31 protein-coding genes and 1 pseudogene are annotated in these 44771 nt (G+C 38.0%); 28 read left to right on the forward strand and 4 right to left on the reverse strand.

What is annotated here, in order from left to right:
* Nucleotides 1-339: 339 nt before the first annotated feature.
* The 7 genes from EKM78_RS06150 (at nucleotide 340) to pglX (EKM78_RS06180) (ending at nucleotide 11721) form a co-directional block, all read left to right on the forward strand.
* Nucleotides 340-1158 carry a MerR family transcriptional regulator gene (locus EKM78_RS06150; RefSeq protein WP_125770434.1) on the forward strand — a complete coding sequence of 273 codons (819 nt, stop codon included), beginning with the start codon at nucleotides 340-342 and terminating at the stop codon, nucleotides 1156-1158.
* Nucleotides 1159-1214: 56 nt separating this feature from the next.
* Nucleotides 1215-1895: a DUF554 domain-containing protein gene (locus tag EKM78_RS06155; protein ID WP_125770436.1), complete on the forward strand. Its 681-nt coding sequence runs from the start codon at nucleotides 1215-1217 to the stop codon at nucleotides 1893-1895.
* 277 nt (nucleotides 1896-2172) lie between these two features.
* Nucleotides 2173-3147 (forward strand): ketopantoate reductase family protein, encoded by a 975-nt coding sequence (locus EKM78_RS06160; RefSeq protein ID WP_125770438.1) that lies wholly within the window; start codon nucleotides 2173-2175, stop codon nucleotides 3145-3147.
* A 145-nt stretch (nucleotides 3148-3292) separates the two neighbouring features.
* Nucleotides 3293-3886, forward strand: a complete 594-nt coding sequence (locus EKM78_RS06165) for a DUF1819 family protein (protein WP_164507220.1) — start codon at nucleotides 3293-3295, stop codon at nucleotides 3884-3886.
* Between the two features lie 4 nt (nucleotides 3887-3890).
* On the forward strand, nucleotides 3891-4463 hold the full coding sequence (locus EKM78_RS06170) for a DUF1788 domain-containing protein (RefSeq protein WP_125770442.1): 573 nt from the start codon (nucleotides 3891-3893) through the stop codon (nucleotides 4461-4463).
* Nucleotides 4464-4476: 13 nt separating this feature from the next.
* Nucleotides 4477-8154, forward strand: a complete 3678-nt coding sequence (brxC, locus tag EKM78_RS06175; RefSeq protein ID WP_125770444.1) for a BREX system P-loop protein BrxC — start codon at nucleotides 4477-4479, stop codon at nucleotides 8152-8154.
* 18 nt (nucleotides 8155-8172) lie between these two features.
* Nucleotides 8173-11721: a BREX-1 system adenine-specific DNA-methyltransferase PglX gene (gene pglX / locus EKM78_RS06180; protein WP_125770446.1), complete on the forward strand. Its 3549-nt coding sequence runs from the start codon at nucleotides 8173-8175 to the stop codon at nucleotides 11719-11721.
* A 55-nt stretch (nucleotides 11722-11776) separates the two neighbouring features.
* On the opposite strand, the gene EKM78_RS06185 is transcribed toward pglX (EKM78_RS06180), so the two are convergent.
* From EKM78_RS06185 to EKM78_RS06195, 4 genes and pseudogenes are all read right to left on the reverse strand, one after another.
* A complete protein-coding gene (locus EKM78_RS06185) occupies nucleotides 11777-12865 on the reverse strand; it encodes a site-specific integrase (RefSeq protein ID WP_125770447.1) in 1089 nt (362 codons plus the stop codon).
* Nucleotides 12865-15012 (reverse strand): annotated as a pseudogene (gene pglX / locus EKM78_RS06190) (BREX-1 system adenine-specific DNA-methyltransferase PglX); the annotation flags it as partial. The pseudogene pglX (EKM78_RS06190) and the gene EKM78_RS06185, both read right to left, overlap by 1 nt.
* Before the next feature lie 60 nt (nucleotides 15013-15072).
* Nucleotides 15073-15570, reverse strand: a complete 498-nt coding sequence (locus EKM78_RS12960) for an HNH endonuclease family protein (RefSeq protein WP_211334340.1) — start codon at nucleotides 15568-15570, stop codon at nucleotides 15073-15075.
* Between the two features lie 19 nt (nucleotides 15571-15589).
* Nucleotides 15590-16894 (reverse strand): DUF262 domain-containing protein, encoded by a 1305-nt coding sequence (locus tag EKM78_RS06195; protein WP_211334341.1) that lies wholly within the window; start codon nucleotides 16892-16894, stop codon nucleotides 15590-15592.
* A gap of 125 nt (nucleotides 16895-17019) precedes the next feature.
* Between EKM78_RS06195 and pglZ the strand changes: the two genes are divergently transcribed.
* The 21 genes from pglZ to EKM78_RS06300 all read left to right on the forward strand — a co-directional run bounded on the left by pglZ (nucleotide 17020) and on the right by EKM78_RS06300 (nucleotide 44467).
* Entirely contained in the window at nucleotides 17020-19536 is a 2517-nt protein-coding gene (gene pglZ / locus EKM78_RS06200) for a BREX-1 system phosphatase PglZ type A (RefSeq protein WP_125770451.1), read from the forward strand.
* 650 nt (nucleotides 19537-20186) lie between these two features.
* Nucleotides 20187-20990 (forward strand): TIGR00282 family metallophosphoesterase, encoded by an 804-nt coding sequence (locus EKM78_RS06205; RefSeq protein WP_125770453.1) that lies wholly within the window; start codon nucleotides 20187-20189, stop codon nucleotides 20988-20990.
* Nucleotides 20991-21002: 12 nt separating this feature from the next.
* Nucleotides 21003-23630, forward strand: a complete 2628-nt coding sequence (gene mutS / locus EKM78_RS06210) for a DNA mismatch repair protein MutS (protein ID WP_125770455.1) — start codon at nucleotides 21003-21005, stop codon at nucleotides 23628-23630.
* Between the two features lie 14 nt (nucleotides 23631-23644).
* Entirely contained in the window at nucleotides 23645-25567 is a 1923-nt protein-coding gene (gene mutL, locus EKM78_RS06215) for a DNA mismatch repair endonuclease MutL (RefSeq protein ID WP_125770457.1), read from the forward strand.
* Nucleotides 25568-25569: 2 nt separating this feature from the next.
* On the forward strand, nucleotides 25570-26166 hold the full coding sequence (gene ruvA, locus EKM78_RS06220) for a Holliday junction branch migration protein RuvA (protein ID WP_125770459.1): 597 nt from the start codon (nucleotides 25570-25572) through the stop codon (nucleotides 26164-26166).
* Between the two features lie 12 nt (nucleotides 26167-26178).
* Entirely contained in the window at nucleotides 26179-27198 is a 1020-nt protein-coding gene (gene ruvB / locus EKM78_RS06225) for a Holliday junction branch migration DNA helicase RuvB (RefSeq protein ID WP_125770461.1), read from the forward strand.
* On the forward strand, nucleotides 27195-28229 hold the full coding sequence (gene queA, locus EKM78_RS06230; protein ID WP_125770463.1) for a tRNA preQ1(34) S-adenosylmethionine ribosyltransferase-isomerase QueA: 1035 nt from the start codon (nucleotides 27195-27197) through the stop codon (nucleotides 28227-28229). The genes ruvB and queA overlap by 4 nt, the downstream gene beginning before the upstream one ends.
* Nucleotides 28230-28887: 658 nt before the next feature.
* A complete protein-coding gene (gene tgt, locus EKM78_RS06235) occupies nucleotides 28888-30033 on the forward strand; it encodes a tRNA guanosine(34) transglycosylase Tgt (RefSeq protein WP_125770465.1) in 1146 nt (381 codons plus the stop codon).
* Between the two features lie 82 nt (nucleotides 30034-30115).
* The gene (gene yajC / locus EKM78_RS06240) at nucleotides 30116-30610 is read left to right on the forward strand and encodes a preprotein translocase subunit YajC (protein WP_245994798.1); all 495 of its coding nucleotides are present in this window, start codon (nucleotides 30116-30118) and stop codon (nucleotides 30608-30610) included.
* A gap of 450 nt (nucleotides 30611-31060) precedes the next feature.
* Complete coding sequence (gene zwf / locus EKM78_RS06245) at nucleotides 31061-32500, forward strand: glucose-6-phosphate dehydrogenase (RefSeq protein WP_125770467.1); 1440 nt, start codon at nucleotides 31061-31063, stop codon at nucleotides 32498-32500.
* Nucleotides 32501-32539: 39 nt separating this feature from the next.
* Nucleotides 32540-33649 (forward strand): DNA polymerase IV, encoded by a 1110-nt coding sequence (gene dinB, locus EKM78_RS06250; protein ID WP_342768440.1) that lies wholly within the window; start codon nucleotides 32540-32542, stop codon nucleotides 33647-33649.
* Nucleotides 33642-34598 (forward strand): DHH family phosphoesterase, encoded by a 957-nt coding sequence (locus EKM78_RS06255; protein WP_125770471.1) that lies wholly within the window; start codon nucleotides 33642-33644, stop codon nucleotides 34596-34598. The genes dinB and EKM78_RS06255 overlap by 8 nt, the downstream gene beginning before the upstream one ends.
* Nucleotides 34599-35945, forward strand: coding sequence for a DEAD/DEAH box helicase (locus tag EKM78_RS06260; protein WP_125770473.1), 1347 nt, complete (start codon nucleotides 34599-34601; stop codon nucleotides 35943-35945).
* A gap of 249 nt (nucleotides 35946-36194) precedes the next feature.
* On the forward strand, nucleotides 36195-38843 hold the full coding sequence (gene alaS, locus EKM78_RS06265; protein ID WP_125770475.1) for an alanine--tRNA ligase: 2649 nt from the start codon (nucleotides 36195-36197) through the stop codon (nucleotides 38841-38843).
* 63 nt (nucleotides 38844-38906) lie between these two features.
* A complete protein-coding gene (locus tag EKM78_RS06270; protein WP_048703872.1) occupies nucleotides 38907-39164 on the forward strand; it encodes an IreB family regulatory phosphoprotein in 258 nt (85 codons plus the stop codon).
* Nucleotides 39164-39598 (forward strand): Holliday junction resolvase RuvX, encoded by a 435-nt coding sequence (ruvX, locus tag EKM78_RS06275; protein ID WP_125770477.1) that lies wholly within the window; start codon nucleotides 39164-39166, stop codon nucleotides 39596-39598. Before EKM78_RS06270 ends, ruvX begins: the two co-directional genes overlap by 1 nt.
* 9 nt (nucleotides 39599-39607) lie before the next feature.
* Nucleotides 39608-39907, forward strand: coding sequence for a DUF1292 domain-containing protein (locus EKM78_RS06280; RefSeq protein ID WP_125770479.1), 300 nt, complete (start codon nucleotides 39608-39610; stop codon nucleotides 39905-39907).
* 141 nt (nucleotides 39908-40048) lie between these two features.
* Nucleotides 40049-40582 (forward strand): CvpA family protein, encoded by a 534-nt coding sequence (locus EKM78_RS06285; protein WP_125770481.1) that lies wholly within the window; start codon nucleotides 40049-40051, stop codon nucleotides 40580-40582.
* 111 nt (nucleotides 40583-40693) lie between these two features.
* Nucleotides 40694-43048, forward strand: coding sequence for an endonuclease MutS2 (locus tag EKM78_RS06290; RefSeq protein WP_125770483.1), 2355 nt, complete (start codon nucleotides 40694-40696; stop codon nucleotides 43046-43048).
* A 74-nt stretch (nucleotides 43049-43122) separates the two neighbouring features.
* On the forward strand, nucleotides 43123-43434 hold the full coding sequence (trxA, locus tag EKM78_RS06295) for a thioredoxin (protein ID WP_125770484.1): 312 nt from the start codon (nucleotides 43123-43125) through the stop codon (nucleotides 43432-43434).
* A 205-nt stretch (nucleotides 43435-43639) separates the two neighbouring features.
* Nucleotides 43640-44467: a Cof-type HAD-IIB family hydrolase gene (locus EKM78_RS06300; protein ID WP_125770486.1), complete on the forward strand. Its 828-nt coding sequence runs from the start codon at nucleotides 43640-43642 to the stop codon at nucleotides 44465-44467.
* The last annotated feature ends 304 nt before the right edge of the window (nucleotides 44468-44771 follow it).

Consider the following 44771-nt stretch of genomic DNA (forward strand, 5'->3'; position numbering starts at 1 on the left):
CTCGTGATTCCGACTACTACGGCTCACAGTGAACTTTCATCACCTAGCTAACGCCCATGCCGAGCGCACCCAAATTCTTGTTGGCGATTTTATCGCCTACAAGAAGACTCGTATTTGAGATCGTCGAAGTGGTCTTCTTCGAGGAGCTCAAATCGAGTCGGCAGCGTTCCAGTCCCATATAGCGCCCCGACCCGGAACCGGCATTGAACGTACAACCAAACTACTACCTCAATCCCAGCAACAAAACAACAAAGCTCCACAATCAAATCTCAGCACATCTCAATACTAGCCAAACAATCCCCCACAACACTGGTATCATAAATCTAAGAAGGTGAGATAATGCAAAAACTTTTTTCAATCGGCCAACTAGCAAAAATTTTCAACATCACAATCCCAACATTAAGATATTACGATGAAGTAGGTCTATTGACCCCCGCCAAAGTAGACCCCAACACCAACTACCGCTATTATTTGACCGAACAGTTCGAACGTCTAAACGTCATAACTTATTTAAGAGCTCTGGATCTGTCGGTAGAGTCTATCAAACAATTCTTCCAGGCGCGAGATACGACAAAATTGGAAGACATGTTAATCGAACAAAAAGAGCGAATCAATCAGCAGATCAATGCCCTCAAACAAATCGACCAAAGGATCGATGCCAGATTGAATCAAGTTCATGATGCCGCCAATTCCGTCTTAGAAAAAATCGAATTGGTCGACTTACCAAAAATTCCGATTATCTCCTTAAATGAAGACTATCGTCCTAGTGAAGATATTGAGTTTCCTATTTCTACCTTACGTCGAAAGTATGGCTTGGATAAAAATATTTTTTTAGGAAAAATTGCTTTGACCTTGAGTCGAAAACAATTGCTAGCTAACGAGTTTGATGAGTACAGCAGTTTATTATTGATCTTAGAACCGGGGGATCGTGGAGATGCCACCGGTTATTTGCCAGCTGGAAAATACTTGCGGATGAGATTTCATGGCACCCATCAAACTGCCGGGGAATGTTATCAAAAGCTATTGAAATATTGTCGAGAACATCAATTCGAAATCATTGACGATGCCATCGAAACAGCATTGATCGACTACGGAATTACTGACGATTTTGCTAAATACGTTACTGAAATCAAACTGCCAGTTGAAAAAATCGATTGACCCTCAAGTGACTTGAGAGTTTAATATAAGCAATATCAATACAAAAGGGGAGCATCATGATAGGAACAATTTACAACGTCTGCATGATTTTAGTTGGAAGTGTCATCGGACGTTTCCTGCATAAAGGATTAAAGCCACAATATCAGACAATATTGACTCAAGCCTTAGGACTCGTCGCCATGGTAGTGGGTATCAATGCTGTCGTTGAAAATATGCCCAAAAGTCACTATCCGATCATGTTCATATTAAGTCTAGCGATCGGCGGGGTGATCGGACAGTGGCTTAATATCCAGAAGCACTTCGATCATTTAGTGGGGCGATTTTCCAGTGGGGGCAATTTAGCCGAAGGACTAGCAACTGCTATCTTGCTTTATTGCATCGGTTCGTTATCGATTTTAGGGACGATCCAAGCAGCTTTGAATAAGGATTACACGTTCCTATTCACTAATGGAACACTCGATGGAATAACATCGATCGTCCTGGCATCGACCTTTGGCTTTGGTATTGCCTTGGCAGCCGGAGCTGTCTTAGTCTGGCAAGGAGGTATCTACTTGATCGCGATGATGTTACAAAGCTCTATCAATACAACGATGGTAACCGAGTTAACCATCGTCGGTGGGGTATTGATCTTAGCCTCAGGGTTAGGCCTGCTAGAGATTAAAAAAATCAGTGTTCTGAACTTATTGCCAGCATTGATCGTACCGATAATCGGCGTGATGCTTATCCAAGCATTTTAAGTTCATTGTGTATACAAAACATAAGTTTAATACGATAAAATGTTAATGCATAGACGATATTAATCGACTATGCGTTTTTAATTTGGTTACGGTATACTGTATACAATTGCATCGAAATAGACCTCAGTAAATTCAAATCAACTGTCTTTCAGATAATATCTAATCTTTGTGATCAGATTTTTAGCGAATTACAACTGTTTTATTTAAATGATGTTGACATTTATTAGAAAAAAGCTAATACTCTTTAATAATTAAATAAATTTAGGGAGGCTTTTTTATGAAATATGCAGTTTTAGGCGCAGGTGCCATGGGTTTGAGGTATGGACTCTTGTTGCAGGAAGCAGGCTTCCCTGTTGATTTTGTTGAGATCTGGGATAAATCAGTCGACACTATTAAAGAACAAGGCGGAGTTTACCAGTCCCGTGATCGTCAAAACAAGCATTTAGTACCAGTAAATATTTTTTCACCAGAGGATTATCAAGGTGATCCAGATGTTTGGATCGTCTTTGTTAAACAGATGCAACTGGCAGACGCTTTGAAGCGATGCAAGCATTTATTCAACGACAAGCAATACGTCGTCGCACCGATGAATGGGATCGGTCATGTGGAAAAACTTAACCAGTACTTTGATGCTGACAAAGTCATCAGTGGAACAGCCATGATTGCTACAGTCTTGAACGGACCTGGCGACGTCGATTTTATGGGTGCAGCCGGAGCTGGTTCGATGAAAATCGTTAACCAAAATGAGCAACCTGACGAAATGACCCACAAGATCGTCGACAAATTCACCAAGGCAAATCTTAATCCACAATTAACTACCAACTTCATGGGAACCTTGATGTCAAAGGTTATATTGAACTCAGTATTGAATACACTATGCACAATGTTTGAAATCAGAATGGGCGAATTCATCCAAGCACCAACCGCCGAAAAATTATCTCGCCAGTTGATCAACGAAGCGTTCGACGTCTGTGAACGCGCCGGGATCCAACTACTAAACACGCGAGAAGAAGAGTGGCAAGCAATCAAAACAGCCAGTGAGACCGGCATGCCATTACACTATCCATCAATGTATCAAGATCTCCACAAAAATCGTCCAACCGAAGTCGACTACATCAACGGCTTCATCTACGATTTAGGATTAAAATATCACTACGAAGCATCAACGCACGACTACTTGAGAAATCTAGTTCACTTAGCTGAATTTACCAAGAATTTTGATCCTGATTCATTGTTGACCAAAGAAGAATAACAAAAACCATCCGAAAGGATGGTTTTTTTATTTTGAATTGAAACATATCAATTAGATATCAATTTTCTCAGGGTGTCGCATCTTAACTTGCCGTAATTTATAATAGAATACAACTGAAGATTTTGTTTTGGAAAGTGGTATGAGGATGAATAAATATAGTGCTAGTATGGTTTCACATGCTTTTTGGATGGATGAATTTTCTGAATACATTGATCTGGTAAATGAAGGTATGTCAGAGGAAGAAATTAGAAGTAAAAGCATCGATGACAACTATTTTAAACAGAGTAGTAAATCCAGAGCTCGTGATATGTTCAACGTACTCAGTAAGCGAGTTAATAGTCTGGATAAGGATTTGATAACTTTGTTCCCATCACTGGATATCCAAAATCAACGATTGGTAAATCTGATTTCGATTATGAATATTAATACACTTTTTAAAGAATTCATGTATGAGACATATCGAGATGAATTAATCGTTGGTGATGAAAAATTAAATGATTATGAGGTTGAGGGCTTCTTTAATCAAAAAATGCAGGAAAGTGATCAGGTTGCTCAGTGGACTGAAAAAACCATTGGACGTTTACGTAGTGTGTTTAAGACATTTGTTCGTGAAGCTGGGTTGATGAAGGATCACGGGGACTACGACGATGTTATTAGACCATTGATTGATTTTCGACTTGAAGATTCGTTGAGAACTAACCAAAACAATGAAGCACTAGCAATATTTTTAGGGAGATAATTTAATGAGCACAAAAATCAAATTGGATCATTTGAAAGAGAAGTTGCAAAATAGTGACTTTCAAAATAATCAAGGTTTATCAAATGAAGTCTCTTATTATATTCTCGCCTATGATCCTCAAGACTATCCAATTGTGAGAAAAGAACTAGATGGTATAGAACGTGATTATAACAAAGAAACAATTGGATATGAGGTTAAGGAATTTAACGTCTATCAAATTATGTGGGAAATTTTAGAAAAAAAAGGCATTAAAGATGCAGCAATTGAAATGGAAAAGAAAGACGGCATCGAATATTTGTCAGAACAATTAAATAATGTATTAAGGATGACAAACTCAGATAATGAATTAGTCCAGTATATTGAACAACGAATTGATAGCAGTACAATCATTTTCCTAACTGGTATTGGACAAATTTATCCATTAATACGAGCACATAAAATATTAAATACAATGCACCAGATTATTTCAGATACTCCTGTGGTACTATTTTATCCAGGAAAATATGATAGCTTAAGTCTCAGTATGTTCGGAGAACTTAAAGAAGACAATTATTATCGTGCATTTCAAATAAATTAGGGGAAATTTTAAAATGAAAATTCAAGATATATTTGCCAAGCCAATCGACCGTAATATCAAAGGGGTTATTACGATTGGTGATGACCGAGATGACAACATTAAACAAGAATTAGAAGAATACGTTGTAACTCGTGAGCTGAAAAATCATTTCAATGATTTTTTCCAAGCTTATGTTGAGAGCATCAACAACAATACTACGAATATGGGAGTATGGATATCTGGATTCTTTGGTTCAGGTAAATCTCACTTTCTTAAAATTCTTTCGTACTTGCTAGAAAACCGCGAGGTAAAGGGTAAGCCGGCAATTGATTATTTCTTGGATGACAGTAAAATTGTCGATCCAATTACTATTGATAATATGAAAAAATCCACTGCTATCAATAATGAAGTAATGCTTTTCAACATTGATTCCAAAGCAAGAAGTGGAAACAAGACCCAAAAAGATGCAATTTTAAATGTTTTTTTACAAGTATTCAATGAGCAGCTGGGGTTATCAGGCGAAAGTTTTTGGTTGGCAGATTTAGAGCGCCAGTTAATTAAAGACAATCGCTATGAAGATTTTAAGGATGAATTTACCAAGGTAGATTCTCAGTCAAGAGATTGGGTAGGACACCGAAACGAATATGCTTTTATGACAGGTACAATCAAAGAAACATTGGTTAATATCGGCTTTATGACTGAAGCGGATGCTCAAGGATTCGTCGATAGTTTGTCTTCAGATTATGCAATTAATGTTGAAGACTTTGCCAAGATGGTAAATGAATACATCAAGAAACAATCTGACGATTATCACATGGTATTTTTAATTGATGAAATTGGTCAGTACATTGGTGATTCACAACAAAGAATGCTCAATTTACAAAGTATCGTCGAAGACCTGGGAACATATACACAAGGTAAGGCGTGGGTAATCGTTACAAGTCAGCAAGCAATTGATCAAGTTACTGATAACATCAATGGACAAGATTTTTCGAAGATTCAGGGTCGTTTCCATACAAGAATTTCTATGTCTTCTGCAAACGTTGACGAAGTTATCAAGAAACGTTTATTAACAAAAACTTCAGAGAGTCAATCAGCTCTCGAAAATACATACAATGATGAACAACATTCTATTAATAATTTGATTGATTTTGACGGAGATGTTGAAAGAAAGAAATATGATAATGCATCAGCCTACTCAGAAGTTTATCCATTTGTTCCTTATCAATTTGTGCTTTTACAAGAAACCTTAACTGCTATCCGTGAAAATGGTTCTGATGGAAAACATTTAGCTGAAGGGGAACGTTCGATGTTGGCTGTTTTCCAAGAGTCAGCCCAATACTTTGAAAACAGAGATATTAGATCACTGATTCCATTTAGTGTTTTCTTCAGAGGCTTGGAACAATTTTTGGATCACACCCATGCCATCGTTATTCAACACGCCATTGATAACGAAAAAATTAATCCAAACAAAGAAGTTAAACCATTCGCAGTAGAAGTTTTAGAGACTTTGTTCATGGTCAAATACGTGAAGAACTTTGATGCAACACTTAATAACGTTACGACTTTAATGATTGACTCAATTGATACTGATCGTATTGAATTGGAAAATAAGGTTAAAAAGGCTTTAGCTGTGCTCATTAATCAAGAGCTAGTTGAAAAGACAGTTCATGGCTATGAATTCTTGACCGATGCTGAGCAAGACATCAGTAAGCAAATTAACAAACAAAATGTTGATGCTGCAGAAATCTCAAGAAGCATTGGTGATCAATTATTTGCTGGGAGTAATATTTCTAGGAAGTTTGTTTATCCTAAATTAAATAATCAATATACATTCTCATTTAATCCATACGTTGACGACTATCCTGTTGCCTCAACTATTAATGAGATGAGCATTAGAATATTTACATCTGAAAGTGATTATCATAGGGATGAATCAAGTCTAACGAGAATTTCTGCTGATCCATCGCAATTATCTGTAGTAGTCGATATGCCTGAAGATGATTCATATATCGAAGACATGCGTCAAGCGATTAAGATCAGAAAATTCGCTCTTGAAATCAATAATAATTTAAGTGACTCTCGCTCACAAAAGATTTTTGAAATGAAGAAAACTGAGCGAGGAACTCTAAATGCCAAAGCTTCAAGTGAATTATTGACGTCACTTCAAAACGCTGATATTTATGTAAATGGTAAAAAGATGACGAATAATGGTAAAGATTTTTATAAGCGATTGGCTGATGCTGAAGAGGCTTTAATCGATGATGTTTACCGGAGTTTTAGTTATATTGAAGTAACAAAAAATGAAAAAGATATTATCAATCTATTTAAGAATGATGAATTGAAAGTCAAAACGACAGAAAATGAACAAGCAAAACAAGCTATTCTAGATCATATTACACGTTCATTTGACGGTCGGAGCAAACTCTCTTATAAATCCATTTTGGATAAATTTAGTCATATTCCATATGGATATATCGATGTTGATATCAAATGGCTAGTTGCTTCACTTTATGTAAATTCAAAGATTAAGCTTTATGTCAACAATGCTCCAGTTAGTTTGAACTTTACTTCAGACGATGTCGAAATTGCGAAATACTTTACGAAAAAGACTTACGTGGATAAGGTTCAATTTGAACCTCGCCGGGAGATTTCAGCAACGAAGAAAAAGGACCTTGAAGAAATAGCTGATGAAGTTTTCAATAAGAGAACTTTTTCAAATGATGAAGACGACACCGTAATGAATGAACTCAAATCTAAAGTAAAAAAGGATTTGAAAAATCTTGAGTTGTATCAAGTAAAGCCAAATTACTACCCTGGTAAGAATTTTATCGAAACTGGGATTAGTATGTTGCGTAAACTAAATGACACTCCAGACACAGATAATTTTTATGATTATGCCAGCAAAATAAAGGATGATCTTTTAGATTGGCATGATGACATGGATGAATTTGGTATTTATGAGTTTTACCAAAGTGAAACACAACAAGAAATTTGGGAAGTAGCTCATCGAAAACTAGATATTTATAATAATTCCAAGGACTTTATTACAGGTGTAGAATTACCTGATATTGTTGAAGATATTGAACAGATTGTTAATTCAAACAAGCCGCAAGATAAGATTCATCAATTGAAAGATTTAAGTACTCAGTTTGATAATCAATATAACTTGGAATTTGATAGGAAGCTTGATTCTATTAAGGGTGACATTGAGATCGAACGTCAAAATGTTTTAGATTACGCCGAAAAGAATGAAACTATTGATCAACTCAAAGCTAAAATCAATCAAAGATTCGACAGTTTTATCAAAGAAGCCGAAGATTCAATTAACTTGGATAAGTTAGTGGTTGTTAAAGACAAAGTACTCCCAGTTGGATCGCGTTTTAGAGAAGACACAGATCGTGTTGTTGCAAAACGCATGGAAGCTGAGCGTGCTGAGAAACTAGCTAAAATCGAGGCAGAACGTCGCAAAAATAATGAGAATCAATCTGATACAACTGGTGATACAAGCCTGCCTGAAGAAGAAACACGAACGGTATCTCCAGAGAGTAAGACGAAGCCGGCTAGACACATTAGCATTAGATCTTTGCAAATACCAAAGAATTGGCCACTTAAGAATGAAGACGACGTTGATGAACAGTTATCATTGTTGAAAAAAGTATTGATGAAGGAATTAAAAGACAATAATGACAATATTAATTTGAGTCTTTAATATTAGAAGGAAGTTTAAATGGATAAAAATGCAATTAAGAGATTTGCCATAAACGCTCGTACAGAATTATTAAAATCCGTCAAAGGACAAGCCAGCCTAATTGGTATTATTGAAAAGGGTATTGAAGAAAAATTACCAACTTCAACTAGTGAAATTGAATATTATGTAGATGATTCCTATCCACTAATTGGAAAAGATATTCAAAAAAGAAAGAAATTAGTTAATGAACTAAATTCTCGTGCCAAAAAGAATGATTATCAGGCTGCTTTCAGGGATGTTGTGGAAGAAGTTGCTTACACTTGGTTTAACAGAATAGTTGCCATCAGATTCATGGAAGTAAATGATTATTTACCTAGTAGAACTAGAGTATTATCAAGTACTCAAAACCGTAATGAGCCAGATATTATGTTTGATCCATTATCACTAGAAGGTGATTTAGGTGTGTTTTCTGATGAAGATCGTCAACTAGTGAATGAAGCTTGGGATTCTGAAGATCCAATCAAGATGGATGCATTGTATAAGATGTTATTTATCAAGCAAGCAAACGCTCTGAACAAGAATCTACCTTATTTGTTCGAAAAAACTAATGATTATGCAGAATTATTGTTCACTCCAAGCTATAATCATGGCGTTGTCAAAGACATCGTTACTGATATTTCTGAGAGTGATTTTGATGTTTCTCAGGGTGGTCAGGTTGAGATTATTGGTTGGATTTATCAGTATTACAATACGGAACTCCATGATGAAGTCGTAAATATTAGTGGAGGATCAGTCAAGAAAAGTGATATACCCGCTGCGACTCAGCTATTTACAACAGATTGGGTTGTTCGGTACATGGTCGACAATTCATTAGGCAAATACTGGTTAGAACGCCATCCAGAGAGTAAATTAAAAAATAGTTTGGCGTTCCTTCTACCAGAAAACATCAAGCCGATTTCTGATCCAATGCAAGTTCAAGACATCAAGTTTGTTGATAATGCCATGGGCTCAGGACACGTTTTGATTTATGCATTTGATGTGTTGATGCAGATTTATTTAGAAGAAGGTTACTCTGAAAGAGAAGCCGCTAAACAGATTATTACGAAGAATTTGTATGGTCTTGAAATTGATAACAGAGCATATCAATTAGCAGCATTTTCTGTAATGATGAAGGCAAGACAGTATAACCGCCGAATTTTAAAAAATGGAGATATTGAGCCAAATCTTCATGTATATATCGATACAAATGATGTTTCACCAGAATTATTGGATTTAATTCCGGAGCAATTTAGAACAGAGCTAAGCGAATTAGTCGGTTTATTTGATAATGCAAAAGAACTTGGCTCAATTATTCAAATAGACAAAACATACGATTACGAGCAACTAGAATCTGTCGTAAATGACGTTGATGAGTCAGGGATTGATTTATATCGGATTCAGTATTCAAAACACGTACTTTTGCAAATGCTAGAACTAGCTGAAGTGATTAGCAGAAAATATGACGTCGTAGTCACTAATCCACCGTATTTGAATAAAATGGACAAAAAACTAAAGAAGTATGTCAAGAATCGTTATGCTGACTATTCTGGAGATTTATTTTCCGTTTTTATTTACAACAACATCACATGGTTGAAACCAAACGGATATGCAGGATTTATGACACCATTTGTATGGATGTTCATTAAAACTTACGAAAAACTCAGAACATATATAGTACAAAACAAAGAGATATCCAGTCTAATTCAGATGGAATATTCAGCATTTGAAGAGGCAACTGTGCCCATTAACACTTTCGTAATTAAAAATTCACAGCCTGAAAATAATCTAGGAGTTTATATTAAGCTATCTGATTTTAAGGGTGGTATGGATGTACAAAAAGAAAAAGTACTGGAAGCTATATCCGATGACAGTTGCAAATATCTTTATCGAACTAATCAAGCGAACTTTTCAAAAATTCCTGGTAGTCCGATTGCTTATTGGGCAAATAAGAATATCATTAAAATTTTCTCTCATTCAAAAAAATTAATTGATATTAGTCCTGCTCTTCGTGGTTTAACTACAGGAAATAATTTAAAATTTATCAGAAATTGGTGGGAGGTTTCATTCAGTGATATTGATTTCGGACAAAAAAGAATAACGAATAATTTACAAAAACGTTGGTATCCATATAACAAAGGTGGCAAAAGCAGATTTTGGTATGGTAATAATGAATTAATTGTTGATTTTCAGAATATGGGAGAAACTATTAAAACATATGGTGAATTACACAATAATGCATACGGATTTCAGGGAAAAGGACATTATTTTCAAGAAGGCATCACATGGACTGCATTAACAAGTTCTAGGAATTCATTTCGCTATAGTCCATCCGGAAGAATATTCGATTCAAACAAGGGACCAATGATTTTTCCAAAAGATACACGTGATATTTTATCTTTGCTGAGCTTATTCAATTCAAAAGTTATGGATTATTTGACAAGTATAATAAATCCAACAATCTCATTACAAAATGGAGATATGAATAATATTCCTATAGTTATTAATTCCAATTTGAGCATTAATCAAATAAGTAAAAATAGCATTCATCTTTCTAAAAAAGATTATGATGATTTTGAACTATCCAGTGATTTTAACAAACATCCAATGATTCCTGCCATCGATGATGATAAACGATCAGAGATTAATGGTAGTCTAAAAAATGCTTTCAATATTTGGAAAAAAGAAGCTCAAGATAGATTTGACCAACTAAAATCAAATGAAGAGGAATTGAACAAAATTTTTATAGATCTATATGGTCTACAAGATGAGTTAACACCAGAGGTTGAAGATACAGATGTGTCAGTTCGTCTTGCAGACGAAGTTAGAGACATTAAGTCATTCTTGTCATATTTTGTTGGTGTTGTATTTGGAAGATATTCCCTGGATACCGAAGGGTTAGCATTTGCTGGTGGAAATTGGGATACGTCTAAATACAAGACTTTTGTGCCAAATGACGATAATATTTTGTTGCTGAATGATTATAAGTATTTTGATGATGAACGTGATATCATCAACCGCCTAAAAGAATTCTTGTCAGTAACATTTGGCGCAAATAATGTTGACGAGAATATTTCCTATATTGCCTCTGTTGTTGGTAAAAAAGCCAATGATGACGAGTCAGCAATTAGAAAATATTTTGTGGATGATTTCTTCAAGGATCATAAGAAGGTTTACCAGAAACGTCCAATTTATTGGGAATTCTCAAGTGGACGTGAGGATGGATTTAAAGCATTGATGTACCTGCATCGATATGACGAAGATGAGCTGGCAATGATCAGAACCAACTACCTACATCCATTGCAAGGTAGATATGAATCATATTTGAATCAATTACATCAGCTACTCGAATCCGAAACGGTAACTAAAGAGAAGAAGCGTTTAGAAAAACAAATCAATCACGTAACAAAACAACTTGCAGAAATTAAGAAATATGATCCGTTGATTCAACATTTAGCTAATGAAAAGATTTCATTAAATTTGGATGATGGAGTGGTTGTAAATTACGACAAGCTTCAAAATGGAGAACATATTCTAACTAAGTACAACTAAAAAAGCTTTTCCGAGAAATCGGAAAAGCTTTTTTATGTTCCAACAAATGTGCCAATTATTTTGTAGCCATATTTAAGATAGAAACTATCTTATTTTGATCCTGAGATTGTAGTTCTCGAATGATATGTAAGTAGGTTGATTGCGTTGTCGTAATGTTACTATGTCCCAATCTGCGAGACACAGAAAGGATACTAACCCCTTTATAAAGCAAGATTGAGGCATGCGTATGTCGTAGACCATGAAAAGTAATCCTTGGAATATTGAGGTCATCAAGCTTGTATGTTAAGGCTTTGTTAATTTCAGCACTTACCATAACATGCTGTCTTTTATACATAAAAATAGGCATGTGCTGTTTAGGTGAATTTGACTGTATAAATGTATTGAGATATGTAACTGTATTCCGATCAATCGCGATTTTTCTTATGGATGATTTAGTTTTAGTTCTCATAAAACCTGTCTTATATTTGTAGTCCCATGTTTTAGTGACATTGATATAACGATTGTTAAAATCAATATCATCAGTGGTTAACCCAACAATCTCTCCGTATCTCATTCCCGTAACTGCAGCAACGTAAATGATCGTATCATCGATTCTTCTGGGGTTGAGATTGCTAATTAGTTTTGACCAATTCTCGTAACTGAGCACTTTGTTGGTTTTTGGACGTTCGACCCCGGTGATAACTGCCTTTCTCGTTGGATCAGAAAGGATGATTCGTTCATCTAAAGCTTCTAGCAAGCAAGCACGTACTTGTTTATGAAAACAAGATACGGTCCTTTTAGCGTGATTTCTCGCAAAGTAGTTTAGTCCTTCCTGATAGCGTAATTTAGTAATTTCTTTTAATTTTAAATTGCCAAAAATTTCATAAATGTGTTTGCCTGTATTTTCGTACTTGTTGAATGTAATTGGTGTTACATTATTTTTCTTGAAAACGTTGATCCAACGATGATAATAATTGACAAGTGACTCCTCATTTGATTTTGCACTGGAAAGATTGGGGTATTCTAATTGCATCTGACTGGCAGCTAATACGGCATCTGATTTGTGTTCAAAACCAGATTTGCGAAGTTTCTTATATTTTCCGAATTGATCCTTATAGGAGATTTCGTACTGCCAAACTTTACCACGTTTACGATAACTGACCATTATTTTTCACCTCCTACAGGAACAATTGTCACAAATTTGGCACATAGACAATTGTAGCGTATGGGAAATATATTAAATAATTGTTTATCATCAGCGATGTTATTCAACAAAGGATGTCTTGCAAATCTCCAAGATATTTCAAATTTATTCCAATCATTCTTAGATAGCTGGATATTCTCCATTGAAACCTTTTCAATTTTTTGATTTGTACATTGTTTGTTAGGCAGAATTTTAAAATAACCGGTGGAGAGACTAATTGTTGGATTTATCATTTTAATCAAATATTCACCTACAGGCGAATTCATATACGCCAGAATATAAAGTAAATTTGAATCATTTGAATATGCACTTTGACCCTTTGCATTTTGAATACATCCTTTAGGCCTGAATCGTAAACTGAACTTTGAGCTGTTTACATCTGACCAAGTAATTGCTTGATCAAAATAATGGGACTTACCATCATGGCGAAATCCTTTTTTTGTATGCATTAATTTAATAGAGTTAGAATCATACCAAATAACATATTGGATGTTCCCATACCATTTCCTATACTTTCCACCCTTATCCAGTGGATACCACTTGTATTCAGAAGTTATATTTGAACAATTAAAGCCAATGGACCAATATTTTATTTCAAACCAACGCTTAAGAAAAAGATCATTATCACCAGTAGTAATTCCCTGAGCTGTTTCAACGTAGTCACCAATCTTCTTCTCATTCAAAAAATCATCTATTACACTGGGTGAGGCCCAATAAGCAATCGGACTACCAGGAATTTTTGAAAAGTTCGCTTGATTAGTTCGATAAAGATATTTTACCTGTGGATTTCCCACCGCCTCTAAATATGCCGTTTCCTTTTTATCCTGCGAATTATAATCTACTAGTCTTTCGTAAGTACCGATGTATTCAGGTAATTGTTTATTTTGAAATACAAAGGCTGTGGATTGAACTACTTCTCCACCGATATCTTCAAACGCTCGTGTACCTAAATGTGCCATGTTTATTAAGGTATCATTTGTTAACTCGTTCCGGAGCTTCTCAAAACTAGAAAGAAACATCCAAGAATGCATTGTTATCAACGCATAATATCCATTTTGTTTTGTCAGTTCTTTTGTCCGTTCCATAAATGTAGCAAATAAATCAGACTTACCATTTGGATAATTCTTACCAACATATTTTGAAAGGTTTGAATTCATTTTTCCAGACCCCATGTATGGTGGATTAGTAACGTTTATTGTGTATTTAGAACTTAGTATTCGTGCAACATTTAGAATTTCAATTAATTCTTTTGAGCGTTGTTCTGTTTCAATCGCATTGAATGATAATTGGCCAATTTTGTCGTCTTGACAGACTTTTTTTAGTTTCTCCCAATCAACGTTCCCCGCAAAGTGAATCAATGACCCGTAATTGTTACCATTCTTAAACGTCTCGATTACATTCTTTAACAGATTTAGGGTATCTTGATCAACAAAGTCAGAAAATACTTTGTAATCCAAGTCGTCATATTCTGGAATATCAAAAACTTTAGGTTTGATATCTGATGATAATATCCGTCGATTATACTTTCTTGCCTGCATCATTATTGAAAAATACGAGAGTTGAAATGCCCTTGTATCGATGTCTAAACCGAATATATTGTTCTCTAAAATAGAAATTGTTGCTTCTCTTTTAGAATATCCTTCACTAATATAAATTTGCATAAACACTTCGAAGGCATACACCAAAATATGGCCTGATCCCATGGACACATCAATCAGAGACACATCTGAAATTTTGGTATCTGTTAGATTTTCACTGTCATTATTTAACTTAACTTGTACAGCACTAGACTGCTCTGCTGATGGCATAAAATACTTCCATCCGAATTGAGTAGCAAGATCTATTGGAGAATTTTCACTTCCTTTTGCTCTCAAGACATTTATCCAATATCTTCCTAAAGAATTTTCAACGAGATACTTTACAATCCAATCTGGTGTAAATAATTGAGTGACAGCTGGAATGTCAGATTCGTTGTATTTTTTCTTCTTTAAAACTTGTTCCTTGAGATCAGTATTGTAATACTGATAAATCCAACCAATGATCTCAACCTGACCACCTTGAGAAACATCAAAATCACTCTCAGAAATATCCGTAACGATATCTTTAACAACCCCATGATTATAGCTTGGAGTGAACGATAATAAAAAAACAGAATAAGGATTTTATCCTTACTCTGCATCGTGTTTACTGTAATTTAAAAATGTGTTTTGCAATTCCTTACTGTCTTCTTTGCCTATTGAAGCTAAAAATTGTTGGTAATCTTTTAGACGGTTTTGAGGAATAGACGTGTGTGTGGTCTCATTATCGTTATATTGATTCAATCCCCAATCAATAAAGAGGGAAGTCAATTCGTCAGAAATTCTGATGTCGCGTTCATGTATCTCTTCTAATTTCCATTGATCAGTTGTTGTACTCAAATTCTTTACCACTTGAATATCAGACTCGGAATAGATTTCCTTTTTCTTCAAGAAATAATCGTTGCTTGCGACGATATTAAGTTTTTTCTCGAATGGGATTTTATTTCCGATGTGTTCTACTAATTCTTTAACTTCTTTGTCGGATACTTCTGGAAAATAGGTTGATTGCCATTTTTGTGGCAATATGTGTTCAATTTGCCAGTTGATAGGTAAAAGGATATCTTGTTTTTGATATGCAATGATTTTCAAAATCATGCGCACAGTATTTCTATGTGCATTTTTTAATGTGGAATTTCAAGTTCTCTTCATCAATCATCGCAAATTCAAATTTTGGTTGTGGTGATTTTACTATTTCTGCATTTAAGTTCAATATACTGGCTTTCACAGCATTAACGGTGGGTGTGACAATATATCTTGCTGCCAAGACTGCGAGAAGCTTTCTTAGAAATTTCAAAAAGTTTTCTTCAAAGTTATCATCATTATGGTATTCGAAATAATAAATAATAACGGGATATTTCCAATATTCATTTGGATATGATTTAAGTGAATCTAGAGTTTTTCGAATGTTTTTGTTTTTTGACCATGATTCGTTATCCAATTGTATCCTGTTGTTTACAACTATCCATAAATTAAGAATAACTCTTAAATTATCCATGATATTTCTATCGTAAAGTTTTGCAAAATCGTTTTTTGAATAATACTTCCTAATACCAGGGGTTGTTGATTTGCGGTCATTTTCCAAAGCACGTAGGTAAAACATGTAATAGTAAAATAGCTTTTGGATGCTCTCGCTGCATTCGATTGCTTCATCGTTCAATTTTTGCCAATTCTCGATGAAATTTACTTTTTGATCATCAGTTAAATGATTATAAATTTTTGCTTTGAATATATCTGCGTCAGATAATGCAAGTCCACGGTCATTTAATGTTGAAAAAATTGTTAAAGCTGTATCTTGTGAATCAGCAGTAATTGGTAATAATATCGCTTTATTTAAAGTGTTTCGGATAAGCCAGAAGAATGCTTCTGGTTCTTTACTTGCGTAGTCTTCAACGAGCTTAACCATTTGAAGATAGTTTTTAGAATAATTATCTTTGGCATTTTCGTCCGCTTTACCATCAACTAAAATATCATTGAAAGTCTTATTTCCATCGTCACCCATTACTTTAGAAACAATCAGAGTTTTTTCAAAATTTGCTTCAGCAGTTAATTCATCTTGTTCCCATAATGAAGATTCTATTTGAGCTTTAAAATTAGCTGTTTTATTACTTTGTTGCATACTACTCAATTTGTTGTACATGGCACGAAGCAACAAGAATAAGGTAGTTATTCTTTGTTGGCCGTCGATTATTTCTTGCTGATTATTATCATTTTCGTATGAAACCACAGTTCCTAAGAAATAGTCACTGTCGAGCTTTGATTTGGTGTATTCTACTAAATCATCAAACAGTGTTTGAATTTGTTCGTCAGACCAAGCATATGGGCGTTGGTATTCTGGAATAACAAATAATTTGTCCTTTCCAGTTTCTAAAAGTTGTTTAACGCTTTGTTTATTTACTTCGATTGTTGTTGTCATTGATTTCTCCAATTTCTTACCTAACTAATATATTCTAATATTTACTTTAACAACACAAGGCAATTCAATAATTTAATGCGATGTTGTATCATTAGAGAGATAGAAAATTAAAGTGAGGCACTAGCATGGCTGATGTCAAGAATGAAAAGATAATAGACAATTTAACAAGAAAATTTAAAAGGGGAAGTCGTTTCGTCTTTTGGTATGACGATCATGGTGAATTTTTAGATGAGATACCTGATATTTCAAAGGGACTTGCTGGAGTAGCAGATGTTGAAATTCTTCGAGTAGGGGAACAATTGAAAATGAAGAGTAAGTTGTTGTCAGCCCCAGCTGATGAAAAATTTCTAATATACTCTCCAGAAAAGCAACCGTATCTTGAAGAAAATCATCTTCGAGATATTTTTCTTTACTCAGATAGTTTTACTGCAGATGCACAAGAAATAATTCGTCGTGATCTTAATTTGCCTGAGAAGTTACGTTCTTTTGTGAAGGTACATGCCAAATTTTTCGGCAGCAAGGAACGACGTAATAAGTTTTCTAAGTATGAACTATCTAGTTTTGAAAAAACTCCTGAGATGGCAATTTTAGCCAGTCTGGTGAATTCTAAGCGGATAGTGGTTAGTTACTTTGATATTTTACGTATAGTTTTATGTGACGATATTGAAGATAATCCCTTTTTAGAGGAATTCGCAAAGTATGATGTTTTAGATTCTTTTTGGGATTACGCTAGAAAGATTTTTGGATACAATGAGGAAAATCCAACATTGTTAAGACTAGCAGCATCATTATTTCTAACTGAGACTTATCATCAGATGGGAATGGAAATGCCAGAAAAGACTTCATCGTACAATTTAATGACTAAGTATCCAAATGTAAGTACCTTTATTAATCAATTTAGTAATTTTAATTTTATGGATGAAGATAAGTTTGAGAAAGTTGCTCAGCAGGTTTGGAATTTAGTTGATGGGGAATCCTTATTCTTGGATGTCGATAGGGATGATATTGTTAAGTCATCAGTCTTTCCAATCTTTGATCGAATGATTCTCATTTGGGAACAGGATAGGTTGCTACAACATGATTTTGAAACACGGCTGAATGAGGAAAGCTTCCCAGAAGTTGTGAAAAATCGATTAGAAATGCATTTTGGTTATAAGTACAAAGATTATTATTTGATGATGGAAAGTGCTTGGAATCTACTTTCAACGATTAGATCTCACCCAGCAAATACCACTCAAGATATGATTGATGAGTATGTTAAAGATGGATATTTGGTTGATATGTATTATCGTCAGTTCATCCTGAATTACCAAAAATCTGGGATGAAGGAAAATTTCATCAAAACTAAGATGCTAGTTGAACGTGAATACTCTGATGGATACTTGAACAATTACATTTCTTCTTGGACAGAAAAACTAAATTATCGTAATTTGTCCAGTCGCCATTTACAACGTAACTTCTACGAGAATTATGTTAAGCCTGAGACTAATAGAATCGTAGTAATCATTTCTGATGCCTTTAGATTTGAAGCTGCAAAGGAATTGCAGGATGACTTATCTATGGACGATCAAATAACAGGTCAGGAAATGGATTATATGATTACAGGGCTTCCTTCAGTAACCTATATGGGGATGCCAGCATTACTACCTAACAAGCGTCTAGAATTGACGAATAAGAAATTATTAGTTGATGGTGTAGAAGCAACTAATCGTGAAAAACGGGAAAAAATACTAGTAGCTGCTAACTCTAATAGCGCGGCATATGCGCTGGATGATTTAAAGGGTGCATCATCTAGAGAAATCAAACAATTGTTTGTTAATAAGCAAGTTGTATACATCTACCATAATCAGATCGATGCTATTGCTGACAATAAAAAAACTGAAGACGATGTTTTCAAAGCCACATCTGAAGCTATTCAAGAAATAAAAGGTTTGATTTCAAGATTAAGAACTAATGGAGTTAGTCAATTTTTTGTAACTTCAGATCACGGTTATATATATCGAGATGAAACGTTAACAGATGCAGACAAAATAGCTGAGGAAGTTTATCATGACGATTGGAAATCACAACGATATATTGTTTCTGATAGTAAGATCAACGAACCTGGAATTGGAGAGCAGAAGTTGTCAGACATCTTAAATAATGATGACAAGCGCTTTGTTTATTATCCAGAAACGGCAAACGTTTTTAAATCGGCAGGGTCATTTAATTATGTCCATGGTGGGGCATCATTGCAGGAAATGATTGTGCCGTTGCTTAAAATCAAAGCAACTTCAAGTAAATCTCAAGCCCAGGACGTTGATTTGAGATTATTAAGTAGCAATCGAAATATTACTTCACTTGAAGTTAAAGTTCGATTATTACAGGAAGCTCCAATCGATTCAATGTATAGAGCAACGGTATATAATGTTTATTTTGTTGATGAGGAAAATGAGCCAATTTCTGCTAAACAAACGATCAATGCAAATTCCACTGAGACTGGGGTGGAAGCTAGAATGAATGATATTACCATCAATTTAATCGATCAACAATATGATAAGAGTAAGCATTATTATCTGGTAATAGAAAATACAAATACTGGAGAGGGCCTTACAACTGAGTATCAAATGGATATAGCCGGTCTTTCACCTTTTGATTTTTAACACAAAATTCGTTGTGCTTTTCATGACAACATAATTCATTTTTAAAGCAATATTTCGTATTCGCCAGTTAAAATCGAAATGTTGCTTTTTTTCTGCACCATGACCAAATCAAAAATACAAGAAGGTAGTGTAAGACAATCAATGGAGTAATAATGAATTGATTTCTTGTACTATGTTTTGATTCCTAAAAATAACCTTGAGATAGACAAGTAAAAAATAGGACGCACAAAAAGTGCCATTTTGATCAAAAAGCATTGGTAAAACTCAAACAAAAAAAGATATTTTATTTCCTCTATCTAGGTGGAGGGGCGGGGCGCTATATGGGCTCAGCCGCGAAATTTCACTTAGGTTTACCGCTTAGTGAAAGACCCAGCTTTGAAACAAGCGAGCGGGGTGTGCTCGATTGATTCAAAGTGGGTCCGCAGCGTTCCAGTCCCATATAGCGCCCCGCCCCGGAACCGGCATTGAACGTACACCCAAACAACCACCACCACCCCAACAACAAAACAAAATATCCATGACAATAAATTTTTGCTATAATTAAAATCCGTAATTTAACAACATATATATAGGAAATTTAACCCATACAAATATCCGAACAGGTGTTTCTTTGGTACAATGGTTTAAGTATAGATAGGGGACAAAAATATATGAAAATTCTTTTCGTTGGGGACGTTGTAGGCAACATCGGTATCAAAACACTCGAGACCTATTTGCCAAAGATCAAACAAGTCGTCAAACCACAGTTGACCATCGTCAATGGTGAAAACGCCGTGAACGGCAAAGGCATCAATGCGGCAGCTTACCAAAAGATCCAAGTAGCCGGGGCTGATATTGTTTCCGGTGGCAATCACAGCTGGGATCGCATGGAAGTAACTGACTTGTATAACGACCCTAAGAAAAAGGTTTTGCGCCCATACAATTTTCCTGGCGATAATATCCCGGGAACTGGCATCATCAAGACTAAGGTCAATCAAAAGACGGTCTACGTGATCAACATGCAAGGAACAGCTTTGATGCAACCTTTGGACAATCCTTTTCGGGCATTTGACCAGTTGCTGCCAACACTAGATGATGATGCTATTAAGTTCGTCGACTTCCATGCGGAAACGACTAGTGAAAAGATCGCTGCCGGGATGTATTTGACTGGTAAAGTCGCCGCGGTAGTGGGAACTCATACTCACGTCCCAACTAATGACGCTCGTGTTTTTGAAAAGCAGACGGCATATTTAACTGATGTCGGAATGACAGGATCATACGACGGGATCCTTGGGATAACTCGTGGTCCTGTGATCACTCGCTTTTTGACCCAGCGACCAACGAAACATGAAGTAGATGAAGACGGGCGGATGCAGATCGGCTTTTGCGTGGTCGACGTGAACGATCAAACTAATTACGCTCGCAGTATTAAGAATTATGTAATCAATCCTGACAATAAAAAATTTTTACAATAGTGGAGGAAATTCATGCCACAGAAAACTAAAGAGACCCCAATGATGGAACAATATCTGGAATATAAGAAACAATTTCCAGATGCTTTTTTGTTTTATCGGGTCGGTGATTTTTATGAAATGTTTTACGACGATGCAGTCAAAGCTTCACAGATCTTGGAATTGACATTGACATCTCGTAATAAAAAAGCCGACGACAGTATTCCGATGTGTGGCGTTCCTCACAAAGCTGTGGAAAGCTACATCGATACTTTAGTCGACAAAGGCTACAAGGTAGCAGTCTGCGATCAACTGGAAAATCCTGCTGATGCTCAAGGCAAGATGGTCAAACGTGGTATCACGCGCGTTGTAACGCCTGGTACGATCATGGATGCTAACAATCAAGCAACTGAAAATAATTACATCACGGCGATCACCTACAACAAAGGTGAGTTCGGTTTAGCTTATGCTGATTTAACCACGGGTGAAGTCAAAGTGACGACAGTTGATAACCAACTCGATTTGATCAACGAATTGCAGAACTTGAATACTAAAGAAGCAGTCGTTTTTGACACTTTTGCCAAGAAATATCTCGATCCTTTACACAAGTTAGGTATTTTGATCTCCAAGATCACTGATTTAGAAGATAACTACAGTTTTGATTTTTCACAAGTAACTGATGACAAGCAAGTTACCACGCTCAAGCTTTTGATCAGCTATTTGATCAAGACGCAAATGCGTTCGCTCGATCATTTAAAAGCTGCGCAAACTTATGAGATCTCAGCTTATTTGTCAATGGATCACAGTGCCCAAAGTAATCTAGAATTATTTAAAAATATCCGGACTGATAAGAAGTCGGGTACTTTGCTGTGGCTCTTAGACGAAACTAAGACGGCAATGGGTGGACGTCTGTTGAAGCAGTGGTTAGCTCGTCCTTTGATCAAATCAAAGCCATTAAAGGCACGTCAACATTTAGTTCAAGTCTTTTTGGATAATTATTTTCAACGTTCATCCTTTCAAGACTATTTAACAAAGGTTTACGATCTAGAGCGGTTAGCCGGAAGAGTTGCCTACGGGACCGTCAATGGTCGTGATCTGATCCAATTGAAGACATCTTTGCAACAAGTTCCTCAGATCAAGTCGATCCTCTTAGATATTGGGGATGACCAATTGACTACGTTTGTGGAAAAAATCGACGAAGTCGCTGACGTTCGTGACTTGATCGAAGAAGCTATCGTTGAAGAACCACCGATTTCAGTCACTGGTGGAGGCGTCATTAAAGAAGGTTACAATGACCAACTAGATCAATATCTCGACGCTTCAAAAAACGGTAAGCGCTGGATGGCGGAATTAAAAGTCAAAGAACAAGAAGCCACCGGTATCAGCAATTTGAAGATCGGCTATAACAAAGTCTTCGGCTACTATATTGAAGTTAGTCGAGGAAATGTCGATAAAGTCCCTGAAGGCAGATATCAAAGAAAACAAACTTTGACCAATGCCGAAAGATATATCACGCCAGAACTGAAAGAAAAAGAAAGCTTGATCTTAGAAGCCGAGGATAAATCGCAGTCGTTGGAGTATCATCTTTTTGATGAAATCAGAGCTAAGGTCAAGGCTCAGATCAGACGTTTGCAGGAACTAGCTTCGATCCTTTCGGAACTAGATGTCTTACAAAGTTTTGCAGTTGTTTCGGAAACTTACCATTATGTGGCACCGGATTTTGTTGAAGGACATCAATTAAAAATCGTTAACGGTCGTCATCCAGTGGTGGAAAAGGTGCTCGGTAATAATAGTTACATCCCTAATGATGTGACATTTGATTCTGACACCGATGTTTTACTGATCACAGGGCCAAACATGTCAGGTAAGAGTACGTATATGAGGCAACTAGCTTTGACGGTCATCATGGCACAAGTAGGTTGTTTTGTACCGGCTGAAGCAGCGACCTTGCCAATTTTTGACCATATTTTCACCCGGATCGGAGCCGCCGACGACTTGATCTCAGGCGACAGTACTTTCATGGTCGAAATGCGTGAAGCTAACGACGCATTGAAAAATGCAACTAAGAATTCTTTGATCATTTTTGATGAATTAGGACGGGGAACGGCAACTTATGATGGTATGGCGCTAGCTCAAGCTATCATTGAATATTTGGATAAAAATGTTCACGCCATGACGATGTTTTCGACTCACTATCATGAATTGACTGTGTTAGAAAGTCAGCTTACAGGTGTCAAAAACGTTCACGTTGATGCTTCGGAAGAAGACGGGAATCTCGTCTTTTTGCATAAGGTCTTACCAGGTCCAGCTGATAAATCTTACGGTATTCACGTTGCAAAACTTGCGGGATTACCAGACGATGTTTTAGTTCGGGCTGACAGTATTTTATCTAACTTAGAGTCCAACAACGCTGCTGAGATAAAAGTCTCAGACGATGTGGTTGCTGAACCTAAGGCAGAAGTTGCTGACAAGCCTAAGCAGGTTAAGGAAAAATCACCCAAGAAAAAAGTCGATGACGGACAATTGTCATTGTTCCCTGAAGATGACCCTGAAATGTTGAAAGCTAAAGACGTCGCCGAAGAATTATCGAAGCAAGATCTGATGAACGTTACGCCGATCGAAGCTATCAACTTGCTCTACAAGTGGCAACAAAAACTTAAGTAAGGAAGGTGGAATGTGTGGGTAAAATTCATGAATTACCAGTTGAATTAAGTAACCAGATAGCAGCTGGGGAAGTGATCGAACGACCTGCTTCAGTAATTAAAGAATTAGTGGAAAACTCGATCGATGCCCACGCCACCCAGATTTTGATCCGGGTGCAACAGTCGGGATTGAAGTCGATTGAAGTAAATGATAACGGTGATGGGATCGACCCTGATGAGGTGGAGATCGCCTTTCAACCACACTCAACGAGTAAGATCAGCAATGACCGTGACCTATTCGCTATCAAAACCCTGGGTTTTCGTGGTGAAGCTTTAGCCAGTATCGCTTCTGTTTCAAAATTGACGATCCTAACGAGTACCGATGGCAAATCCGCAGTTAAAGCTGATTTTGCCGGCAACACTTTATTGCACAAAGAAACGCACGCACGGTCAAAGGGAACCACGATCACCGTGGAAGATATCTTTTTCAACACGCCTGCTCGGCTCAAATACATCAAGTCGCTGCATACTGAGTTGAACCGGATCGTTGATATCGTCGACCGTTTAGCCATGGGACATCCGGACATTTCCTTTCGATTAGTTCATGAAAAAAAGGATCTCGTCTGGACTTCCGGAAATGGCAACTTGCAACAAACTATCGCCGGTATTTATGGCCGGACGATTGCCAGTCACATGTTGAGCTTTGAAAACTCTGATCCTGATTATCAGATCAAAGGTTATTTTTCAAAACCCGATACGACTAGATCCAATCGTTCTTACATGTCGATGATCTTAAATGGTCGCTACATTAAAAACTATCAGCTGTCCAATGCCGTCATTCGTGGTTACGGCTCAAAACTGATGATCGGACGTTTTCCAGTGGCCGTGATCGACATCAAGCTCGATCCTAACTTAGTCGATATCAACGTTCACCCAACTAAACAAGAAGTACGTTTAGCTAACGAAAGTAGGATAGCTGATCTGATCAGTGCCGGCATCAAAGAACGCTTGACCGATCAAAACTTGATCCCCGATGCTGTCAAAAATCTTGGTCGCAAAACATCACCAACACCACCGATCGAAAAACCTGAACAGATCACTTTTGATACTTTGCCAACGATCGACAAGATCGAGCAGACGATCAAAGAACCAAAGCAACCCGCTGTTCCTGATGACGGCCAACCTGATCCCTTATTAGTCGGCACACCGATTTTTAAAGATCAGGACCATTTGGCATCCTGGGATGCTCGGTTAAAAAACGAAGCAGCTCAAACAGTTGATGTTGATGAATCAGACGATGATCAAGTTCAAGACATCAAGCCATTAGTCGAAGAGACTCATCAGCACAATGAGTTTCCTGATTTGCGTTATATCGGTCAGATCCACGGGACTTATTTAGTCGCCGAAAGTAAGGACGGCTTTTATTTGATCGATCAACACGCTGCTCAAGAGCGGGTCAACTATGAGTATTACCGTGAAGAGATCGGCAAAGTTTCCCCTGATCAACAGCGTTTGCTCGTGCCGATCGTCTTGGATTATTCCAACACGGAAGCTATTATGATCAAGGATAAAAAAGATATCTTGGAAGACATCGGACTTCACGTGGAAGACTTTGGGCAAAATAGTTTTGTCATCAATACGCATCCAACGTGGTTCGTCCCGGGACAAGAAGAATCGACGATCCGTGAAATGATCGACTACGTTTTAAATGACTCCAAGATCAGCGTGGCCGCCTTTCGGGAGAAAAATGCCATCATGATGAGTTGTAAAAGGGCAATCAAAGCGAACCACCATTTGGACGATCAAGAAGCCATGCACTTGATGCACAACTTGACCAAATGTGAGAATCCATACAACTGTCCTCACGGACGTCCAGTTTTAGTGCAATTTAGTAACAAAGATTTAGAAAAAATGTTCAAGCGGATCCAAGATTCGCATGACACTAGAGAAAGTGAATAAATATGTTTGAATACTTAAACGGTACTATTACTTACATCGACCCAGCTTACATTGTTTGTGATGTTGATGGCGTGGGCTACAAAGTCCAAGTTGCCAATCCTTATCGCTATGAAGAGAATCAACCAGCAAAAGTCTTTGTGGAACAGATCGTGCGCGATAACGAGCAATCACTATACGGTTTCTACGATCTCAATGAAAAAAAGATTTTTCTCAATTTGATCAGCGTATCAGGGATCGGACCTAAGAGTGCTTTAGCTATTTTAGCTGGTCAAGATCATTCTGGTTTGATCAACGCTATTGAAAATAATGACGTTAAATTTTTAACTAAATTTCCTAAGATTGGTAAAAAGACCGCTCAACAAATCATCTTGGATCTTAATGGTAAATTTACTGCTGAAGGTCAGATGACATTGGGGCAAGCACCGATCCCACTAACTAACGGAACGGACTCACCAGAGTTACTCGATGGACTTGCAGCTTTACAATCATTGGGCTATTCTGCTAGAGAAATCGCTAAGATCAAAGATAAGCTTAAAGAACAACAATTAGACTCAGCTGATGCATACTTGCGTGCTGGGTTACAATTATTAACGAAATAGGGGAGGTAGCAAATGGATAACAATGACAGACTAACTGATGATGACGCATTGGATGAAAAAGAAAATCAGTCTGAAAAGACTCTCCGTCCGCAAACTTTTGACGACTATTTAGGTCAAGAGAAAGCCAAGCATGAATTAGACGTCTACATCCGTGCGGCCAAACAAAGAAAACAAACACTAGACCATGTTTTACTATATGGACCTCCAGGGTTAGGTAAAACAACTTTAGCCATGATCATCGCTAATGAGATGGGGGTTAACATTCATACGACAACTGGCCCTTCGATCGAAAAGTCAGGGGACTTAGTGGCTGTTTTAGATGAATTGTCGCCAGGGGATGTTTTATTCATCGATGAGATCCACCGGATGCCTAAAGCGGTTGAAGAAGTGCTTTATTCGGCGATGGAAGATTTTTACATTGATATCATTGTTGGCCAAGGTGCCGAATCTAGATCACTGCACCATCAATTAGTACCCTACACACTGATCGGGGCTACGACGACATCAGGACGGCTTTCAGCACCATTGAGAGATCGCTTTGGGATCGTTGAACATATGGAATACTATAGTGAACAAGAGTTAGCTAAGATCGTGTTTCGTTCAGCTGGTGTGTTGAACATTGCGATCGATGAAGATGGCGCTCACGAACTCGCCCGCAGATCTCGGGGCACGCCAAGAATCGCCAACCGTTTATTGAAACGAGTACGTGACTTTGCACAAGTAGAAAATAAAGCTAAAATTGATTACGACATCGCCAAATCTGAGTTGAATCAATTGCAAGTTGACGATCAAGGACTGGATTCGCTGGATCGCAAGATATTGAAGATGATGATCGAACTATACAATGGTGGGCCATTAGGTATCAAAGTTATCGCCGCAAATATTGGCGAAGACCAAGAAACTATCGAATCAGTCTATGAACCATATTTAATGCAGATGGGCTTTTTAAAGCGGACCGCTAGAGGCCGCATTGTAACAAGAAAGGGATATGAGCACTTAGGTTATCCATATCCTGAGGAGGACAAGAAATGACATTAACCACAGAAGATTTTGACTACGATTTACCAGAAGAATTGATCGCCCAAACGCCGATCAAAGATCGTGACCATTCACGACTACTAGTTTTGGATCACGAAACTGGTGCTTACGAAGATAAGCATTTTTACGATATCTTGGATTACTTGAATCCAGGGGACGCTTTAGTTATGAACAACTCACGAGTTTTGCCAGCTCGCCTATATGGAACAAAAGAAGACACTGACGGACACGAAGAAGTCTTACTTTTGAACAATACCGAAGGCGACAAGTGGGAAGTATTAATGAAACCAGCTCGCCGTGCACATCCAGGAACAGTCATCACCTTTGGCGATGGCCAACTAAAAGCAACCGTCGAAGAAGATTTGGAACACGGCGGCAAGATCATCGAGTTCCACTACGACGGCATTTTCTTGGAGATCTTGGAAAAATTAGGTGAAATGCCATTGCCTCCTTACATCAAGGAAAAACTGGACGACCCTGATCGTTATCAAACAGTCTACGCCAAAGAAAATGGTTCAGCCGCCGCACCAACAGCCGGTCTGCACTGGACCAAAGACTTACTAGAAAAAGTCCAAGAAAAAGGCGTCAAACTAGTTTATCTAACACTGCACGTAGGACTGGGAACTTTTAGACCAGTTACAGAATCAGACATCAGCAAACACGTCATGCACTCAGAATTCTACCGTTTAGATGAAGACTCAGCTAAAACATTGAACGAAGTGAGAAAAAACGGTGGCAAGATCGTAGCAACCGGAACAACTTCGATCAGAACCCTAGAAACAATCGGAACAAAATTCAACGGAGAGATCAAAGCCGACAGTGGCTGGACAGACATCTTCATCAAACCAGGCTACGAGTGGAAAGTAGTCGACGAATTCATCACCAACTTCCACCTACCAAAATCAACACTAGTAATGTTAGTAGCAGCATTCACCGGACGTGAAAACATCTTAAATGCTTATAAGCATGCTATCGATGAAAAGTATCGGTTCTTCAGCTTTGGGGACGCCATGTTTATAAAGTAGAGAGCGGAAGGCGACGGGTAGCTGCTGAGGATTAACGCGGGTGGTCGAACAAGGTGCGACGAAGTCGTGCCTCGACCACCCGCGTTAACCGGAGGCTGCTGTCGCCTGGAGCTCGTTTTCTGCAATCAGAACCAGAAAAGCAAAACAGCACCAATCCCTGCAGCATTCAAAATAGGAAAAACAAAACGGCCTCTATCCTAACCATGACTGATACTTTTGCTATCAAAGATATTGTAGAAATCCATAGTAGGTGGCGAAGTCGTGCCTCGACCACCTGTACTAACCGGAGGCCGCTGTCGCCTGGAGCTCGTTTTCTGCAATCAGAACCAGAAAAGCAAAACAGCACCAATCCCTGCAGCAGTCAGAACCAGAAAAAACACATCAGCTTCCATCCCAACTATGCCTGATCCTTTTACGACAAAGGTTGCTGTCTGAAATACTTTTGACTAGCAGTAAATGGAAAAGTCTCCCAGTCAGGCAAGGCCTCTCTAACCATACTTTTCCTAAGCAACAAATCCCCACCAGATCAAGAAAATCAATATTATTATATTTCCACTTTGACCACAACCAACAAAACCTGTTTAATATAACTGAAAAGAAAAACACAAAAATGGAGAAGAACAGCGGTTTTTCTCCATTTTTTTAGGAAGGTAAATATATGTCAGAACCGGCAGTAAAATACACATTACTCAAAAAAGAAAAGCACACCGGCGCACGTTTAGGACTGTTAGAAACTCCCCACGGAACTTTCGAAACACCTATTTTTATGCCCGTAGGAACTGAAGCTACGGTTAAAAACATGGCTCCAGAAGATCTCGAGAAGATCGGTGCTACCATTATTCTTTCGAATACTTATCATCTTTGGCTTCGTCCTGGAGAGGATATCGTTAAAGAAGCAGGTGGCTTGCACAAATTTATGAATTGGAACAAAGGTATCTTAACTGATTCCGGTGGTTTCCAAGTTTTCTCTTTGGCAAAGACTCGTGATATCACCGAAGCCGGGGTTCACTTCCGTAACCATTTAAATGGTCGTCGTGAATTCCTCTCACCTGAAAAAGCTATCCAGATCGAAAATGATCTGGGACCAGATATTATGATGAGTTTGGACGAATGCCCACCATTCTTCGAAAGCTACGATTACATCAAGGACTCTGTTGAAAGAACAAGTCGTTGGGCTGAACGAGGATTGCAGGCACATCGTAATCCAGACTGGCAAGCTCTGTTTGGTATCGTTCAAGGTGCAGGCTTTGAAGATCTGCGAAAGCAAAGCGCTAAAGATTTGGTCAGCATGGACTTTCCAGGATACTCGATCGGTGGATTGTCAGTGGGTGAGTCTAAGCAAGAAATGAATCATGTCTTAGATTTCACAGCACCATTATTACCTGAAAACAAGCCCCGTTACTTGATGGGAGTAGGTTCAGCTGATGCTTTGATCGACGGAGTTATTCGTGGTATCGATATGTTTGACTGCGTCTTACCAACAAGAATCGCTCGAAATGGTACTTGTATGACGACTCATGGTCGTTTGGTCGTTAAAAACGGTAAGTATGCTCGTGACTTCCGACCATTGGATGAGGATTGCGATTGTTACGTATGCCGTAATTATACGAGAGCTTACATTCGTCACTTGATCAATGCGAACGAATTGTTTGGAACACATTTAACTAGTTATCACAACTTGTACTTCTTATTGAAGTTAATGGCAGACGTCAGACAAGCCATCAAAGACGATAATTTGCTCGAATTTAGAGAACATGTCTTTGAACAATACGGTTTCAATAAGAAAAATGCGAAAAACTTCTAATATTATTGAATAAATGTTTTCGTTTTCTGGATACCACATGTAATATTTGGTATCCTATATTTATATGGAATAAATTAACGAGGTGGAAAATTTGGATATATTAACTCTAGGAGCCGCAGCAGCCGGTGGAGTTGGACAATATGGAATGTTAATTTTCATCATTATCTTATTTGTAGGTATGTACTTCATTTCAATTCGTCCACAAAGAAAACAACAACAAAAGCGTCAAGAAATGCTTAAACAAATGTCAAAAGGCGACAAAGTCATGACACTTGGTGGAATCAAAGGAACTGTAGAATCGATCGATCGTGACAGCAAAGAAGTTGTCGTTGATTGCGATGGTATTTACTTAACATTTGATTTGAACTTTATCAGAAAAGCAACACCTGCTGACAATGTTAAAGACAGTACTAATAAGAACGCTACTAAAGCAACCGAAGAAAAGCCTGCTGAAGCAAAAGAAACATCTGAAAAAGCTGAAAGCACAGAACCTGCTAAGGAAGATGCACCAGCTGACAAAGATTCAACAGAGGATGCTCCAAAAGAAGAAGCAAAATCAGAAGATAACGATAAATAATTTATTACAAAATAAGTCAAAATACTCAAGGGTAATATCTTGAATAGATTTGGCTTATTTTTTTTATTTTTTTCTATAAAAAATACGTTAGAATTATTTTATGTGATATTCTATTTATAGATAAAAAATCCAAGTAATGATGAATACAACTATGATGCATGAAAGTTTTTGAAATATGACATCATAATTGGTTTTTTCAAGAAAGCATGAGGAAGAGCAGAAAATGGATCGATGATGATGAATATTGGCCAGTTGATAATATTTGATATTAGTAAATAAGTTTGCAAAAATAATAACATCTTACAGAAAATACTTGCCTTAGAGCATACTCGAAGGTTTAAGATGTTTCTAAATTACAAATAAACTAGTTAAAGAGCATCATCAAGGCGATTTATATCGCAATGTTGTAGAATTGATCTGCATGATGCTTCAATAAAAGGAGACAGACGTATGGCAAATGAAAAAAGAGCGGTGTTTATCATTTTTGGAGGTTCTGGAGACCTCGCCCACAGAAAACTTTATCCAGCTTTGTACAACTTGTACAAAACAGGTGATTTGAAAGAACATTTTGCAGTTATTGGTACAGCCAGACGACCATGGAGTGACGATTACTATCGTTCAACTGTGGTTGAATCGCTGAAAGATATCGATGACGATGAGAAAATGATGGAAGAATTCGCAAAGCATTTCTTCTATCAATCACATGACGTTACTGACTCAGACCACTACATCGCTTTGAAACAACTCGCTGCCAAACTAGATGACCAGTTCGACACTGGAAGTAACCGGGTTTATTACATGGCCATTGCTCCAAGATTTTTCGGCACAGTTGCCGAACACATTAACTCAGAAGGTTTGAAAACAAATGGTTTCAACCGACTCGTGATCGAGAAGCCTTTCGGTCGTTCATTTGATAGTGCTTGCGAATTGAACAGTTCGTTGACCAAGACTTTCTCCGAAGAAGAGATTTATCGTATGGACCACTATTTAGGTAAGTTCATGGTCCAACAATTTACTAATATCAGACTAAATAATCCTCAGCTTGAAAAAGCCTTGAACAATCAGTATGTCTCAAATGTTCAAGTGACACTTTCAGAATCATTGGGTGTTGAAGACCGTGGCGGTTATTATGAAACAGCTGGTGTCCTCCGTGATATGATCCAAAACCATATTATGCAGATCATTGGTGCTGTTGCTATGGATAAGCCAGCAAAGCTCGATTCAGACTCGATCCACGAAGTTAAACGTGATGTTTTTGATAGCTTGAAAGTTCTACAACCGGATGAAGTTGACCGTGATTTTGTTCGGGGACAATACGATGAAGATGCTACTGGCAAATTGAAGGCTTATCGTGATGAAGATAATGTTGATCCTAAGTCAAATATCGAGACCTTCGCGGCTGGCAAGATCATGTTAGAAAACTCACGCTGGGACAATGTTCCATTCTACGTCCGTTCAGGTAAGAGAATGCCAGTCAAATCTTCACGGATCGATATCGTTTTTAATGATAAGATCAAAGAACTAGGTTTGAATCCTAATACAACGGTGATATTTTTGATCGAGCCGGAAAATGGCAGTTCGATCCTAGTTAATGGTATCGATTATAAGGAAGCTAACCAAGACTTCATTAGTTTCCCTGAAGATCCGCACTTCTTTGATAATGAACGTGAGGCTTATGAAAATCTCATGATCGATATTTTAGATGGCAATAAGATCCACTTTACTCTTTGGAATGAATTGCAAAACGCTTGGAAATATGTTGATGTAATTAGAAATCAATGGGATAATGAAACTCCTGATTTTCCAAATTATATGAGTAAGACTATGGGTCCCGATGCTGCAGCTGAGTTGCTTGAACGCGACGGAAATTCTTGGGTCTGGGACGACTAATTGGTGGTGTAAATCATCGGATTTTTAAAGATTCCAATTATAGTTGAAGAAAACCGAAAGATCATCCATGTTGACATGGATGCTTTTTTTGCGTCTTGCGAAGAACGAGAGCATCCAGAATATAAGAAGAAGTGTTTGATCGTGGCACCTGATCCACGGAAGAATAATCATCACGGGGTCGTGACGACAGCGAATTACAATGCCCGAAAATACGGAGCGCATTCGGCCATGCCGGCTCAGCAAGCGATCGAGTTGATCCCCAAGGAGAAACTAGTTATCGCTCCACCAAATTTCGAACTTTACCGCAAGACTTCGGAGTACATTCATAATATTTTTGCGGAAGTAACGGATACTTATCAATCAGTGGCTTTGGATGAAGCGTATTTGGATGTTACGAAGAATAATTTAGATGAACCTAATGTGATGAAGGTGGCTAATTATATTCAACAACGGATCGTTAAAGAGACTAAGTTAACTTGTTCAGTAGGGATGTCATACAATAAATTTTTAGCCAAGATGGCTTCTGATTACCGCAAACCATTTGGTCGGACGATCATTCTAGGTGCATACGCCGAAGATTTCTTGAAGCCGATCCTGATCGAGAAATTTAATGGTATCGGAAAAACGACGCAAAAACGTCTGCATGAGATGAATATTTTTACAGGTGAGGATCTGCAAAACTTAGATCAGGATACTTTTATCGATACGTTTGGTAAAATGGGGTATGTAATGTTTCGTCGAGTGCACGGGATCGATGACTCTCCAGTAGAAAGTCAAAGGACTCGTAAGTCGATCGGACGTGAACGGACTTATATCCACAATATTGTATACAGTGCAGATGTGTTGCAAGAATTGCGGAAATTAGCCAAAATGGTCAGCACTGATTTGAAGAAGAAACGCCAGCACGGTAAGACAGTAGTGTTGAAATTACGCGATTCAGATTTTGAAACGGTTACTAAGCGGATGACTTTTCAAGATTACGTTCAAGGTGAAGATGAGATTTATCAAGTAGCCACAGAGATTTATAATAAGTTGAACGTGACCGATAAGAAGATCAGATTACTCGGGATCACGGTCACTAATCTCGATCCACTTTCTTATGAAGAAGTGCGACTAAATTTGTTTTCAAGCGAGGATAATAATGAATAGTTTTTCAGAAATTGCACAATCGATCAAAGAGTACGACAAGATCATCATTTTGCGCCACACGAATCCTGATCCCGATGCTTTAGGATCACAACGAGGTTTAGCTAATGCTATCAAAGAAGCTTATCCTGAAAAGTCGGTCTTATTAGGTGGCAATAATGTCGAAGGTCTGAAGTGGCTCTCAACGATGGATGAAGTTAGTGATGACAACTTTAAAGATGCTTTAGTGATCGTAACCGATACTGCTAATACGGAACGGATCGATGATGACCGTTATAATAATGGTAAGTTTTTGATCAAGATCGATCATCATCCTAATGACGATCAATATGGCGATCAGTTGTTCGTGAATACTGATGCTAGTTCTTCATCTGAGATCATTGCTGATTTGATTGCTGAAGTCAGTGATCTGAAATTAACGAAAAATGTTGCTTATTATTTATATGCTGGTATAGTTGGTGACACTGGTCGCTTCCTTTACCCAGCAACGACTCAACATACGATGAACGTTGCTGGTGAATTTTTAGCCCTCGGGATCGATGCTAAAGATATCAATATCAAAATGAATGAGATCACGTTGGCTCAAGCTAAATTACAAGGCGAGTTATTCAATCGCTTGAAGATCGATGAATCAGGCGCAGCTGTGGCTGTCATTGATCAAGCTTTGATCGATAAGTTAAATATCACTCGTGAACAAGCTAATTCAGTCGTTTCTACGCCAGGACGTTTACACGAAGTTCACGCTTGGTTAGAAGCTGTTGAAAAAGACGATGGTACCTTTAGAATGCATTTACGTTCTCAAGGACCGATCATCAATGAATTAGCAAAAGAGCACAATGGCGGTGGCCATCCCTTAGCTAGTGGTGCTGATGCTAAAGATTTAGCTGAAGTCGAAGAAATGTTTCAAGAACTGATCCAAATAGTAAATGACTACTATAAGAAAGGTGAATAGATGACAAAATTTTCACAATACAATTTTAAAGATGCAATCAATGCATCACTGAAAGATATCAACTTTGATGAACCTACGGAGGTCCAAGAAGCTGTTATCCCATTGGTAAATAAGAAGAAGGACGTAATCGTCCAATCAATGACTGGTTCAGGGAAGACGCATGCTTTCCTATTGCCGATCCTCAATTCGATCACCAAAGAACCTACAGTCCAAGCTTTGATCGCCACGCCGAGTCGTGAATTGGCTTATCAAATTTACGAAGATACTCAGGCGATCTTGAAGAATTTTGGCGAAGACTACAATGCTTTTATCTTTGTCGGTGGAACTGACAAACAACGTCAGCAAAGAAAACTTGCTGCTCATCAGCCACAGATCGCCATCGGGACTCCTGGACGCCTGTGGGATTTGATCAAGGAAAATGACTTACATGTCGAAAATGTTGAGCGCTTTATCGTCGATGAAGCCGATATGACATTGGATATGGGCTTTTTAGATGACGTTATTAATATTGCTGCGAAGATGCCAGAACACCATGAGACAGCCGTCTTCTCAGCAACTATTCCTCAAAAGCTAGAACCATTTTTGCAAAAGTATTTAACAGGTCCAAAGAAGATCGAGATCAAGAATTCGCACGTTATCTCTAAGAATGTTGATAACTGGTTAATGTTTACTCACGGACGCGATAAAAAAGCGATGATCTACAAATTAATGACTATCGGTGAACCATACATGGTCTTAGTCTTTGCTAATACTAAAAAGACCGTAGATAGTATTTATGAATACTTGAAACAACAAGGACTTAAAGTGGCTCGACTTCACGGTGGATTGACGCCTCGTGAAAGAAAACGGGTCATGAAGCAGATCGAGAATTTAGAATTTCAATTTGTCGTAGCCACGGATCTGGCTGCTCGTGGTATTGATATCAATGGTGTATCTCATGTGATCAACGCTGAGATTCCTGATGACCTTGAATTCTTTATCCATCGTGTTGGTCGGACTGGCCGTAATGGGATGTCAGGAATTGCTATTACTTTGTATGATCCCGGTGAGGAAAATAAAGTCGCTGAGATCGAGCATATGGGCATCAAGTTCCAACCTAAGGAAATCAAGAACGGTGAGATCGTAGATGGTTACGACCGTGACCGTCGTGTTCAGCGTAAGGCTACGACTGAAAAACTTGATACTAAGCTAGTTGGTTATGTTAAGAAACAAAAGGTCAAGCGCAAACCTGGCTACAAGAAGAAGATCAAGAATGCTATCTCGACTGAGAAGCGTCAACAAAGACGGATCAAGAATCGTCAAGAGAAGCGTGATCTTCGAAAAGCTCGTCGTAACAAATCACTGTAGTTAATGACCATAAATATTGACAAATCAGCGGTTTAAAATTAAAATTTCTACTGGATATAATAAATAGCACCAATTCTTAAGAGAAGGCTAGTAGGTGAGAATGCCGAGAAGATGACTATTTATTGCTGCCAGTTAATTTTTGAAATATATAAATTTGTTGAGAGGCAAACGATAATCGTTGCAAACAAGGTGGTACCGCGCATGGGCGTCCTTGATTTTTGCAGCGATTTTTGTTTTAAGGGAGAATAAATGAAGAATTTATCCAGTGCAGAAATCAGACAAATGTTTTTAGACTTTTTCCAAACAAAAGGTCACACGATCGAACCTAGTGCTTCACTAGTACCAGTCGACGATCCAACTTTATTGTGGGTCAACTCAGGGGTTGCCACTTTAAAGAAATACTTTGACGGAACAGTGATCCCCAAGAATCCACGGATCACCAACGCGCAAAAGTGTATTAGAACTAACGATATTGAAAACGTTGGTAAAACGGCTCGTCACCAAACATTTTTTGAAATGCTAGGTAATTTCTCGGTCGGCGATTATTTCAAAAAAGAAGCAATTCCTTGGGCATACGAATTTTTAACAAGCCCTGAGTGGTTGGATATGGACGAAGATAAGATCTACGTTACAACTTATCCAAAAGACACAGATACGCAAAAGATCTGGCAAGAGGTCGGAGTTGATCCCACTCATATTTACAAAGTCGAAGACAACTTCTGGGATATCGGTGAAGGTCCTTGTGGACCTGACTCAGAGATTTTTTACGATCGTGGACAATCCTTCAACAATTTAGCCGAAAACGATCCAGAGAACTATCCTGGTGGTGAAAATGAACGCTATCTAGAAGTTTGGAACATCGTATTCTCAGAATTGAATCATTTACCTTCTGGTAAATACGTTGAACAACCACATAAGAACATTGATACGGGTATGGGACTGGAAAGATTAGTTTCTATCATTCAAGGAACTAGAACTAACTTTGAAACTGACTTATTCATGCCTTTGATCAATCACGTAGAAGACCTTTCTGACGGACGCAAATACGATCAAAATGATGAAGATGATGTTTCCTTCAAGATCATTGCTGACCACGCTAGAACAGTATCCTTTGCTGTTGGTGACGGCGCCTTACCTTCAAACGAAGGAAGAGGCTACGTTATCCGTCGCTTGATCAGACGTGCGGTCTTGAATGGTAAGAAATTAGGGATCAACGGACCATTCTTGTACAGATTAGTTCCGATCGTTGGTAAGATCATGGAAAGCTACTATCCAGAAGTTAGCCAACAACAAGAATTCATCGCTAAGACGATCGAAGCCGAAGAAAAACGTTTTTCGGAAACATTGAATGACGGTTTGAAATTATTGAATGGTGTGATCGACAACTTGAAACAAAATAACGAAAAAGTTATCGACGGTGAAAGTGCCTTTAAGTTATTCGACACTTACGGATTCCCACTCGAAATGACGATGGAATATGCCCATGACGAAGGTTTGAGTGTTGATGAAGATGGCTTCAAACACAACATGGAACTTCAAAGAGAACGTGCTCGTGCTGCCCGCGGCGATCTACAATCAATGGGGATGCAAGATGAAACCTTAATGGAGATCAAGACTGAAAGTGAATTTGTCGGATATGACCACAATGAGATCAAAGCCACATTGAAAGATATCGTCGTTAATGACGAAATGGTCGATTCAGTTTCTATGACGGCGGATAAAGCACAATTGATTTTTGACAAGACGCCTTTTTATGCTGAAATGGGTGGACAGGTAGCTGATATCGGGAATATTTATGACGAAAACAACAACCAAGTCGCTGAAGTATTGAATGTCCAACATGCACCAAACGGTCAAAATATTCACTTAGTTCACATTATTTCTGAATTGGAAGTTAACAAAGAATATACTTTGAAGATCAACGTCGACTTCCGTGAAAAAGTTCGTCACAACCATACAGCAACTCACTTGCTTGACCAAGCATTGCGTGATGTCGTTGGACCAAGAACGCACCAAATGGGTTCTTTAGTCGAGCCAGGATATTTACGTTTTGACTTCAATAACAACGAAGGGCTCAATGACGATCAGATCAAAGAACTTGAAAAGATCGTTAACGAGAAGATCTGGGCAGCTATCCCAGTCAAGACCGAAGTATTACCAATTGAAGAAGCTAAGAAGAAAAAGGGTGCCATCGCACTTTTCAGTGAAAAATACGGTGATATGGTCCGGGTCGTTGAGATCGATGATTATTCAGTTGAATTTTGTGGGGGTACACACGTAGCCAATACTTCAGAGATCGGTCTGTTCAAGATCACTTCTGAATCAGCTGTCGGTTCTGGGACACGTCGGATCGATGCCGTCACAGGTGAAGAAGCCTTTGAATACTTGAATGATCAGTTGACTAACTTGAAAGAAACAGCTCAAAACATGAAGGTCAACCAACTTAAGGATGTTCCGGCACGTGCAGATCAATTAGTGGAAGAAGTTAAACAATTAAAACGCGACAACCAAAACTTGAAAGTGCAATTAACTAGCCAAAAGTCAGCCGAAGTCTTTGACAAAGTTGAAGATATCAATGGTATCAAGGTCATCGCTAATGTCATTTCAGCTGACGACATGTCGACTTTGAGACAATTAGCTGATAAGTGGAAGAGTGAAAACAAGTCAGACGTTTTGATCTTAGGAGCTGGTTCTGGACAAAAAGCTAATTTGGTAGTATCTGTTAACAAAGACGCTCAATCTAAAGGATTAAAAGCTGGCGACATCATCAAACAAATCGCTAGAGAGATCAACGGTGGTGGCGGTGGCCGTCCTGATATGGCTCAAGCTGGTGGTAAAAATCCTGATGGTTTAACAAAAGCATTACAATTAGCTAAAGATATTATTAAAAATAATTAAAATGTTATATAATAGAACATGATTACTAACAGTCACTTAATAATAGTAAATGGAGGTTTTGCCATGAGTTCACTTGATAAAACAATGAGTTTTGATTTTAACGAAAACAAAGGCAAAGACGTCAAAGAAACTTTGCAAAGCGTTTATCAATCATTAGAAGAAAAGGGATATAACCCAATTAACCAAATTGTTGGATATTTGCTATCAGGAGATCCAGCTTATATTCCTCGTCATAATGACGCCAGAAACTTGATCTTAAAACACGAGCGAGATGAGATAATCGAAGAATTAGTCAAGAGCTATCTCAACCAAAATAAGTAATGCGCCTATTAGGATTAGACGTAGGTTCTAGGACTGTAGGAGTGGCTGCTAGTGACTTGTTAGGATGGACCGCCCAAGGTGTCGAGATCATACGGATCAATGAAAATGAAGCAGATTTTGGATTGGATCGCCTTGGTGAGATCATTAAAGACAAGCAAGCCACAGGTATCGTGATCGGCCTTCCCAAGAACATGAACAATAGTGAGGGACCACGTGCCGAGAAGTCCCGCGAATATGGCAAAATGGTCACTGAGAAGTTTGGACTTCCAGTCGACTTCATTGACGAAAGATTAACGACTGTACAGGCTGAACGCATGTTAGTAGATGAGGCTAATGTTTCGCGTAGTAAGCGTAAGAAAGTAATTGATAAAATTGCCGCCGAGATGATTTTACAAAATTATCTCGATGCAAAAGGCAAGCTAACACGAAATTAGGTGGAATTTATGAGTGAAAAATCCGGATCAAACGAAGATTTAAACGAAGTTATTTTAAGTGATGATCAAGGTAACGAAGAAACTTACAAGATTTTATTTACATTTGAATCTGATGATTATGGGAAGTCTTACGTGATCCTTTATCCTAAGAAGGAAGAAGGATCAGATGAGATCGAAGTTCAAGCATTCTCATTTTCTCCTGATGAAAATGGCGATGTTGATGCTGGTGAATTAACAGCTATCGACGACCCAGAAGAATGGGAAATGGTTCAAGAAGTACTTAATACATTCACAGGTGATGAAGATTAAGACATTTAGTAAATTACGGATCATGATTTATTTCATGGTTCGTAATTTATTGTTTTCTTGATTTAAATTTATCAATTATTTCGTTTCGAGGTAATTGTGATAAAATTAAGCAATACACTGAACTGACACTAAGGGGATAAAATGCTAAGTTTGATATTAATTTTATTATTAGTTTATGGTTTTTATGCAGGAGCTAGAAGAGGTCTTGCTATGCAAGCTTTTTACACGATAGGTTATGCTATTTTCTTTGGCCTGGCTTTATTAAGCTTTCGCTTTTTGGGACCAAAATTCGAAATGCTCGTGCCTTATCCATCGGCTAATTTAGGCAGTGAATTTGCCTTTTTTTCAACTAAAGTTGGTATGGAACTAGACGATGCATTTTATCGTGCCTTCGCTTTCATTTTTGTTTGCGTCGTTGGTTGGATCATCATGCGTTTTGCAGGTTTATACTTCAAACGTTTGACATACGTTCCAATGCCTTACGATGTGAATATTTTAAGTGGTGGTATCTTAGGACTAGTAGTGACTTACGTCACTATTTTTATGATTTTATTAATTTCTGCAATGATCCCAGTTGCGGGCATTCAAAATGCCCTGTCGCATTCTTTTATTGCTTCAGCAATGATCGAAGCGTCACCGGTAATTTCTAAGTGGTTACCTGCTTTGTGGATCTAGCTAAATAAGTGCAATAAGTCAGGTTAATTCTGAGCGGAAAAGGATAGAACATTCTATTTTTTGAAACGGAGGATTAACCTTTTTTAAATTCAAAATAAACGGAGATTTTCTATGAATAATAAAGCATTAAATGTTTTAGAATTTGACAAGATCAAAGATGAAATTGCCAAGTATCTAATAACATCGCGTGGGAAAGGCTTACTCAAGAAGTTGATGCCGATGTCGGTCGAATCGATCGTTCACCGTCTGATCGATCAAACCAAAGATGGCATCGATATTGTCCGTCTAAAGGGTGAGATCCCGGTGCGTAAATTGGATGACTTGCATGATCAAGCAAATCGTCTCAAAAAAGAAGGAAACTTGAATGGAACCGAATTGGCTGCCATTGGCCAAGTTTTGAAAAATACTTCTGAATTGAAAGAATTTTTTGAAACTTTGAAGGACGATGAAGTTCCTTTACGTGAACTATTCAACCTCAGCGACAAATTAGTTAATAATCCTACTTTGACGAACCGATTGGAGAAGTCGATCGATGAATCTGGTCGAGTGCTTGATACCGCCTCTGAAGATCTAGCATACATCCGTAATCAGATCAATCGCTATAATGAACAGATCAGGTCTGCCATGGAACAATTTACTCGTGGTAAAAACACGAAATATTTGACTGAAGCAATCGTCACTCTCCGTGATGACAGATTCGTTGTCCCAGTTAAAACGGAATATCGAACGAAATTCGGTGGAGTAGTTCATGACCAAAGTGCCAGTGGCCAAACGCTTTATATCGAACCACAAGCCGTCGTTGGTTTGAATAACCAATTACACGATGCCCAAACATTTGAAAAGTTAGAAGAAATCAAGATCTTAGGTGAACTGTCTGACTTAGTTAGACCAGAGATCGATGATATCTTAAAGAATAATGAAGTGTTAGCGCAATTTGATCTGATCAATGCCAAGGCTAAATATGCCAACGAGATCAAGGCTACGGAACCACTAGTTTCTCGCGATAATATCGTTGATTTAAAAGAGTCTAAGCATCCCTTGATCAATCCCGATAAAGTGGTTGCCAACGACATTATGATCGGTGAAGACTATCGAACAATGTTGATCACCGGACCTAATACTGGTGGTAAAACTATCACAATGAAAACGCTCGGTTTGATCCAGATCATGGCACAAGCTGGATTATTTATTCCAGCACATGAGGAAAGCCAAGTAGCGGTCTTTGACGAAGTCTTTGTCGATATCGGTGATGAACAGTCAATTGAGCAAAATCTAAGTACTTTCTCGTCACACATGGATAACATTATTAATATCATGAAAAACGTCACTGAACGCAGCTTAGTTTTGATCGACGAGTTGGGAGCAGGAACTGATCCTCAAGAAGGTGCAGCGATTGCTATCGCCATTTTGGAGAAACTTTCGGAGTCAAATCCAGAGATCATGGCAACCACTCACTATCCTGAATTAAAGATCTATGCATACAACACAGAAAATACTATCAATGCCAGCATGGAATTTGATGACAAATCACTCAAACCGACTTATCGACTTTTGATCGGGATCCCCGGGGCAAGTAATGCGATGAACATTGCGGCTAGATTAGGGATGGATCGTTCCGTCATCGATCGAGGTAATGCCTTGATGAGTGGCGAAAGCCAAGATCTGAACAATATGATCAACGATCTGGAGAAGCGCCGTAAAGAGTTTGAAGCTAATAATGAGAAGTTAGAATCGCAGTTAGCCAAGAATAAACAGCTTGAATCCGAATATGAATCTGAAAGAACGGCGTTGGAAAACTCGAAAGATAATGAGATCAGTGCAGCCAAAGTTCGCGCTAATCAAATCGTGGCTAGCACCAAGAAAAAGACCGAGAAGATCATTGATCGGTTAAAGGAATTAGAGCGTAAAGGAAATGCCGTCAAAGCTGATCAAATAATCTCAGCACGGACTGATTTAAAGAATCTCCACCAAGAAGACTTGAAGAAGAAAAATCGCATTCTCAGACGAGCTAAGCGCCAACAAGAGCTAAAAGTCGGTGATGAGGTCAAGGCAATCCCTTACGGTCAATTCGGAACGATCGTTAGAAAAGATAAGAATAACAAGTTTGAAGTTCAATTAGGGATTTTGAAGATGAAGTTCGATGGTACTGACCTAGAAAAAACTAATCAAAAACCCCAAGAAGAAGAAAAGAAACCGACAATGGTTAAACGTACCAAGAGTTCGACCTTATCTACTAAACTCGATCTACGAGGGGAAAGATATGAAGAGGCCATGGCCGATCTTGATCAATATATTGATGAAGCGCTGCTGGCAGGATATAATCAAGTTACGATCGTTCATGGATTTGGTACAGGAGTAATTAGAAAAGGTGTAACTAAATATTTGCAAAGTAATCCACGGGTCAAGTCGTTTGGTTACGCCCCAGCAAGCTCTGGTGGATCAGGTGCAACGATAGTAGATTTGTAATTCAAGACAAAATGGTATTCTAATAATTACAAAAGTGATAATATCTTATTGAAAGTTTAAAAGGAGTGAACAAAATGGTTGATGAAGTAACAGATGCAACATATGCTGACGAAACTAAAGAGGGTGTCGTCCTAACAGACTTCTGGGCTACATGGTGTGGTCCTTGTCGTATGCAATCACCTGTAATCGAGGAATTGTCAGAAGAAAATGATGCAGTTAAGTTTATGAAGATGGACGTCGATGCAAATCCAAAGACTCCACAATCATACGGCATCATGGCTATCCCAACATTAGTGATCACTAAAAATGGCGAAGTTGTTGACAAGCTAACAGGATTTCACAGCAAAGCACAATTAGCTAAGATTTTGGATGATTACACAGATTAATTTTTCACCAGCGTTGCAAGAGAAATATCTTGCAGCGCTTTTTTTATTCTTTCGTCAGTGTGTAAAAGCAAGCAAAACTTTAGAAATAACACGCTCGCTTATTTAGTAACTGCACGATTGAATATTATTTGTGATTTTGTTACTTTAATGTCAAACAAGCATATTCGTGAAAATACTTTTTTAGTAATCAAAAGGAGATGTTGTTGTGAATACTTTTAAATTAGTTTTAAGCGATATAGATGGAACAATATTGGATGATCATCAACAAGTAGATCAAGAACTAGTAAAAGAAATCGAACGGCTAAAAGAGTTCGGCATCCCATTTGTATTAACGTCAGCCCGTTCGCCAAAAGGGATGTCCACCATTGCTAGTCAAATGGGATTGACCAAAAATCCTCTATCTTGCTACAACGGCGCATATTTAGTAAATCCTTCAAATAATACTTCACCAGTAATATCAAGTCATGAACTACCAACTTCAGAAGTCCAAAAGATTTTAACTTTTGTCCAAAATAATTATCCAAGAGTCTCAGCAAACCTCTATTCAGCAGCAAACTGGTACGTCCAAAAAATCGACAGTTGGGTCCAAGAAGAAGCCAGGATCACCAAAATCAATCCAACTGTAATTGACCTAAGCAATTTCATCCAAACAAACCCAGTCCACAAATTGCTACTAATAGGAGAAACCTGCATCATCCAAAAAATAAATCAACAATTGTCCAAGAAAAATTGGGCAAACAGCAACTTCGTCCTATCCAAAGAAAATTATTTAGAAGTAATAGACAAATCAGCCAGCAAAGCCCAAGCACTAAAAGAATTGTCGAATTACTACCAAACAGATCTATCAAAAACCATAGCAATAGGCGACAACTTCAATGACCTACCAATGATAAAAGAAGCCGGCCTTGGAGTAGCCATGGCCAACGCCCCAGAAGAAGTAAAAAGAGAAGCAAAAGTAGTAACCAAAAGTAATAATGAAGGTGGCGTAGCAGCAATAGTAAGAAAATATTTAACAGAAGTAAATGAAAATTAATTGAATTGAAACTAATTGAATTACTAAAAATTAAAATAAATAGAATACAAAAAAGCAAGGAGCAGATGAAATGTTCCTTGCTTTACAATTAACAATAAGATTGAGATAGACAAGTGCAGAATAGGAAGCACTAGTAGTGCCAATTTATGAAGAAAAAGTCGGTAAAACTAAAAAAAAGAGAGTGACATCGATTACTATCTAGGTGGAGGGGTGGGGCGCTATATGGGCTCAGCCGATCGAGTAGGAGGTAGCTAGGCTACCGACCTCTCACACCACCGTACGTACGGTTCCGTATACGGCGGTT

It is taken from the genome of Companilactobacillus furfuricola (assembly GCF_003946325.1).
Lineage (GTDB): Bacteria > Bacillota > Bacilli > Lactobacillales > Lactobacillaceae > Companilactobacillus > Companilactobacillus furfuricola.

What these genes read in the sequence shown, in the direction of transcription:
- EKM78_RS06150 (WP_125770434.1), top strand. Translation starts at nt 340, where the DNA reads ATGCAAAAACTTTTTTCAATCGGCCAACTAGCAAAAATTTTCAACATC.
- EKM78_RS06155 (WP_125770436.1), top strand. Translation starts at nt 1,215, where the DNA reads ATGATAGGAACAATTTACAACGTCTGCATGATTTTAGTTGGAAGTGTC.
- EKM78_RS06160 (WP_125770438.1), top strand. Translation starts at nt 2,173, where the DNA reads ATGAAATATGCAGTTTTAGGCGCAGGTGCCATGGGTTTGAGGTATGGA.
- EKM78_RS06165 (WP_164507220.1), top strand. Translation starts at nt 3,293, where the DNA reads ATGAATAAATATAGTGCTAGTATGGTTTCACATGCTTTTTGGATGGAT.
- EKM78_RS06170 (WP_125770442.1), top strand. Translation starts at nt 3,891, where the DNA reads ATGAGCACAAAAATCAAATTGGATCATTTGAAAGAGAAGTTGCAAAAT.
- brxC (WP_125770444.1), top strand. Translation starts at nt 4,477, where the DNA reads ATGAAAATTCAAGATATATTTGCCAAGCCAATCGACCGTAATATCAAA.
- pglX (WP_125770446.1), top strand. Translation starts at nt 8,173, where the DNA reads ATGGATAAAAATGCAATTAAGAGATTTGCCATAAACGCTCGTACAGAA.
- EKM78_RS06185 (WP_125770447.1), bottom strand. Translation starts at nt 12,865, where the DNA reads ATGGTCAGTTATCGTAAACGTGGTAAAGTTTGGCAGTACGAAATCTCC.
- EKM78_RS06195 (WP_211334341.1), bottom strand. Translation starts at nt 16,894, where the DNA reads ATGACAACAACAATCGAAGTAAATAAACAAAGCGTTAAACAACTTTTA.
- pglZ (WP_125770451.1), top strand. Translation starts at nt 17,020, where the DNA reads ATGGCTGATGTCAAGAATGAAAAGATAATAGACAATTTAACAAGAAAA.
- EKM78_RS06205 (WP_125770453.1), top strand. Translation starts at nt 20,187, where the DNA reads ATGAAAATTCTTTTCGTTGGGGACGTTGTAGGCAACATCGGTATCAAA.
- mutS (WP_125770455.1), top strand. Translation starts at nt 21,003, where the DNA reads ATGCCACAGAAAACTAAAGAGACCCCAATGATGGAACAATATCTGGAA.
- ruvA (WP_125770459.1), top strand. Translation starts at nt 25,570, where the DNA reads ATGTTTGAATACTTAAACGGTACTATTACTTACATCGACCCAGCTTAC.
- ruvB (WP_125770461.1), top strand. Translation starts at nt 26,179, where the DNA reads ATGGATAACAATGACAGACTAACTGATGATGACGCATTGGATGAAAAA.
- queA (WP_125770463.1), top strand. Translation starts at nt 27,195, where the DNA reads ATGACATTAACCACAGAAGATTTTGACTACGATTTACCAGAAGAATTG.
- tgt (WP_125770465.1), top strand. Translation starts at nt 28,888, where the DNA reads ATGTCAGAACCGGCAGTAAAATACACATTACTCAAAAAAGAAAAGCAC.
- zwf (WP_125770467.1), top strand. Translation starts at nt 31,061, where the DNA reads ATGGCAAATGAAAAAAGAGCGGTGTTTATCATTTTTGGAGGTTCTGGA.
- EKM78_RS06255 (WP_125770471.1), top strand. Translation starts at nt 33,642, where the DNA reads ATGAATAGTTTTTCAGAAATTGCACAATCGATCAAAGAGTACGACAAG.
- EKM78_RS06260 (WP_125770473.1), top strand. Translation starts at nt 34,599, where the DNA reads ATGACAAAATTTTCACAATACAATTTTAAAGATGCAATCAATGCATCA.
- alaS (WP_125770475.1), top strand. Translation starts at nt 36,195, where the DNA reads ATGAAGAATTTATCCAGTGCAGAAATCAGACAAATGTTTTTAGACTTT.
- EKM78_RS06270 (WP_048703872.1), top strand. Translation starts at nt 38,907, where the DNA reads ATGAGTTCACTTGATAAAACAATGAGTTTTGATTTTAACGAAAACAAA.
- ruvX (WP_125770477.1), top strand. Translation starts at nt 39,164, where the DNA reads ATGCGCCTATTAGGATTAGACGTAGGTTCTAGGACTGTAGGAGTGGCT.
- EKM78_RS06280 (WP_125770479.1), top strand. Translation starts at nt 39,608, where the DNA reads ATGAGTGAAAAATCCGGATCAAACGAAGATTTAAACGAAGTTATTTTA.
- EKM78_RS06285 (WP_125770481.1), top strand. Translation starts at nt 40,049, where the DNA reads ATGCTAAGTTTGATATTAATTTTATTATTAGTTTATGGTTTTTATGCA.
- EKM78_RS06290 (WP_125770483.1), top strand. Translation starts at nt 40,694, where the DNA reads ATGAATAATAAAGCATTAAATGTTTTAGAATTTGACAAGATCAAAGAT.
- trxA (WP_125770484.1), top strand. Translation starts at nt 43,123, where the DNA reads ATGGTTGATGAAGTAACAGATGCAACATATGCTGACGAAACTAAAGAG.